The sequence below is a fragment of the Geodermatophilus maliterrae genome, from assembly GCF_041018925.1.
Taxonomy (GTDB): Bacteria; Actinomycetota; Actinomycetes; order Mycobacteriales; family Geodermatophilaceae; genus Geodermatophilus; species Geodermatophilus maliterrae.
Genome location: NZ_JBFNXQ010000011.1, coordinates 1 through 54,912, shown reverse-complemented (window position 1 = coordinate 54,912; position 54,912 = coordinate 1). Strand labels below are relative to the sequence as shown.

Genomic DNA, 54,912 nt, shown 5'->3' with positions numbered 1-54,912 from the left:
GGTCGGCATGGGCAGCGTGGTCATGAACGGCGCGCACATCGGCTCGGGGTCCATCGTGGCCGCCGGGGCCGTCGTCACCCAGGGCACGCAGGTGCCGCCCGGGTCGCTGGTGGCCGGCGTCCCGGCGAAGGTGATCCGGCAGGCCACCGACGACGACCTCACCCACATCCGGCTCAACGCGCGCAGCTACACCGAGCGGCTGCCCGCGGCGCGGCGGGTGCGGCCGGTGGTGCGCCGTCCGCTGCCCCCGGCCGGGCACATCCCGGGCGACGCCGCCGACTGAGGAAGGACCCCCTCGCCCCCACACCTCGCTCCGCTCGGCGCGGGTACCTGCGAGGGGGCCGTTGCATCACCCCACCAGGCGGGCGACGGCGGCGCAGATCTCGTCCAGGGACAGCGCCGTCGTCGCGTCGCCCACGGGGAGCTCCACGCGCACCACGGTGGGGTCGGCCGTGACTCCCGGCTGCGCCCAGGTCCACAGGCCCTCCTCGGCGAGCGCGCGGGCGGCGGCACGGAAGGCGTCCGGGGTGGTCGACAGCAGCAGGTGCAGCATCGGCGTCTGCGGCGGGTCGGGGACCACGCGCACGCCGGGCAGCTCGCGCACGGCGCCGGCCACCTCCCGCGCGCGCTCGAGGTAGGCGGGGAACAGCGGCAGCCGGCGGCGCAGGCAGGTCAGCGCCGAGGCCGCGCCGGGCCACAGCCCGAACAGCGTGCCGCCCATCCGCCCGCGCCACTCCCGCACCTCGGCGACGACGTCGGCCGGCCCGGCCACGCAGCACCCGGCCAGCGCGCCGAGGCCCTTGTAGAAGCTGACGTAGACGGTGTCGAAGGGCGCCGCGACGTCGGACGCCGGGAGGCCGTACCCGGCTGCGGCCTCCCACAGCCGGGCGCCGTCGAGGTGCGCGACGGTGCCCCGGTCGTGCGCCCACGCGGCCTGCTCGACGACGTCGTCCCAGGGCGGCAGGGGACCGCCGAGGTCGCGCTGCGGCAGCTCGACCACCAGCGCCGCCGGTGGCTCGGCCACCGCGTCGAGGTCGGCGCGCTGCAGCATCCGGTGCCGGTCGCCGACCGGGCGCTCGACGAGGCCCTGCAGCCGCGCCAGGGCACCGCCCTCGTGCCGGAACAGGTGGCACTCGGGGTGGCCGACCACGGTGTGCCGGCCGCTGCGCCCGGCGTGCACCCGCAGCACCGACTGCTGGGCCATCGTCCCGCTGGGCAGGTACACGGCGGCCGGCTTCCCCAGCAGCCGCGTGACCTCCGCCTCGAGCTCCGCGACGACGCCGCCGGCGCCGTACCGGTCCAGATCGGTGTCGGCGGGGATCGTGGCCAGCAGGTCGGCGGCGCGCGCGGGGCCGTGCCCGGTCAGCGCGCGGTCGCAGGCCAGCCGCAGGGCGTCGAGGTCGTCGGGCTCGCTCACGGGGCACAGTCTCCGGTCGGCCCGCGAGATCGGCGATCCGGTGGCCATCCGGCGCTCGTGGCCACGACGTCGCCGATCTCGCGGGGGACCGGGGGCTCAGGTGCCGAGGAGCTCGCGGACCAGCGCGCCCACGGCGTCGGCCTCGACGAGGAAGCCGTCGTGCCCGTACGGGGAGGACACCACCCGCAGCGGCACGCCGAGGGCGTCGGCCACCCGCTGCTGCAGCGCCGGCGGGTAGAGCCGGTCGCTGTCCACCGCGGCGACGACGGTCCGCGCGCTCACCCGGGCCAGCGCCGCCTCCACCCCGCCACGGCCGCGGCCGACGTCCCAGGTGTTCATCGCCTCGGTGAGCACCACGTAGCTGCCGGCGTCGAAGCGGCCGGCCAGCTTGTCGGCGTGGTGGTCGAGGTAGGAGGCGACGGCGAACCGGCCGTCGTCCTGCACCACCGTTCCGAAGCGCTCCTCCAGCTCGAACGGGCTGCGGTAGGTGAGGTGGGCGATCCGGCGGGCCACGCCGAGGCCGGCCACCGGGCCCGGCCCGGGCAGGTGGTCCCCGCCGGCCCACGCGGGGTCGGCGCGGATGGCGGCCTGCTGGGTGGTCTGGGTGCCGATCTGGTCGGCGGTCGCGGCCGCGCCGGAGGCGAGGAAGAGCAGCCCGTCGACCCGGTCGGGCAGCGCGACCGCCCACTCCAGCGCCCGCATCCCGCCCATCGACCCACCGACGACGGCGGCCCAGCGGCGGACGCCGAGCGCGTCGGCGAGCGCGGCCTCGACCAGCACCTGGTCGCCCACGGTCACCTCGGGGAACCGCGAGCCCCACGGCCGCCCGTCGGGCGCGGTCGACGACGGGCCGGTCGTGCCCTGGCACCCGCCGAGCACGTTCGCGCAGACGACGAGGAACCGGTCGGTGTCCAGCGGCGCCCCCGGCCCGACCAGCGTCGACCACCAGCCCGGCGTCGGGTGGCCGGGTCCCGCGGGCCCGGTGACGTGGCTGTCGCCGGTCAGCGCGTGCTCGACGAGCACCGCGTTGCCGCCGTCCGGGGCCAGCGTGCCCCAGGTCTCGTAGGCGACCCGGACGCCGGGCAGCACCCCGCCGCGCTCGAGCCGGACCGGTCCGTCCAGGTCGAGGAAGAGCCGGTCCCCCGAGGGGTCGCCGTCGCGCCACCCGCCGGTGCGCGGCGGGGTGCGGGACGCCGGGACGTCCCGCACCCGGAACGCTCTGCTCATGCGGACCTCGCGAGCTCGGTCCTGGCTACGCGCCCTTGGCGGCCCGGAACCCCGCCTCGAGGTCGGCGAGGATGTCGTCGATGCCCTCGAGCCCGGCGGCCAGGCGCACCAGGCCGGGCGTGACGCCCGTGGTCCGCTGCTCCTCGGGCGTCAGCTGCGAGTGCGTGGTCGACGCCGGGTGGATGACCAGACTGCGGACGTCACCGATGTTGGCCACGTGGCTGTGCAGCTCCAGGCCCTCGACGAACCGCCGGCCCGCCTCGATGCCGCCGCGGATCTCGAAGGCGAGCACCGCGCCGGCGCCGCGCGGGGCGTAGCGCTGCTGGGCGGCGTGCCACGGCGAGGACGGCAGCCCGGCGTAGTGCACCGACTCGACCTCGTCGTGCCCCTCGAGGAACTCGGCGACCCGCTGGGCGTTGGCCACGTGCCGCTCCATGCGCAGCGACAGGGTCTCGATGCCCTGCACGATCAGCCAGGCGTTGAACGGGCTGATCGCCGGGCCCAGGTCGCGCAGCAGCTGCACCCGGGCCTTGAGGGCGAAGGCCGGCGCACCCAGGTCGGCGTAGACGACGCCGTGGTAGGTCGGGTCCGGCGTGGTGAAGCCCGGGAACCTCCCCGACGTCCAGTCGAACGTGCCGCCGTCGACGATGACGCCGGCGATCGCGGTGCCGTGCCCGCCCAGGTACTTCGTCGCCGAGTGCACGACGACGTCGGCACCGTGCTCGAGCGGGCGCACCAGGTAGGGCGTGGCGATGGTGTTGTCGATGATCAGCGGCACGCCGTTGCGGTGCGCGACCTCGGCGACGGCGCCGATGTCGAGGACGTCGCCCTTCGGGTTGCCGATCGACTCCCCGTAGAGGGCCTTGGTGTTCTCGCGGACCAGCGACTGCCAGTTCCCCGGGTCGTCGGGGTCCTCGACGAAGGACACCTCGACGCCGAGCTTGGGCAGCGAGTGGTGCAGCAGGTTGTAGGTGCCGCCGTACAGCGACGCCGAGGCGACGACGTGGCTGCCGGCCTCGGCGACGTTGAGCAGCGACAGCGTCTCGGCCGCCTGGCCGCTGGCCACCGCGAGCGCCGCGACGCCGCCCTCGAGCGAGGCCACGCGCTGCTCGAGCGCGTCCTGCGTCGGGTTCATGATCCGCGTGTAGATGTTGCCCAGCTCGGCCAGCGCGAACAGGTCCGCGGCGTGCTGGGTGTCGCGGAACTGGTAGCTCGTGGTGGCGTAGATGGGCAGCGCGCGGGCGCCCGTCGTCGGGTCGGGACTGGCGCCGGCGTGGATCTGCCGGGTCTCGAAGCTCCAGCTCTCCGGGTCGGTCATGCGCCGTCTCCTCTCGTTCCGGAGGACCTGCGGCGTACAGGTGCTCCGCCCTTGCCGGGCGGCGGGCGCCGCTCGGCCGGCTCTTCCCCTGGGAGCACCTCAGACGGAGGAGAGGTTGCCGGGCAGCCAGCCAGGTGCTTGTCGCTGCCTCTCGTGAGCCCGCGCCGATCCTAGGAGGTCGCTGCCCCGCTGGTCAGCCGGGGGGTGAGGCGGCGGTCGGGGGGTCAGCCGAGACCGCGGTGGGCGGTCCACAGCTCCCCAGCCCGGGCGGCGGCCTCGGCCACCAGGGCGGCGAGCTCCTCCCGGTCGGGGACGGGGAACGAGACGTACGTGCCGCGACCGCCGGCGACCGGCCGGCCGTAGGCCTTCGCCGCGAGGTGCCCGTCCCGGAGGAGCCGGACGTTGAGCGTGGTCAGCAGGAACACCTCGCCGCGTCGGGTGTCCGTCCAGCGGAGGTCCTCCGGGATCGTGACGTTGATCGCCAGGGCGCTCACGTCGACGGCGACGTCGCTGCTCATGGGCGCATGGTGGCACGCCGGCGGACACCGGCTCCCGCTGCGTCTGCCGTGCTCAGGCGGGGGTGAGCCGGGCGAGCACCTGGTCGAGGGCCACCTGGTCGCCGGCGGCCACGAGCAGCTCGACGACGCCGCCGGCCGGGGCGCGCAGCGTGTGCTCCATCTTCATGGCCTCGACGACGACCACCGGGTCGCCGGCCGCCACGGTCTGCCCGTCGGTGACCGGCACCGCGATCACCGAGCCGGGCATGGGACTGGTCAGCTCCGGGGGGTGTGCCGCGGCCGTGTCGGGCCGGAGCACCACGCGGCGGGCCCGGCGCAGCTGTGCGGTCGCGCCCTCGGCGTGCACCCACAGCGCGTCCCCGTCGTCGGCGACCAGGCAGCGGGACCGCACGCCGCCGCGGACCAGCGCGAGGCCGCCGTCCTCGGCCGTGCAGGACAGCGGCCCGGCGTCGGCGCCGTCGACCGTGGCGCGCGCCGCGGCCGGCGTGCCGGTCAGCGTCACCGTGCGCGGCTGCCCGCCGGCCTCGAGCCGGACGACGAAGGGTGCGGCGTCGCCGAGCCGGAAGCCGGTGGGCGTGCTCCACGGGTCGGTAGGGTCGGCCGCGGCCCAGGCGCCCAGCCACACCGACGCCGCGGCGGCGAGGACGGCGAGCTCGGGCACCGGCGGGGCCGCGTAGGCGGCCGCGACCCGGTCGAGCAGCGCGGTGTCGAGGTCCCCGGCCCGCACGTCGGGATCGGCGAGCAGGTGCCGCACGAACCCGACGTTCGTCGTCACCCCCAGGACGGCGGTGCCGGCCAGGGCGGCGTCGAGCGCGGTCAGCGCGGCGGCGCGGTCGGGGCCGTGCGCGACCACCTTGGCCAGCATCGGGTCGTAGTCGGAGCCGACGACGGTGCCCGCGGCGACGCCGGAGTCCACGCGCACGCCGGGGCCGGCCGGCTCGGCCAGCGCGAGCACCCGCCCGCCGGTGGGCAGGAAGCCGCGACCGGGGTCCTCGGCGTAGACCCGCGCCTCGACGGCGTGCCCGGTCGTCGTCACGTCGGCCTGGCCGAACCCGAGCGGCTCGCCGGCGGCGACCCGCAGCTGCTGCTCGACCAGGTCCAGGCCGGTGACCAGCTCGGTGACCGGGTGCTCGACCTGCAGGCGGGTGTTCATCTCCATGAAGAAGAACTCGTCGGGCCGGTCGGCGGAGACGATGAACTCCACGGTGCCCGCGCCGGTGTAGCCGACGCTGCGGGCCGTGGCGCAGGCCGCCTCGCCGATCCGCGCCCGGGTGGCGGCGTCCAGCAGCGGGGACGGCGCCTCCTCGACCACCTTCTGGTGGCGGCGCTGCAGGCTGCACTCGCGCTCGCCGAGGTGCACGACGCCGCCGCGCGCGTCGGCCAGCACCTGCACCTCGACGTGCCGCGGGCGCTGCACGAACCGCTCGAGGAAGAGGGTGTCGTCACCGAACGCGGCACCGGCCTCACGGCGGGCGCTGACCAGCGCGGCGCGCAGGCCGGCGGGGTCCTCGACCACCCGCATGCCCTTGCCGCCCCCGCCGGCCGAGGGCTTGACCAGCACGGGGAAGCCGATGCCGGGCGCCGCGGCGACCAGGTCGTCGTCGGTGAGACCGGGCTCGGCGATCCCGGGGACGACGGGCACCCCGGAGGCAGCCACGGTCTTCTTGGCGGTGATCTTGTCGCCCATCACCCGGATCGCCTCGGTGGGCGGGCCGACGAAGACGACGCCGGCCTCGGCCAGCGCGGCGGCCAGTGCCGGGTTCTCCGACAGGAAGCCGTAGCCGGGGTGCACGGCCTGCGCGCCGGTGGCCCGGCAGGCCTCGACCACCCGCTCCACGGACAGGTAGCTCTGCGCGGCCGGCGCGGGCCCGAGGCGGACGGCGACGTCGGCCGCGCGCACGTGCGGCGCCCCGGCGTCGGCGTCGCTGTAGACGGCGACCGAGCGGATGCCCAGCCGGCGCAGGGTGCGGATCACCCGGACGGCGATCTCCCCGCGGTTGGCGACGAGGACGGTCCCGAACACGGCGCTCACATCCGGAAGACGCCGTAGGAGACGTCGTCGAGGGGGGCCGAGGCGCAGGCTGACAGCGCCAGGCCGAGGACGGTGCGGGTGTCGGCGGGGTCGAGGACACCGTCGTCCCACAGCCGCGCCGTCGAGTAGTAGGGGTGGCCCTGCTGCTCGTACTGCGTGCGGATGGGCTCCTTGAAGGCCTCCTCGTCCTCGGCGCTCCACGCGTCGCCCAGCTGGTCGCGGCGCACGGTGGCGAGCACCGAGGCGGCCTGCTCGCCGCCCATCACCGAGATGCGGGCGTTGGGCCAGGTCCACAGGAAGCGGGGGGAGTAGGCCCGGCCGCACATCGAGTAGTTGCCCGCGCCGTAGGAGCCGCCGATCACCACGGTCAGCTTGGGCACCCGGGCGCAGGCGACGGCGGTGACCATCTTGGCGCCGTGCTTGGCGATGCCGCCGGCCTCGTAGTCGCGGCCGACCATGAAGCCGCTGATGTTCTGCAGGAACAGCAGCGGGATGCGCCGTCGGTCGCACAGCTGGACGAAGTGCGCGCCCTTGAGCGCCGACTCCCCGAACAGCACGCCGTTGTTGGCGACGATGCCCACCGGGTGCCCGTGCAGCCGGGCGAAGGTGGTCACCAGGGTGGGCCCGTAGAGCGCTTTGAACTCCTGGTGCTCCCCGCCGTCGACCAGCGTGGTGATCACGTCGCGGACGTCGTAGGGCGTGCGCGAGTCGACCGGCACGAGGTCGTAGAGGTCGGTCTGCGGGCGGACGGCGTCCCGCGGCGCCGCGACGTCCCAGGCCGGCGGGGCGGGCGGCGGGAGCGTGCCCACGATGCGGCGGACGATCTCCAGCGCGTGCTCGTCGTCGTCGGCCAGGTGGTCGGTGACGCCGGAGACGCGGCTGTGCAGGTCGCCGCCACCGAGGTCCTCGGCGCTGACCACCTCGCCGGTCGCGGCCTTCACCAGCGGCGGCCCGCCGAGGAAGATCGTGCCCTGCTCGCGGACGATCACCGACTCGTCGGCCATGGCCGGCACGTAGGCCCCGCCGGCGGTGCAGGAGCCGAGGACGGCGGCCACCTGCGGGATGCCCGCGGCGCTCATCGTGGCCTGGTTGAAGAAGATCCGGCCGAAGTGGTCGCGGTCGGGGAAGACCTCGTCCTGCTTGGGGAGGAACGCGCCGCCGGAGTCGACGAGGTAGACGCACGGCAGCCGGTTCTGGGCGGCCACCTCCTGCGCGCGCAGGTGCTTCTTCACCGTCATCGGGTAGTAGGTGCCGCCCTTGACCGTGGCGTCGTTGACGACGACCACGGCCGGCCGGCCGGCCACCCGGCCGATCCCCGTGATGATCCCGGCGCCGGGGGAGTCGCCGTCGTACATCCCCTCGGCGGCCAGCGGTGACAGCTCGAGGAAGGGGCTGCCGGGGTCGAGCAGGTGGGCGACCCGGTCGCGGGGGAGCAGCTTGCCGCGCTCGACGTGCCGGGCCCGCGCCGACGCCGACCCGCCGAGCGCGCGTTGCCGCAGCCGTTCGCGCAGGTCGGAGACCAGCGCCTCGTGCCGCGCGCGGGGCGACGCGGGCGCGGCCGGAGCTGCGGTCGCGGCGGCCTCGACGTCGGCTGCCATGGCGTCCTCCAGGGGTGTGCGGGGGTCGCCCCGGACGTTAACGGCCGTTCACGTCGGCTGTCCACGCGCGGGGGCGGGGTCAGCCCGTCGGCGTGGTCCCGGGGGTCGGCGCCGGCTCGGCGGGGGTCTGCGGCGCCTCGTCGGCGGTGGTGGGCGCGGTGGTCGCCGGCGCCTCGTCCGTCGGGTCCCCGGGCGTCGGGTCCGTCGGGTTCCCGCCGTCGGTCGTCGTCGGCCCGGTCGTCTCCCCGGTCGTCGGTCCGGTCGTCGGCCCGGTCGTCGTGGCGGGGGTGTCGTCGGTGGTCGGCGCGGTCGTCGTCGGTACCGGGGTCGTCGCCGGCGCGGGGGCCGGCGTGGTGACCCCGGGCGTCACGGTCCCTCCCGGGACGGCGGGCGTCGGCGGGCGGACGTAGAGGTAGAGCAGGCCCAGGCCCAGGAACAGCAGGGTCAGGACCACGGTCGAGGTGCGCGCGCGGCCGATGTGCCCGGGCACCCGGGAGCGGCCGGACAGGCCGAAGCGCCCGCGGGCCGCGGGGTCGCCGCCCGGGCTGTCGGGGCCGCGCTCGTCCGGGCGCGGCGCGCCGGGGACGGTCACGGCTTCGTCCCGGGGCGGCCACCGGCCGGTGCGCCCACGGGTTCGGGTGGCGGGGCCGGGGTGAGCGTGAGCCCGGCCCGGCGGAAGGCCACCACGATGCGCTCGCGCAGGTCGCGGCCCACCTCGAACTGGCGGCCGGGCAGCGTCCGGGCCACCACGCGCACGTTCACCTGCTCCAGGTCGATGCTCTCCACTCCCATGACGCTGGGCTCGTCGAGCAGCAGGCGGCGCAGCCCGGTGTCGGTGAAGGCCTCGTGGCCGACCTCGCGGAGGATCTCGTTGACCCGGTTGACGTCGGCCGTCGTCGGCACCGGGACGTCGACCACGGCGCGGGCCCAGTCGCGGGAGAGGTTGACGACCTTGACGATCTGTCCGTTCGGCACGGTGACCACCTCGCCGTCGGCCGAGCGCAGCCGCGTGACGCGCAGCGTGACGTCCTCGACCGTGCCGCTGGCCGGGTCCCCGCCGCCGACGACGGCGATCGAGACGACGTCGCCGAACCCGTACTGGCGCTCGGTGATGAGGAAGAAACCGGCCAGCACGTCGCCGACGATCCGCTGCGCGCCGAAGCCCAGGCCCACGCCGAGCACGGTGGCCGGCGCCACCAGCCCGGTGACCGGCACGCCGAGGCGCTCGAGCACGTAGAAGGCCGCCACCGTGTAGACGAGCACGATGAGCGACCAGGTGATCACCTGGGTCAGCGAGTGGCGGTGCTTGGCGGCCTCCGAGCGCACCAGCACGTCACCGCCGGTCGAGCGGGCGTCGATGCGGTCGGTGATCCGCGTGCCCACCCAGGTGGTGAACCGGGCGAGCAGCACCGAGCCCAGGACGATCAGCACGATCTCCAGGCCGCGGCCGGCGAGCCAGTCGAGCAGGTCGGTCAGTGGTCCCATGGCAGGTCACCTCCTCCGTCCTCGTCGGGTCGGCCCCATCCAACCGGTTCTCCCTGGCAGGACGCTCAGCGCGGCTCCACGAACAGCGACGCGACCGAGCGGCCGATCCGCCCGTCGGCGTCGTAGAGGTCGGCGCTGCACTGCCCGACGCCGGCCGGTCCGAGCGTCGTCGTGGCGTCCATGGCCAGCCACTCCCCGGCGGGTGGGCGGAACAGGGCGACGACGAGGTCGACGTTGGCGAACGTCACCCGCTCCCAGTCCAGCTCGGCGGAGATGCCGCTGGCCGCGTCGGACATCGCCACCAGGTGCTGCAGCGGCGTCATCGGCTCGCCCTCCACCAGCGCGCACCGCGGGCGGGTCCAGGTGGCCGCCGGACCGGGCTCGGCCAGCGAGCCCGAGGCCAGCCGCCACTCCAGCGCCCGGTGGTAGGCCACCGGCTCGGAGAACACGCCGAACTCGGTGGGCCCGGCGTCCTCCGGCGCGACGGGGTGCCGCCGCGGCGGGGAGACCGCCGATGCCCCACCGGAGCGCATCCGCCAGGCGGTGAGCCGCATGGCCGGCCGCCCGCCCGCGGTGAGCGTCGCCTCGACCAGCTCGATCCGCCGGCCCGGCCGCAGCACCCGGGCGGCCACCTGCACCGGTCCCACCGGCACCGGCCCGAGGACGTCGTAGGCCAGCCGCACGGTCTGCCCGCCGGGGATGCCGCTCGCGCGCTCGGCCTCCCGCGCCAGCAGCGCGGCGGGCGGCCCGGCGTGCTGGAGACGGGGGTCCCAGGGCCCGATGGTCAGCGCGGTGGCGAGGAGGCCGTCGCCGTCCGGGACGTAGAAGGCGGAGGGCAGGTCCACCCGGGCAGTCTGCCGCCGGCCCGGCAGGCGCGGCCGGTCAGGTCAGTCGCGGCGGGCCAGCCACAGCGCCGTCCCCAGCCAGACGGCGCCGCCGGCCGCGGCCAGCAGCCACAGCCAGCGCAGCGGCTCGCCGGCCGTCGACAGGTACAGCAGGACGGCGACGACGAGGACCGCCCCGCCCAGCGGGGTCGACCGCAGCAGCGTGCCGAGCGTGTCCGGACCCGGGACGGCGACGAACACGACCAGCGCGACGACGAAGAGGAAGGCGCAGAGGGCGGCGACGAACGCCGAGGTCACGCCGTACTGGGCGGGCAGCACGAGCGCGCCGAGACCGCCGGCGACCGCGCCCAGCGCCAGCCCGACCAGCGTCCGGCGGCGGCGCCGCGACCACGGCGGGCGGGGCTGGGTCACGCTCCCGAGGGTGCCCGCTCGAGGTCCCCGCCACCCGGACCCGCGCTGTGGTGTCCCCGACGCCGATGAGTTCGCGCCGGCCGGGGCGTCTGTGCTCCTGACGGGCCCGGAGGCGGGCCCACCGACGAAGGGGAGTCCCCCGTGCGCATGATCTTCCTGAACCTGCCGGTGACCGACCTGGCGGCCAGCCGCGCCTTCTACACCGCCCTCGGCTTCTCGATCAACGAGCAGTTCTCCGACGACGCGTCGGCCTCGGTGGTCGTCAGCGACGCGATCCACCTGCAGCTCCTGTCCCGCGACAGGTTCGCCGACTTCCTGCCCGAGGGCACCGCCACGGCCGACCCGCGGACGGCGACGGCGGCCCTGTACGCCCTGACCTGTGACAGCCGCGAGGAGGTCGACGCGATGGTCGAGAAGGCGGTGGGGGCCGGCGGCGGCACGTGGATGCCGGCGCAGGACCAGGGGTTCATGTACGGCTCGAGCTTCACCGACCCCGACGGGCACGTCTGGGAGGTCCTGTCGATGGAGCCGGGGAACGCACCGTGACGGCCGCACGCCACGGGGCGGTGCCGACAGCGCGACGGCGGCACCCGGGTCCGGTCGGGTAGGTGGCGTAACCCGCGACGACCGCTACAGTCGCGGACGTGCCGCACACCCGCCGCCCCGCCGTCGGCTACCTGCTCACCGTGGCCGCGGCGGGGCTGTTCGCCGTCAACGGCACCGTCTCGACGCTGGCGCTGCAGGCGGGGGTCCCGGCCACCTGGCTGACCGCCCTGCGCTGCGCGGGAGCGGCGGTCGGGCTGCTGGTCGCGCTGGCGGTCGTGGCGCCGCGGCGGCTGCGGATCACCTGGCGCGAGGTGCCCTTCCTCGCGGCGTTCGGCGTCGTCGGCGTGGCGCTGACCCAGTTCCTGTACTTCGTGGCCATCGGCCGGCTGCCGGTCGGCATCGCGCTGGTGTTCGAGATGACCGCGCCGGTCGGGATCGCGCTCTGGGTGCGCCTCGTGCGCCGGGAGCCGGTGCGCCCGCGGATCTGGCTGGCGCTCGGGCTGTCGCTGTCGGGGCTGGTCCTCGTGGCGCAGGTCTGGCAGGGCGGCGGCTCGCTCGACCCGCTCGGCGTCGCCGCCGGCCTCGCCGCGGCGGTGTGCCTGGCCACCTACTACCTCATGGGCGAGCGGGGGACGGTGACCCGCGACCCGGTCACGCTCACCACCTGGACCTTCGTGGCCGCCGGTCTCTTCTGGGCCGTCGTCGCGCCGTTCACGCCGTTCCAGCCCGCCGTGCTCGGCGAGCGGGTGCCCGTCTCGCTGGGGGAGCTCACCCTGCCGCTGTGGCTGCTGGTGCTGTGGATCGTCGTCCTGGGGGCCATCGCGCCGTTCTGGCTCTCAATCGCGGCGCTGCGCCACCTGCCGCCCACGACCGCCGGGCTGGTGGCCACCGTCGAGCCGGTGTTCGCCTCCGTCGTCGCCTGGCTGTGGCTCGAGCAGGTGCTCACCGGCTGGCAGGTGGCCGGCGGGCTCGTCGTCCTGACCGGCATCGCCCTGGCCCAGACCGCGCGCGCGACCGCGGCCGCGCAGACGGCGGCGCCCCTCCCGGAGACACCGGCGCCCGGCCCCCTCCAGGGCACCGCCCCGAGCTTGCGAGGGGTGGAGGGGAGGGGGTCCTTCCTCAGGTGACCTCCTGCGCGTCCGACAGCCAGCCGGCCAGCCGCTCCGTGTAGCGGGCCTGCGCGGAGTGGTCCATGCCGACGTACTCCCACGGGCGCACCTGCCCGGCCTGCGCGGCCGGCAGCAGCTCGTAGGTCGGCCGGGTGGCCATCTCCTCCGGTGTCATGGCGCCGCGCAGCGAGTAGCTTCGCCCGTCGCGGCCCCCGCCTCGGACCCGGTGCCCGAGCCGGCGCAGGCGCCGGCGGCGAGCAGCGCCGCCACGGTGAGGGAGGCGCCGATCAGGCGCGGTGGTCGGGACACCAGGGTCTCCTCGCAGTCGGGCGGGGGCATTCTCCCGAGGGTGCCGCAGAGGTTAGCCTTGCCTTACCTACGGTCCGCACGGACCGTGCCGAGGCAGAGCGGAGACCGGAGTGACGACGACCGTGGCGCCGTTGGCGGTGGCCGAGCTGCCGCAGTGGCTGTTCTTCGAGACCGTCGTCGCCCGCGTGCGGCGACTCGGTCCGAGCGCGGTGCGCATCACCCTGACCGGCCCGCGGCTGGGCGACTTCGGCGTCGCCGGTGACGACCAGCGGGTCAAGCTCGTGCTCGCCCCCGACCCCACGGCGCTGACCGGGCTGCAGGCCGCAGGCGGCGAGTGGTACCCGGCGTACTGCGCGCTGGCCGAGGAGCGGCGCCCGGTGCTGCGCACCTACACCGTCCGCGCCGCCCGGCCCGAGCAGGCCGAGGTCGACCTCGACGTCGTCCTGCACGGGGTCGGGGAGGGGCACGCCGGCCCGGCCGCGACCTGGGCCGCGTCGGCGCGTCCCGGCGACCCGATGGTGCTGATGGGTCCCGACCGGCCCGGCCGCGGCCGCGCGTGGGGCGTCGAGTGGGCGCCGCCGGCCACCGCGACCTGCCTGCTCATGGCCGGCGACGAGACGGCGGTGCCCGCGGTGAGCGCCGTCCTGGAGGGCCTGCCGCCGGTGCCCGGACGTCGCGTCGTCGCCGTCCTCGAGGTGCCCGAGCCGGGTGATGCGCAGGACCTGGTGCTGCCCGAGGGCGTCACCGTGCACTGGCTGTTCCGCCAGGGCCGCGCCCGCGGCGAGCTGGTGGTGCCCGCGGTGCACGCCGCACTCGTCGACCTCGGCATCGCCGCGGCCCCCGCCCCGGCACCGGAGGACGTCGACCTCGACGCCGGGCTGCTGTGGGAGGTGCCCGAGGACCCGGGTGCGGCCACCGGCTGCTACGCCTGGCTGGCCGGGGAGGCGGGCGTGGTCAAGCAGCTGCGCCGCCACCTGGTCGGCGACCTCGGCGTCGACCGGCGCGCGGTCGCGTTCATGGGCTACTGGCGCGACGGCGTCGCGGAGAACTAGCGGCCCCCTGCAGGGTCCCGCCGCGAGCCTGCGAGTGGTGGGGGACAGGGGGGTCCTTCCTCACCGCAGGCGGCGGACGGGGACCACCATCGGCGTCCCGGCCACCGGGTCGGGCACCACGCGGGCCTCGAGGTCGAAGACGTCGGCCAGCAGCTGCTCGGTGAGCACCTCGTGCGGCGTCCCCGAGGCCACCAGGACGCCGTCGTGCATCGCCACCAGCCGGTGCGCGTAGCGGGCGGCGAGGTTGAGGTCGTGCAGCACGACGACGACGGTGCGGCCGCGCTCGGCGTGCAGCCCGGCCACCAGCTCCAGGACGTCGATCTGGTGCGAGAGGTCCAGGTAGGTCGTCGGCTCGTCGAGCAGGAGCAGGTCGGTGCCCTGCGCCAGCGCCATGGAGATCCACGCCCGCTGCCGCTGCCCGCCGGAGAGCTCGTCGACCGGGCGGTCGGCCAGGTCGGTCATGTCGGTCCAGGACAGCGCCTCGGCCACCACCGCCTGGTCCTCGGTCGACCACTGGCGCAGCCAGCTCTGGTGCGGGTGCCGCCCGCGGGCCACCAGGTCGGCGACGGTGAGCCCCGCGGGGGCGACCGGGGTCTGCGGCAGCAGGCCGAGGACGCGGGCGACCTCGCGGGTCGGCGTCCGGGCGATCGAGCGGCCGTCGAGCAGCACCTGCCCGGCCCGCGGGCGCAGCAGCCGGCCCAGCGCCCGCAGCAGCGTGGACTTGCCGCAGCCGTTGGGGCCGACGATCGCGGTGAACGAGCCGTCGGTGAGCCGCAGGTCCAGGTCGCGGACGACGACGCGCTCGTCGTAGGCGAGGGTCACCGACTCCGCGGCGAGACGGACCGGTCCGTCCGGGGTCGGCGCGGACAGGTGCGGCGCCGCGGTGGCAGGAGTGGTCATGCGAGGGTCCGCCTCCCGCGGACGAGCAGCCAGAGCAGGTAGGGCGCGCCGATCGCGGCGGTGAGGATGCCGACGGGCAGCGCGTGGGGCAGGACGGTCCGGGTGAGCAGGTCGGCGCCCACGACCAGCGCCGCGCCGAGCAGCCCGGAGGCCAGCAGCGGGGGCCGCGAGCCACCGGTCAGCCGGACGGCGACCTGCGGGACGATCAGCGCGACGAAGGCGACCGGCCCGGCCGCGGCCACCGCCGTCGCCACCAGCAGGACGGCGACCACCACGACCACGCCCTGCGCCCGCGCCAGCCGCACGCCGAGCCCGCGCGCGGTGTCGTCGCCGAACTGGAGCACGCCCAGGACGCGGCCGGCGGCCAGCGCGAGCGGGACGAGGACCAGCAGCGACAACGCCAGCGGCGCGGCCTGCTCCCAGGTGCGGGCGTCGAGCGAACCGGTGATCCACACGTAGGCGGCCGCGGCGTCGTGGATCTCGGCGCGGGTGAGCAGCCAGTCGGTGAGCGCCTGGGCGATCGACCACAGCGCGATGCCGACCAGCACCAGCCGGTAGCCGTCGATGCCCGCGCGCCAGGCGAGGGTGAACAGCAGTGCCCCGACGACCAGTGCGCCGAGCAGCGCGGCCAGCGGGACGCCGAGGCCGCCGAGCAGCGCGCCGGTCGAGCCGCCGCCGCTCAGCACGATCGCCGCCACCGCACCGACCGAGGCGCCCTGGGTGATGCCGAGGACGTCGGGGGAGGCCAGCGGGTTGCGCGCGAAGGTCTGGAACAGCGCCCCGGCCAGGCCGAGCGCCAACCCGACCAGCGCGCCGACCACCGTGCGCGGCGCGCGCAGCTCCAGCACGATGAACGCCTGCGCCCGGTCGCCGGCGCCCACCAGGGTCCGCAGCACGTCGCCCAGGCCGAGCGGGTAGTCGCCGCGGCCGAGGCTGACCGCGCCGAGCAGCACGACCACGGCGAACGCGACCAGGGGGACGACGACCGACCGCCAGCGGAACCGCGCCGAGACCGGGCCGACCCGCACGATGACGGCCCGGCCGGCCGGGCGCCCACCGGGGTCGGGCGGCGTCGTCTGCCGGACGGTGTCGACGGTCGCGGTCACAGCGCCGCCGTCCGCCGGCGGCGCACCAGCGCCACGAAGACCGGCCCGCCGACCAGCGCGAGCACGATGCCGACCTGCAGCTCACCGGGCCGGGCGACCAACCGCCCGACCACGTCGGCGGCGAGCAGCAGCACCGCGCCGAGCAGGGCGGAGCAGGGCACCAGCCAGCGGTGCGCCGGGCCGGTGAACGCCCGGACGGCGTGCGGCACGACCAGGCCGACGAAGGCGATCGGCCCGCAGGCGGCCGTGGCGGCGCCGGCGAGCAGGGTGCACGCGCCGAGTCCGACCAGCCGGGCCGGCCAGATGCGCTGGCCCAGGCCGCGGGCGACGTCCTCGCCCATGCCGAGCAGGTCCAGCGCCGGGGCGTTGAGCAGGGCGAGGACCAGGCCGGCGACGATGAAGGGGGCCACCTGCCAGGCGACGTCGGCGCCGCGGCCGGCCAGCGCGCCGACCACCCAGAAGCGGAACGCGTCGAGGGAGTTCGAGTCGCTGACCAGCATCGCCCGGACCAGCGCGAACAGCAGCGCGGTCAGCGCCGAGCCGGCCAGCGCGAGGGTGACCGGGGTGGGCCCGCCGCGGCCGGCCGAGCCGAGCACGTAGACGGCGACGGTGCCGCCCAGCGCCCCGGCGAAGGCGAACCAGACGTACCCGGCCGGGGTGCCGACGCCGAGCAGCACGATCGCCAGGACGACGGCGAAGGCGGCCCCGGCGGTGATGCCGAGCAGCCCGGGGTCGCCGAGCGGGTTGCGGGTGTGGCCCTGGACGAGCACGCCGGAGACGCCGAGGGCGGCCCCGACCATGAGGCCGAGCACCGTGCGCGGGACCCGCAGGTCCCAGACGACGACCGCCTCCTCCGTGCGCAGCGAGCGGTCGGTGAGGACCTGCCACACGGTGCCGAGGTCGAGCGGGCGGCTGCCGAGGGTGATGCTCGCGGCGCACGCCGCGACCAGCAGGACGACGAGGGCGAGCAGGCCGAGCACCCGCCGCCGGGTCCGCGAGGCACGTGCCGTCCGCGCCGGACCCGATGTGCCGCCCGCCGGGGTCACCGCGGGGGCGCGGGTGGCACTGGGCACGGGCACCGGGCAGCTCCGGACGGTCGGCTTCGGTGAGGCTCACCTTACCCGGCGTCCCGGTCGCCGTCCGGTCAGCGCTTCAGGCGGCGGCTGCCCCCGTGCCAGTCCTCCTGCACACCGACGTCCCCGGTGGTCACGCCGAAGGAGGGCAGCTGCGGCCGCTCGCGCAGGCTGCGCTTGAGCTCGGCGAAGCCGGGGAAGCGGGCCAGCCCGACGACGTGGTCCCACAGCGCCGCGGCCTCGTCCTCGCCCGGCAGCCGGCTGATGACCGGGCCGAAGAAGGCCACGCCCGCCGGCGGCTCGAAGTGCAGGATCGGCGTCCCGACGTCGCGGCCGGTCAGCTCCAGCGCCTCGTCGGTCTCGGCCTGGACCACGGCGTCGCGGCTCTCGTCGTCCAGGGCGTCGGCGAGGTCGAGCGGCAGGCCGGCCCGCTCCAGCACCGGCTCGAGGTACGCGCGGGTGCCGCGGGCCCCCGCCGTCCCGGGGCGGTCGGGCTCGGTCTCGAAGACGCGCCCGCCCAGGGTCTCGTAGAGGGTGCCGACGGCGGCCCGCCCGTGCTCCTCGCGGGTGCGGGCGGCCACCCGCAGCAGCCGCAGGCCCGCGGTGTGGCCGGCCTCGTACTCCGGGGGGAAGTGGCTGTCGTAGTCGACGTGCGCGTTGAGCAGCCGCAGCGAGATGAACCGCCAGTCGACGTCGTACTCCCGCTGGGCGGCGACCGTGCGCACCCACCTGCTGGTCATCCAGGCGAACGGGCAGACGGGGTCGAAGTAGAAGTGCAGGTCGGCCATGCCCTCCATGCTGGCCCGGTGGTCGCGGCCCGGCCGCCCGAGCACGGGCCGCGTGCCGCCGCGACCACTGCAGCCGACCACGACGCCCCAGGAGGAGCGCCGGACGGGCCGCGACCCGCGGGAGACGCCCGCGATCCGCCGTCCGGCCGGGCGGTCAGCGGGGGAGGAGCGCCTCGATCGCCGTCCGGACCTCGGGCGCGGCCGGGTCGGTCGTCGGGCGGAACCGGGCGACCACCTCGCCGTCCCCGGTGAGCAGGAACTTCTCGAAGTTCCACTGCACCGGGCCGGCCTCGCCCGAGCCGTCGGGGGCCGCGGTCAGCTGCCGGTAGACCGGGTGCGCGTCCTCGCCGTTGACCTCGACCTTCTCGGTCATCGGGAAGCTGACGCCGTAGGTGGCCGAGCAGAACCCGGCGATCTCCTCGGCGGTGCCCGGCTCCTGCCCCGCGAACTGGTTGCACGGCACGCCGACGACGGTGAAGCCGCGCGGGCCGTACTCCCGCTGGAGCTGCTCGAGCTGGGTGTACTGCGCGGTGAGCCCGCACCGGCTGGCCACGTTCACCACCAGGGCGGGCCGGCCGCCGGTGAGCGCGCCGAGCGTGGTGGCCTCGCCGCGCAGGGTCGAGACGGACAGGTCGAGCAGATCGGACACGTGGTGCTCCTCGTGGTCACCGGCGGTGCGAACGCCTCGGCGCCGGGGGTGGGACGGCTTCTCCCGCGCGGCCGTTCAGTCCAGGTCGCTGATGTCGTCGGGCACGTCGACGGCGTGCTGGCGCAGGGCGGTCAGCGGGACGATCTCCAGCGCCCGGGCGTTGGTCGCCGCCAGCACGACGCCGGCCGCCGCGCCCGCCCGGTAGGCCTGCAGCCACCGCGCGGCCACCACGCACCACCGGTCGCCCGGCCGCAGCCCCGGGAAGCCGTACTCCGGCCGCGGGGTGGTGAGGTCGTTGCCCAGCTCGCGCTGCAGCGTCAGGAACTCCTGCGAGACGACGGCGCACACGGTGTGGCTGCCCAGGTCCTGCGCACCCGTGCGGCACGAGCCGTCGCGGTAGAACCCGGTGAGCGGTTCGGTGCCGCACGGCTCCAGCTCGTCGCCCAGCACGTTGCGCTCCGGCTCGGTCACGCGCTGATCGTCGCAGAGGAACGGGTGGCGGCGCCCGTCCGCGGGCCCGGCCGCCGCTGCGGCGACCGGCGTCGGCCATGCCCCACCAGCGGGGTCGGCAGCCGGGCAGGGGAGCGGGACGGTGCCGGGTCGATCCGGCTCCCCCGCGGCCGGTGGCGGGTGGCAGGGTGCCGCTGTGACCGCTGACACCTCCGCCGTCCCGGTGCTCTGGCAGCCCACCCCGGAGACCCGGGAGGCGACCCGGCTCGCGGGGTTCGCCCGCGAGGCGGCCGCCCGCCGTGGCCTCGACCTCGACCCCACCGACTACGACGCCGTATGGCGTTGGTCGGTCGAGCACCTCGACCAGTTCTGGGCCGACGTCGCCGAGTGGTCCGGCGTGCTGCCCGGCGTCCCCGACGACCGGGTGCTGACCCGCCGCGGGATGCCCGGCGCCGGGTGGTTCCCCGGGACGACGGTCAACTACGCCGAGCAGGCGCTGCGGCACGCCACCGGCGGGGCCACCCGCTCCGGAGACGTCGCGCTGATCGCCGTCGCCGAGGACGCCGATCCCGTCGAGGTCCCCTGGGCGCAGCTGCGCGAGCAGGTCGGCGCGTTCGCCGCCACGCTGCGCCGGCTGGGCGTGCAGCGCGGTGACCGCGTCGCCGGCTACCTGCCCAACGTCCCCGAGGCGGTGGTCGCCTTCCTCGGCGCAGCGTCGATCGGTGCGGTGTGGTCCTCGTGCGCGCCCGACTTCGGCACCCGCGCCGTCCTCGACCGGTTCGCCCAGATCGAGCCCACCGTGCTGGTCGCCGTCGACGGGTACCGCTTCAACGGCAGGCCCCACGACCGGCGCGGCGTCATCGCCGAGCTGCGCGCGGCCCTGCCCAGCGTGCGGACGACGGTCGCCGTCCCCCGGCTCTTCCCGGACGAGGTGCCCGACGGCGCGCTGCCCTGGGCGGAGGCGGTGGGCGAGCCGCAGGAGCCGCGGTTCGAGCCGCTGCCCTTCGACGCCCCGCTGTGGATCGTCTACTCGTCCGGGACGACCGGGCTGCCCAAGGGCATCGTGCACGGCCACGGCGGCGTCGTCCTCGAGCAGCACAAGCAGCTGGGCCTGCACGGCGACGTCGGGCCCGGCGACCGCTTCTACTGGTACGCCTCCACCGCCTGGATCATGTGGAACATCGCCACGTCGGCGCTGCTGCGCGGCGCCACCGTGGTGGTGCACGACGGGGCGCCCGCGTACCCGTCGGTCGACGCGCAGTTCGCCCTCGCCGCCCGCACCGGCATCACCTACCTGGGCACCAGCGCCGGGTACCTCACCGCCTGCGAGAAGGCGGGCATCCGGCCGGGGGAGACCCACGACCTGTCGGCGCTCCGGACCATCGGCTCCACCGGCTCGCCGCTGCCGGCCTCGGCGTTCCACTGGGTCTACGACGCCGTGCGGAGCGACGTCTTCCTCGCCTCGGTCTCCGGCGGCACGGACGTCGCCACCGGCTTCATCGGCAGCACGATGCTGCTGCCGGTGACCGCCGGTGAGCTGCAGCGGCCGATGCTCGCCGTCGCCGCCGCCGCGTGGGACGAGGAGGGCCGGCCGGTCACCGGGGAGCTCGGGGAGCTGGTCGTCACCGAGCCGATGCCCTCGATGCCGCTGTACTTCTGGAACGACCCGGGCGGCGTGCGCTACCGCGAGGCCTACTTCGAGCCCTGGCCCGGCGTCTGGCGGCACGGCGACTGGATGGAGGTCACCGAGCGCGGCACCTGCCTGATCACCGGCCGGTCGGACTCGACGCTCAACCGCGGCGGCGTGCGCATGGGGACGGCGGACATCTACGCCGCCGTCGAGTCGGTCCCGGAGGTGCTCGACTGCGTCGTCCTCGGCGTCGAGCAGCGCGACGGCGGCTACTGGATGCCGCTGTTCGTGCAGCTCGCGGAGGGGGAGGAGCTCACCGACGAGCTGCGGGACCGGATCCGCGCCGCCATCCGCAGCCAGGCCAGCCCGCGGCACGTGCCCGACGAGGTGCTCGTCGTCCCCGGGGTCCCGCACACCCGCACCGGCAAGCGGCTGGAGGTGCCGCTCAAGCGGCTGTTCCAGGGCGTGCCGCCGGAGAAGGCGGTCAACACCGGGGCGGTCGACGACGCCGCGCTGGTCGAGCACTACGTCGCCCTGGCCCGGGAGCGCGGCACCCGCTGAAGGAGGACCCCGCTGCCCCCACCACTCGCACGCTCGCGGCGGGTCCCTGCAGCGCGGCCGGTGACCGGCGTCATACCGTGGGCGGGTCCCGTCCCGAGGCGGAGGAGTCCCCGTGCGGCGTGCCCTCCTGCGACTGCTGCTCGTCCCGGCCCTCGTGGCCGCCGGCGTGCTCACCGCGGGGCCCGCGGCCGCGGCCGGGCCGGTGCGGGTGACCGACTTCGGGCCGAACCCCGGCGCGCTGGAGATGTACGCGTACCGGCCGGCCGGGCTCCCCTCGGGCGCGCCGGTCGTCGTCGCGCTGCACGGCTGCACCCAGGACGCCGCCGGCTACGCCCTCGGCTCGGGGTGGCCGGAGCTGGCCGACCGGTGGGGGTTCACCGTCGTCCTGCCGCAGCAGGTGGCCGCCAACAACGCCAACCGGTGCTTCAACTGGTTCGAGCCCGGCGACGTCACCCGCGGCCGGGGCGAGGTGGCCTCGATCCGCAGCATGGTGGCGCACGCGGTCACCGCGTACGGAGCCGACCCGGGGCGGGTCTTCGTCAGCGGGCTGTCGGCCGGCGGGGCGATGAGCGCGGCCCTGCTCGCCGCCTACCCCGACGTCTTCGCGGCCGGGTCGGTCCTCGCCGGCGTCCCCGTCGGCTGCGCCGACGACCTGTTCTCCGCGGTCGCCTGCATGACCGTGTCCGGGCAGCGGACGCCGGGGCAGTGGGCGGCCGCGGTCCGCGCGGCGGCGCCGGCGGGGACGACGGAGTGGCCGGAGGTCTCCGTCTGGCACGGCACCGACGACCGCACCGTGAACCCGGCCAACGCGCTCGACCTGCGCGACCAGTGGACGGCGGTGCACGGCCTCCCGCAGGTGCCGGCGTCGACCACCGCGCTGCCCGCCGGCACCACCCGCCACCGCTACGCCGACGCCGACGGCACCGTGCGCGTCACCACCTACACCGTCGCCGGCATGGGGCACGCCGCGCCCAACGACCCCGGCACCGGCCCCCGGCAGTGCGGCCGTCCGGCCCAGTACTTCGCCGACACCGTCTGCTCGAGCTGGTACGACGGCGTGAGCTGGGGCCTCGACCGGCCCGGCGGCGCGCCCTACCGCCCGGCCCGGCTCTGACGGTCGCGGAACGGGCCCCGCAGCACCGCCCACTGCAGCAGCAGGATCGTCTTCGCGTCGGCGATCCGGCCGTCGTCCACCCGGGCCAGCGCCTCGTCGACGTCCAGCTCGAGCACCTCGATGTCCTCGCCCTCGTCGGCGAGCCCGCCGCCGGCGGACACCCGGTCGGCGGGCGTGTAGCTCCCGGCGAAGCAGGCCACCCGCTCGGTCACCGACCCCGGGCTGGTGGACACGTCGAACACCCGCGTCAGCTCCCCGACCACCACGCCGAGCTCCTCCTCGGCCTCGCGGCGGATCGCCGTCTCCGGGTCCTGGTCGTCGAGCAGCCCCGCGGCGGTCTCGACCAGCATCCCGTCGGGGGAGCCGTTGACGTAGGCGGGGAAGCGGAACTGCCGGGTGAGCAGCACCGTCCGGCGCGCGACGTCGTACAGCAGCACCGTCGCGCCGTTGCCGCGGTCGTGGGTCTCCCGCTGCTCGGTGCTCCAGCGGCCGTCGCGGCGGCGGTGGTCGAACGTCGTCCGGCGCAGCACGTACCAGCTGCTGGAGAGCACCTCGACGTCGCGGACGACGACGTCGGGGTTGCCGGTGAGGTCGCGACCGGCGCGGTCCAGCCCGGTCCGCCCGCGGGCGTCGGGGACGTCGACGCCCGGGACGCCCACGGCGGTCACCGCGCCACCGCCGGCACCTCGGCGAGGCTGGTGTGGACCGCCGCGCCGCGGGCCCGGGCCAGCGCCACCATCTCGTCGGACCCGGCCGAGGCGCCGGGCAGCCGCAGGACGGCGTCGACGCGGGCGACCAGCCGCCGGCCCATCGGGTGGAACACCTCGTCGAAGGCGGCGTCACCCACCCGCGTGGACCCGGCCAGCTCCGCGAGCGGGAGTGCCAGGTCCTCCCCGTTGACGGCGAGGTGACCGGCGCGGAACAGCGCGAGGCAGGCCTCCTGGATGGCGCGGTGGTTGGCCGCGATCAGCGCCGGGTCGTCGCCGGTGCCCCCGCGGTAGGGTCCGGCGACCAGGATCATCAGGGACTGGCTCATGCGAGCACGACCTCCACGTCGGCGTTCTCGAGAGCGGCGAGGGTGTCCTGCGCCGCGGGGGTGAGCTGCGGGTCGCGGGCGCTGGCGTCGGTGACCAGGCGTCCGACGGCGTCGAGCGGCGCGACGGAGGCGAAGGCGCGGACGCCGAGCTTGGAGGCGTCGGCGACGACGAGGCCGGTGCGCGCCCGCTCGAGGGCGACCTGCTTGACCGCGGCGTCCTCCAGGGTGAACTCCGACCAGCCCGCCGCGGCGCTGACCGCCCCGATCGACATGACGAAGACGTCGAAGGTCAGCTGCCGCAGCACCGCGGCGGTCAGCGGGCCGGCCAGGCTGCGCTCGCCCGGCCGGGACTCCCCGCCCACCACCAGCAGCCGGACGCCGGGCCGGTCGGCGAGCACCTCGGCCACGGGCAGGCTCAGCACCGCGGCGGTGAACGGGCCCTCTCCCGCGGCGGCGCGGTCGGCCAGCGCCCGCGCCACGTGCACGGTCGTCGTCCCGGCGTCGAGCAGCACGGTCGACCCCGGCGCGACGAGCGCCGCGGCGGCCCGGCCGATGCGGTCCTTGAGTCCGGCCTGCCAGCCCGCCCGCGCCGCGAAGCCGGCGGCGCTCTCGGGCTCGGCGACCGCGACGGCGCCGCCCCGCACCCGCTCGACCAGCCCGCGGACCTGCAGCGCGTCGAGGTCGCGGCGGACGGTCATCTCCGAGACACCGAGCCGGGCGGCGAGGTCGGCCAGCGACGCACGGCCGGCGTTGCGCACCAGCCGCAGCGTCACGTCGAGTCGGTCGGGGACGGCCACGGGCGCAGTACTACCAGACCCGTGTGAGATGTGTGAAGTACTTGTGAGGTCATCCGGCCGGAGGTCCCGTCGGTTCCACTGCCGCCGGTGCGTGGTGCCCGGCGGCGGCCCGCAAGGTGGACGCGATCCCCGCCGCCGAGGAGAGGTCCGCGACGATGACGTCGACCCAGGACCGCCCCACCGAGCTGCTCGAGCCGGAGCCGCCGGCGCTCCTGGCGCCGTGGCACACCCCCGAGCGGGAGGCGCTGCAGCAGCAGGCCCGCCGCCTCGCCCACGACGAGGTGCTCCCGGTGGCCAACGAGCTCGACCCGCGGAAGGGGCTGCTCCCGGAGTCACTGCTGGCGCGCCTGGCCGAGCTCGGGTACTTCGGCATCACCGTGCCGGCCGAGCACGGCGGCCTGGGCCTGGGCGTCTTCGAGTACTGCATGGTCTCCGAGGAGCTGGCCCGCGCCTGGATGGGCAGCGCGAGCATCCTGGCCCGCTCCCAGGGCCTGGGCACCACGGTGCCCGACGCCGGCCGCCGCGCCGACCTGCTGGCCCGGAGCGCCCGCGGCGAGTGGATCGGCGCCATCGCGCTGTCCGAGCCCGACGCCGGCTCCGACCTCGCCGGCGTGCGCACCCGCGCCGTCCGGGAGGGGGACGAGTGGGTGGTCACCGGCCGCAAGCGCTGGTGCGGCAACGCCGAGGCCGCCGACTTCATCCAGGTGCTCGTGCGCGTGCGCGACCCGGAGCCCGGCGAGTCCCGGTCGCGCGGCCTGGCCAACCTGCTGCTGGAGAAGGAGCGCGGCTCGTTCCCCGCGGGCCTGACCGGGACGCCGATCGACAAGGTCGGCTACCACGGGTTCCTGACCTGGGACATGGTCTTCGACGGCGTGCGCATCCCGGCCGGCAACGAGCTGGCCGACCCGGGCAGCTCCGGCGGCGGCGACGGGCCGGAGACCGCCCGCGCCGGGTTCGCCGAGGCGCAGCGCTTCCTCAACACCGCCCGCGTGCACACCGCCGCCCGCGCCGTCGGCCTGGCCCGGGCCGCGCTCGAGGACTCGATCGTCCACCTGCAGGAGCGCGAGCAGTTCGGCCACCCGATCGGCGACTTCCAGGCGCTGCGCTTCGCCGTCGCCGGGATGGCCGCGCAGGTGGAGCAGTCGCGCGCCTCCTACCGGCAGGTGGCCCACCTGCTCGACCTCGCCGTCCCGAGCGAGCGCGAGGCGGCGATGGTCAAGCTCGAGGCCACCGAGATGGCGGTGCGGGTGACCAACCAGGCCATGCAGCTGCACGGCGGCAACGGCTACACCACCGAGCGCCAGGTCGAGCGCACTGGCGACGCCCGGCTGACCACGATCTTCGAGGGCACCAGCGAGATCCAGGAGCGGATCATCAGCGACCGCCTGCTGCCTCGCAGCCCGCTGACCTGAGAACCCCGGCCGAGCGTGTGCGCCGGCGCGACGCTCCGGGCCCCGACGCGCGGCCTCAGCGCACCCGCTCGGCGGCGACGGCCTCCCCGTCGGCGTGCGCCACGTGCCCGAGCTGGCGCCACAGGAGCGCGAGCAGCACCGCCGACCCGGCGAAGGCGAACCAGAACGGCCCGGTCACGCCCCAGACCCGCGCGATGACCCCGCCCAGCGCCTGGCCGACGACGATGCCGCCGAAGACGCCCATCGCGTACAGGCTCCCGACCCGCCCCTGCAGCCCGACCGGCACCGCGCGCATCCGCACCGTGCGCGACGTCGTCCCCCACACGAAGGCGTGCGCCCCGAAGACGGCCAGCACCGCCATCGCCACCCACGGGGTGGTGGTCAGCGCGAGGCCGAGGTGCGTCGACGTCTCGACGACCAGGCCGACGCGCATCAGGTGCGCCAGGCCGACGTGCCGCTCGAGCCAGTCGTAGGACGCCGTCCCCACGATCCCGCCGACGGCGACCACGGTCGTCAGCAGTCCGAAGCCGGCGGCGCCCAGGCCGAGCCGCTGGTCGGCGTAGAGCACCAGCACCGACCAGGCCGCGCCGTAGGTGACGTTGAACAGGACGATCGTGAGCGTCAGCGTGCGGACGGCGGGGTTGCCCCACGTCCAGCGCAGTCCCTCGGCGACGTCGCGCCGCACCGTGGCCCGCTCGGCGGGCCGGGTCGCCGCCGGCAGCCGCATCCGCGACACCAGCACCGCGCCGAGCGCCACGAGCACCGCCTGGGCGGCGAACGGCCAGGCGGCACCGGCGGCGAAGAGCAGGCCCCCGACGGCCGGGCCGGCCAGCTGGTTCATCGTCAGCGTGCCGGCGGTCAGGCGGGCGTTGCCGATGCCCAGGTCCGCGCGCGGCACGACCATCGGCAGGAGCGTGCCCGACGCGGTGTCGGCGAAGACCTCGGCGGCGCCCAGCACGAACAGCGCCCCCAGGACGGCGGCGATCCCGACGTCGCCGGTGGCCAGGGCGAGGACCAGGACGGCGAGCACGCCGGCGCGGGCGAGGTCGACGGCGACCACCAGCGCCCGGCGGTCCACCCGGTCGGCGAGGACGCCGGCGTGCAGGCCGAGCAGCAGCCACGGCAACTGCTGCAGCAGGGCGGCCAGCGCGACGAGCAGCGGGTCGCTGGTGAGGCCGGCCACCAGCAGCGGCCCGGCCGCGACCGCGACGCCGTCCCCGAGGTTGCTCACCCAGGACGAGGCGACCAGCCAGCGGAACGGGGTCCCCATCCGGGCCGGCAGCACCGCCTCGACCAGTCCCCCCACGAGGTCCGGACCGTAGACGCCGGCGCGGGGGCTGTCGTCCCGGAAACCGGGTGCGTCCTGTCGGTGGCCCCCGGCAGCATGACCGCACCACCCGGCACGGTGCCGGGGACCGACGAGGAGGGGGAGATGGCCGGCCTGCCGCGCGCGCTCGCGCCCCTGCGCTCCCGCTCCTACCGCCTGCTGGCCTCGTCGATGGGCCTGTCGCTGTTCGCCCAGGGGCTGTGGACGGTCGCGCTCGTCTGGCAGGTCGTCGCGCTCGGCGGGGGTCCCGGGGCGCTGTCCCTGGCCACCGCGCTCTCCGCCGCCGGCATGCTGGCGAGCACGCTGCTCGGCGGCGCCCTGGCCGACCGGGTGCCGCAGCGGCGCATCCTGCTCGCGGTCGCGCTGCTGCAGACGGCCGCCGTCGGCGCGGTCGCCCTGCTCTCGCTGGCCGGCGCGCTGGCGCTCGGTCCGCTGGCCGCGGCGTCCCTGGCCGGTGGGTTGGCGACGGGGCTGTACTACCCGGCCTACTCGGCGCTGGTGCCCGCCGTCGTCCCGCCCGCCGAGCTGCTGGCCGCCAACGGACTGGAGGGCGTCGTGCGCCCGGCGCTGGCGATGGCCGCCGGCCCGGCGGCCGGGGGCCTGCTGGTGGCCGCGTTCTCGCCGGGTGCCGCGCTGGCGGCGACGGCGCTGACCCAGGCCGCCGCGGCCGCCTGCGTCGCGGCCCTGCCGACCGTCCCGGTCCGCCGGGACGACGGCGACCGCCCGGGGCTGCTGGCCGACGTCCGCGAGGGCGTGTCCTACATGGTCCGCACGCCCTGGCTGCTGGCCACGCTGCTGTTCGCCTCCCTGATGGTCCTGGTGATCATCGGCCCGTTCGAGGTGCTCGTCCCGTTCGCCGTGCGCGACCGGGCCGGCGGTGGCCCGGCCGAGCACGCCTGGGTGCTGGCCGCCTTCGGGATCGGTGGCGCCGTCGGGTCGGCCGTCGTCGCCTCGCTGCGGCTGCCGCGCCGCTACCTCACGGTGATGAACCTGATGTGGGGCGCCGGATGCATCCCGCTGGTCGTGTTCGGCTGGACGTCGGACCTGTGGGTCATGATCGCGGCGGCCGGGGTGCTCGGGGCGGCGTTCGAGGCCGGCACGGTCATCTGGGGCACGCTGCTGCAGCGGCGGGTGCCCCCGGCGCTGCTCGGCCGGGTCTCCAGCCTCGACTTCTTCGTCTCGATGGCGTTCATGCCCCTGTCGATGGCGCTGGCCGGCCCGGTCAGCGCGGCGATCGGCCTGACCGGCACCTTCCTGCTCGCCGGGCTCGTCCCGCCGGTCCTCGCCGTCGTCGCCGTCCTGGCCTGGCGGCTGCCGGCCGACGAGGTGGCCCACCCCCTGGACCTGCCCGTCGAGGAGCCCACGGAGGAGCCCGCCGGGACGGTCGGCGCGCCCGCCTGAAGGGGGAGGACCCCGTCCCCCTCACCCGTCGCAGGCTCAGGGTGAGCCTCCGGACGGGGCCGCCGACGGCAGGCGCAGCACGCGGGCCTCCCACGGGCGCAGCACCGCCGGGTCGTCCCCGGGCAGGTTCCCGAGGACGACCTCGCCGTCCACGGCCTCCGGGAGCAGCCCGGCCAGGTCCTGGACCGAGCCGCTGACGTTGCAGACGACGAGCAGCGTGTCGCCGTCCAGGGAGCGGGTGAACGCGTACACCTCGTCGTGCTCGGGCAGCAGCATCGTGAAGTCGCCGAGCGCCACCACCGGCAGGTCGTGCCGCAGCGCGACCAGCCGCCGGTGGTGGGCGAACACCGAGGTCGGGTCGGCGCGCTGGGCCTGCGCGTTCCACTCGGTGTGGTCGGGGTTGACGGCGATCCACGGCGTCCCGGTGGTGAAGCCGGCGTTCGGCGAGGCGTCCCACTGCACCGGCGTGCGCGCGTTGTCGCGGCTCATCCGGCGCAGGACCGCCAGCACCTCGGCCGGGTCGGCGCCGTGCGCGACCGCCTGGACGTGGTGGTTGAGCGACTCGACGTCCCGGAACTGCTCGAGCGCGGTGAACGGGTGGTTGGCCATCCCGATCTCCTCGCCCTGGTAGACGTAGGGCGTCCCGCGGTGCAGGTGCAGCAGCGTGGCCAGGCAGGTCGCGGAGTCGCGGCGGAACCGCGGCGAGTCGTCGCCGAAGCGGGACACCGCCCGCGGCTGGTCGTGGTTGTCCCAGTAGAGGGAGTTCCAGCCGACGTCGGCCAGGCCGGCCTGCCAGCGGCCGAAGGAGGCCTTGAGGTCGCGCATCCGCAGCGGCCTGGGGTGCCACTTGGACCCCTCGAAGTCCAACTGCACGTGCTCGAACTGGAACACCATGTCCACCTCGGCCCGCGCCGGGTCGGTGTAGAGGCGGGCCTGCTCGGTGGTGACGCCCGGCATCTCGCCGACCAGCAGCAGCTGCTCGGGGTGGCCGGCGAACACCTCGCGGTGCATCTCCTGCAGGTACTCGTGGATGCGCGGGCCGTTGGAGAAGAACGGCGTCCCGTCGCCGTAGGGCAGGCCGGGCAGCTGCGGTCCGTCGGGCAGCGAGCCGTCCGGCGCGACCGCCTTGCTGATCATGTTGATGACGTCCATGCGGAAGCCGTCGACCCCGCGGTCGAGCCACCACCGCATCATCGCGTACACGGCGTGCCGGACCTCCGGGTTCTCCCAGTTGAGGTCGGGCTGCTTGGCGGCGAACAGGTGCAGGTAGTACTCGCCGCTGGCCTCGTCGAGCTGCCAGGTCGGACCCGAGAAGTGCGAGTGCCAGTTGGTCGGCTCGGCCCCCGGAGTCCCGGCCGCCATGCCGGCGCGCGGCGGCCGCCACCAGTACCAGTCCCGCTTCGGGGAGTCCGTGGACGACCGGCTCTCCACGAACCACGGGTGCTCGTCGCTGGTGTGGTTGACCACCAGGTCCAGGACCAGCCGGATCCCGCGCGCGTGCAGGGCCGCGACGAGCTGGTCGAGCTGAGCGAGCGTGCCGAACAGCGGGTCGACGTCCTGGTAGTCGCTGATGTCGTAGCCGTTGTCGGCCTGCGGCGAGGGGTAGACCGGCGAGAGCCAGACGACGTCGACGCCGAGGTCGGCCAGGTGGTCGATCCGCTGCAGGATGCCGCCGAGGTCGCCGACCCCGTCGCCGTCGGAGTCCTGGAACGAGCGCGGGTAGACCTGGTAGACGACGGCGCGGGTCCACCACGGGTGGTCGGCGGCGGGCATGCCGCCAGCCCAGCACGGTGCACGCCGCGTCGCACCCGCGCGCTACGGTCGCCGACCGTGCCCCCTGGAGTGCTGCTCGTGACCGGCGGGAGCCGCGGCATCGGTGCGGCGACCGTCCGCGCCGCCGCGGCGGCGGGCTGGTCGGTCGCCCTGACCTACCGGGACGACGAGGCCGCGGCGGCCGCCGTCGTCGCCGACGTCGAGGCCGCCGGCGGGACCGCCGCCGCCGTGCCCGCCGACGTCGCGGTCGAGGACGACGTGGTGTCGGCCTTCGCCGCCGCCGCCGACGCCCTGGGACCGGTGACCGGGCTGGTGGCCAACGCCGGCATCGTCGGACCCCGGGCGCGGGTCGACGAGTACACCGCCGAGCGGGTGCGGCGGGTGCTCGAGGTCAACGTGCTCGGCGCCGTCCTGTGCTGCCGCGAGGCGGTGCGCCGGATGTCCACCCGCCACGGCGGGTCCGGGGGCTCGGTCGTGCTCGTCTCCTCGGTCGCCAGCCGGCTCGGCTCGCCCGGCGAGTACGTCGACTACGCCGCCAGCAAGGGCGCCGTCGACACCCTGGGCATCGGGCTGGCCCGCGAGGTGGCCGGTGAGGGGGTCCGGGTCAACGTCGTCCGCCCGGGGATCATCGAGACGGAGATCCACGCCAGCGGGGGCCAGCCGGACCGGGTCGCGCGCATCGGGCCGACCGTGCCGATGGGCCGGGCCGGCCTGCCTGCGGAGGTGGCCGCCGCCGTGCTGTGGCTGCTCGGCGAGGACTCCGGCTACTGCACCGGGACCCTGCTCGACGTCACCGGCGGCCGCTGATCGGTGCGCGCGTCAGGACGGGGTCCGCCCCGTGGCCCCGGGTGGTGCTCCGGTCACACCCGCGGCTCGTGCGGCCCGGCCGGCGCGACCACCGCGGTGGAGGAGGCCACGGCGGCCGGGACGTCGGCGGACTGCAGCCCCGGGTGGCCGAGCACGCCGCCGGACCGCAGTCCGCCCGGCGACCCGGTGGAACCGCTGTTTGGATGGAGCGAGCCCGTCGGGACACACCCGGCACCGACCCCGAGGAGAACCGATGGCCGAGCTGAGCCGACCGGACGTCGAGCCGCCCACCGGACCGGCCCCCGCCGACCTGGTGATCGAGGACCTCGTCGTGGGCGACGGCCCGGAGGCCAAGGCCGGCGACCTGGTCAGCGCCCACTACGTCGGCGTCACGCACGACGGCGGCGAGCAGTTCGACGCCTCCTGGGACCGGGGCGACCCGCTGGAGTTCCGCCTGGGCGTCGGCATGGTCATCCAGGGCTGGGATGAGGGCATGGCCGGCATGCGCGTGGGCGGCCGCCGTCGCCTCACCATCCCGCCGCACAAGGCCTACGGCGACCGCGGTGCCGGTGGCGTCATCAAGCCCGGCGCCACGCTCGTCTTCGTCGTCGACCTCGTCGGCGTCCGCTGACGGAGGGGCCCGCCGGGATCAGGGTGACCCGGTGGTTGCGCCGGGCAACGGTTGGGCACGGGGACGGCCATGACGGAGCCGGTGCCCACCCGCGACCACGCCCTGGTGCAGGAGGCCCCCGGGAGTGGGTCGGGCGCCGAGTCCACCGGCACCGTCGTCGTCGCCGGCCTGGCCAACCTCGGCATCGCGATCGCCAAGCTCGTCGGCGGGCTGGTCAGCCACTCCTCGGCGATGCTGTCGGAGGCCGCACACTCGGTGGCCGACACGATCACCGAGGTGCTGCTGTTCGTCGCGCTGAAGCGGGGCACGAAGGCGCCGGACGCCCGCCACCCGGTCGGCTACGGACGCGAGACCTACTTCTGGGCGCTGCTCGCCTGCCTGGCCACCTTCACCCTCGGCGCCGGCTTCTCCTTCTACCAGGGCGTCGAGACGATCCTCGAGGGCGAGGAGCAGGGCGACCCGCTGATCGCCTACGTCGTCCTGGGGGTCTCGTTCCTCCTCGAGGGCGCGTCCTGGCTCAAGGCCGTCCGCCAGGTGCGCGGCTCGGCCCGCCGGTGGGGGACGACGTGGCGGCGCTACCTGGCCGCGACCAGCGACACCACGGTCAAGGCGGTCACCTTCGAGGACAGCGCCGCGCTGATCGGCCTGGTCCTCGCCGCGCTCGGGCTCTTCCTCGAGCAGGTGACCGGCGACCCGGTGTGGGACGGCGTCGCGGCGATCCTCATCGGCGTCCTGCTGCTCCTGGTCGCCGGGGTCCTGGCGCGGGCCAACGTCTCGCTGCTCATCGGCCAGTCGGTCCCGCGCAGCATCGAGGACCAGCTGCGGGCCGAGATCGCCGGCCTCGAGCAGGTCGTCGACGTCCCGGTGCTCCTCACCTCGGTCATCGGCCCCGGTCAGCTCGTCGTCTCGGCCAAGGTCGACTTCGCCGACGAGGCCACGGTGGCCGACGTCGAGCGCGCCTCCGACGAGGCCGAGCGTCGGCTGGTGGCCCGGCACCCCGGCGTGCGGTTCGTCTTCCTCGACCCGACGCCGGGAGACGGACGGGCCCGGGCGGAGGCCCACCGGCCGGAAGAACGGCCGCCGGACCGCGGTTGAGCGGGCCGTGCGCATCGAGGTCTGGTCCGACGTCGTCTGTCCGTGGTGCTACATCGGCAAGCGCCGGCTGGAGACCGCGCTGGCGCGGTTCCCGCACCGTGACGAGGTCGAGGTGGTCTGGCGGTCCTTCCAGCTCGACCCCTCGGTCCCCGAGGGCCAGACGCACCCGACCCTGCCGGCGCTCGCCGCGAAGTACGGGCGCCCGGTGGAGGAGGTGCGGGCGATGATGCGGCACGTCGAGGAGACCGCCGCCGCCGAGGGGCTGTCCTACCGCCTGGCGGACGGCGTCAGCGGCAACACCCTGCTGGCGCACGAGCTCGTCCACCTCGCCGCCGAGCGCGGGCTGCAGGGGGCGATGGAGGAGCGGCTGCTGCACGCCCACTTCCAGGAGGGGCGCCCGGTCTTCGACGTCGGCTCGCTGGTCCCGCTCGCGGTCGAGGTCGGGCTGGACGAGGCCGAGGTGCGCGCCGCGCTGGCCGACCACCGGCACCGCCCCGCCGTCCTGGCCGACGCCGCCACCGCGCAGGCGTTCGGGGCCACCGGCGTCCCGTTCTTCGTGGTCGACCGCCGCTTCGGCGCCTCCGGCGCCCAGCCCGCCGAGCTGCTGCTCCAGCTCCTCGAGCGCGCCTGGGCCGACCGCGCCCCGCTGAGCACGTAGAAGGGCCCCCTCCCGCAGGGGGAGAGGGCCCTCGTGCGCAGCGGCGCCCTGGACGGCCTGCTGCTACTTCATCGCCGGGCCGCCCTGCTCGGTGCCGGAGATGTTCCGGAGCAGGTCGTGGCAGCGCTTGGCGCGCGCGGAGTCCTGTTCCATGACCTCGCGGAAGAACGCGGCGATGTCGTCCAGGCCGGCGTTCTCGGCGTCCCGCACGTACTGGCCGTAGTCGTGCCCGGCCTTCAGCGAGTGGTACTGCACGGAGATCAGGTCGAAGGCGACGTCCTCGAAACCGGTCTCACCGGTGGCCATGGGGGACCTCCTCGTCGATGCGGTTGGGCGCCCGAGCAGGTGCCCCACCATCGCGCGACGAAACGGAACGCACCGTCACCCGCTCAGGACCGCCCGGCCTCCGGTGGTGCCTCGGAGAACGCCCCGCCGGTGACGTCGCCACCGCCGGCGTCGTCGGCGAGCGTCTGCCCGGCCGTGGTCTCCGGGTCGTCGGCGGCCGGCTCGTCGGCGCCGGTGGACACCGGGTCGTCGTCGGTCGAGGCCAGGTCGGCGCCCTGGCCGTAGGCGCCCGGGTCGGCCTGCATCGTGCGGGGGTCGTTGAGCGGGTCCGGGACGTCGGGGTCGGTGACGGTCATGCGCTCCCGGTTGCCCCTGGACGAGGGCGGCGAATCCCTGGCCGATGCGTAACCCGTGTGTTACGCATGTGCCGTGGAGGCGCTCGCGGCTCTCGCCGACCCGACCCGCCGCCAGCTGGTCGCCCTGCTGGCGCAGGGCGAGCTCGCCGCCGGTGAGCTCGCCGACCGGTTCCCGGTGAGCCGCCCGGCGGTCAGCCGGCACCTGCGCGTGCTGCGCGAGGCCGGCCTGGTCCGCAGCCGGGTCGAGGGACGCCGGCGGCTCTACGCGCTGGACCCGCGGCCGCTGCGGGAGCTCGACGAGTGGCTCGAGCCCTACCGCGACCTGTGGGCCCAGCGGCTCGACGCGCTGGACACCGAGATCGCCCGAGGCCGCCGGGCCCGGGCGCACCCCCCGACGGACGGAGACGCCCCGTGACCGACCAGCAGACCCCCAGCGGGGCCCCGACCGACCGCCGCGGCGCCGTCACCACGCTCTCCGACGGCCGGCAGCGCCTGGAGTTCCGCCGCTCCTGGCCCGACGGCCCCGACGACGTCTGGGCCGCGCTCACCGAGCCCGACCGGCTGTCCCGCTGGATCGGCACCTACGAGGGCGAGCGGGCACGCGGCGGCCGCGGCGCGTTCACCATGACCCACGAGACCGAGCCGGCGAGCGAGGAGGTGACGATCGTCGAGTGCGACCCGCCGCGCCGGCTGGTCGTCCAGTGGGTGCAGGCCGGGACGGAGGACTGGCGGGTCGAGCTCGACCTCACCGTGGAGAGCGGCCGCACCACCCTGCACTTCGTCCAGGTGTTCGCGGCCGGCACCGACGTCACCGACTTCGCCCTCGGCTGGCACTGGTACCTGGACAAGTTCGACGCGGAGGTCGGCGGGCGACCGGTCCCCGCCGACTGGGACGCCTTCCTCGCCGCGACCGGCCCCGACTACGGCCGCGCGCCCGACGCCTGACCGGCGCAGAGCGTGGGGAGCTCAGGCCCGGGCGGCGCGCGCGCCGAGCACGGCCATCGCGACCGCGGCGGCCAGCCCCACGGCGACGACGGCCGTCTCACCCGGCTCGGCGCCCGCCGGGGTCAGCCGCCGCCGGACCAGGCGCTCCTGCAGGTAGCCGGGCACCAGGGCCGCTCCCACCCCCCCGAGCACCGCGGCCGCCCGCGGGGCCGGACCGGCGGCCAGCCGGGCCAGCGCCCAGCCGTGCGCGGCGACCGTCCACGCGGGCGGGCCCAGCGCCGTCCCGGCCCACCACGCGTCACGCCCCACCGTGGCGGGGTCCCCGGCGAGCACCGGGGTGTCGAAGGCCCGCCGCCGGCGCAGCGCCAGGACCAGCCCGGCCAGGTCGGCCGCGAGCTGCAGACCGGAGACGGCGACCAGCGCGGACCGCGACGACGTCATCGAGCGCGCTCGGGCGCCGTCACCTGCACCGGCTCGGGCCCGGTCCACGGGCCCAGCGTGTCGAGGAACTCCCGCCGGCGGCCCAGCCGCTGCCCGGACTGCACCGGGTAGGCGGTGTGGGAGCCGGTGAGCTCCCGGGCGGCGTGGACGGCGAAGTTCGGGTCCTCCTGCGCCTCGCGGGCGACGGCGACCAGGTCCGCCATCCCGGCGGCGACGACGGCCTCGGCCTGCGCGGGGTCGACGATCAGCCCGACCGCCATCGTGGCGACGTCGGCCTCGGCGCGGATCCGGGCGGCGAAGGGCACCTGGTAGCCGTAGCCGAGCGGGTGCTGCCAGCCGCCGAGCCCGCCGCCGGAGGCGTCCACCACGTCGACGCCACGGCGGCGCAGCTCGGCGGCCAGCGCCACGGTGTCGTCGAGGGTGGTCCCGCCGTCGGTGCCGTCGACCGCCGAGACCCGCACGAACAGCGGCCGGTCGCCGGGCCAGGCGGCACGGACGGCCTCGACCACCTCGAGCGGGAAGCGCGTGCGGGCCTCCCGCGAGCCGCCGTAGGCGTCGGTGCGCCGGTTGGAGAGCGGGGAGAGGAACTGGTGCAGCAGGTAGCCGTGCGCGGCGTGCACCTCGACGACGTCGAAGCCGGCCGCGAGCGCCCGCCGGGTCGCCGCGACGAAGGCCTCGCGCACCTCGCTGAGCTCGGCGGCGGTCAGCTCGTGCGGCACCGGCCAGCCCGGACCCACCGGCACGGCGCTGGCGGAGACCGTCGGCCACGGGTCCTCGCCGGGGCGGGCGTTCTCCGGTGCCACCGCGGCGCCGCCGTCCCAGGGGCGCTGGCTGCTGGCCTTGGCGCCGGCGTGCGCGAGCTGGATGCCCGCCGCCGCACCGGAGGCGTGCAGGAAGTCGGCCACCCGTGCCAGGCCCGGGACGTGCGCGTCGGACCACAGGCCGACGTCCCCGTGGCTGATCCGGCCCTCGGGCGTCACCGCCGTGGCCTCCACCAGGACCAGGCCGAAGCCGCCGAGGGCGAAGCGGCCGAGGTGCACGAGGTGGTAGTCGCCGACGAGGCCGTCGGTCACCGAGTACTGGCACATCGGAGCGACCACCAGCCGGTTGGGCAGGGTCAGCCCCCGCAGGGCGAACGGGGTCAGCAGGGCGGGCGTCGCAGGTGTGGGACCGGTCACGACAGGAACCCAACACCGCGCGGGACGGTGCTCTTCCGGGGGACCGGCACGCCCATGACAAGACGTCCTATACGTAACATCTCTCACCGTTACAGGCAGGTGTCCCCGCTTGTACGCTGTGCCGACCGGACGGCCGGAGACACCCCGCCGTCCCGCACACAGCCAGGTACCGGCGCCGGTGTCCCTCGCACCCGGCGTGCCCAGAGGATGGAGACGCCGTGACTCAGTTGGCCACACCCGGTCTCGAGAACGCCCCGACCACGCACGCCCGCCTGCTCGCCTGGGTGCGCGAGATGGCGGAGCTGACGCAGCCGGACCAGGTGGTGTGGGTCGACGGCACCGACGAGGAGTGGGAGCGGCTGACCCAGCAGCTGGTCGAGGCCGGCACCTTCACCCGCCTGGAGAAGAAGCCCAACTCCTTCTGGTGCGCCTCCGACCCCAGCGACGTCGCGCGCGTCGAGGACCGCACCTTCATCTGCTCGGTCGACGAGGCCGACGCGGGGCCCACCAACAACTGGATGGCCCCCGACGAGATGAAGTCGATCATGACCGAGCTGTACCGCGGCTCGATGCGCGGCCGGACGATGTACGTCATCCCGTTCTGCATGGGCCCGGTCGAGGCCGAGAACCCGATGTTCGGCGTCGAGCTCACCGACTCGGAGTACGTCGTCGTCTCGATGCGGGTCATGGCGCGCATCGGCAGCCGCATCCTCGAGGCGATGGGCACCGACCGGCCGTTCGTGCCGGCCATGCACTCCCTGGGCGCCCCGCTCGAGGAGGGCCAGGAGGACGTGCCGTGGCCGTGCAGCCAGACCAAGTACATCGTGCACTTCCCCGAGGAGCGGGCCATCTGGTCCTACGGCTCGGGCTACGGCGGCAACGCCCTGCTGGGCAAGAAGTGCTACTCGCTGCGGATCGCCTCGGCGATGGCCCGTGACGAGGGCTGGCTCGCCGAGCACATGCTGATCCTCAAGCTGACCAGCCCGCAGCAGAAGACGTACTACATCGCGGCGGCCTTCCCGAGCGCCTGCGGCAAGACCAACCTGGCGATGCTCGAGCCGACCATCCCCGGCTGGAAGGTCGAGACCCTGGGCGACGACATCGCCTGGATGCGCTTCGGCGAGGACGGCCGGCTCTACGCGCTCAACCCCGAGTACGGCCTGTTCGGCGTCGCGCCGGGCACCGGCTGGGACACCAACCCCAACGCGATGCGCACGATCGACAAGGGCAACTCGGTCTTCACCAACGTCGCCCTCACCGACGACGGCGACATCTGGTGGGAGGGCATGACCGAGGAGCCGCCCGCGCACCTGACCAGCTGGAAGAAGCAGGACTGGACGCCGGACTCCGACGAGCCCTCGTCGCACCCGAACTCGCGCTTCTGCACCCCGATCACCCAGTGCCCGATCCTGGCGCCGGAGTACGAGGACCCGAAGGGCGTGCCGATCTCGGCGATCCTCTTCGGCGGCCGCCGCAAGACCACGATCCCGCTGGTCACCGAGGCCCGGGACTGGAACCACGGCGTGTTCCTGGGTGCCACCCTGTCCTCGGAGACGACCGCGGCGGCCACCGGCGCGGTCGGCGTCGTCCGCCGCGACCCGTTCGCGATGCTGCCCTTCATCGGCTACAACGCCGGTGACTACTTCCGGCACTGGGTCGAGACCGGCAAGGCGCACGACGCCACCAAGCTGCCGCGGATCTTCTACGTGAACTGGTTCCGCCGCGACGAGGACGGCGGCTTCCTGTGGCCGGGCTTCGGCGAGAACAGCCGGGTCCTCAAGTGGGTCGTCGAGCGCCTCGAGGGCACCGCGGCCGCGGAGGAGACCCCGGTCGGCCACGTCCCGGCGGCGGACTCCCTCGACGTCTCCGGCCTGGACATGACCCAGGACCGGGTGCGCAAGGCGCTCGCCGTCGACAAGGACGAGTGGCGCGCCGAGGTCCCGCAGATCACCGAGTGGTTCGAGAAGTTCGGGGACAAGCTGCCCAGCACCATGTGGGACGAGCTGGAGATCCTCAAGAGCCGCCTCGCCTGAAGAAGGACCCCCTCCTCCCCACCCCTCGCGAGCTCGGGGCGGTGCCCTGGAGGGGGCCACGCGGGCCCCGCACCGGACAGCGTCGTCCGGGACGGGGCCCGCGGCCTGTCCGACACGGCCTCGTGCCGTCTCCCGGCCCTGCGCCCCACCGTCGGTTAGCGTGGCGGGAGAACCGCGTCCCCTGACGACAGGTCCCACCCCGGTGTCCAATCCGTACCTGCACGTGCTGCGCACGCCGCACGCGCTGCCCATGGTGCTCGCCGCCTTCATCGGCCGGCTCCCGCTGTCGATGGTGGGTCTGGGCTGCGTCCTGCTCGTCGCCTCCGAGACCGGGTCCTACGGCCTGGGCGGCGCCGTCGCGGCCGCCGGTGCGGTCACCACCGCGATCGCGGGACCCGTGCTCGGCCGGTGGGCCGACACCCACGGCCAGCGCCGGACGCTGCTCCCGGTGGTCGTCGTCTTCGCCGCCGCCGGCGCGCTGTTCCTGGCCGCGGTCAAGGAGGACTGGCCGCGCTGGACCCTCTTCGTCACCGCCGGTCTCGCCGGGGCGTGCATCCCGCCGGTCGCCTCGATGATCCGGGTCCGCTGGACGCACCTGCTGCGCGGCACCACCCGGCTGCCGGCCGCGCTGGCGATGGAGTCCGTCGTCGACGAGTTCGTCTTCATCGTCGGGCCGGTGCTGGTCACGTTCCTGTCCACCACCGGGCACGCGACCTCCGGGGTGGTCACCGCCTTCGCGCTGGCCGTCGTCGGCGCGCTGCTGTTCGCCGCGCAGGGCCGCACCGAGCCGCCGCCGCACGGGCACGAGGCCCGCCGGGGCCCCGCGGCGATCCGCACGCCGGGCCTGAAGGTGCTCTTCGTCGTGGGCGCCGCGGTCGGCTCGATCCTCGGCACGCTCGAGATCGCCCTGGTCGCCTTCGCCGACGAGGTCGACGCCATGGCGCTGTCCGGCGTGCTCATCGCCGGCCTGGCGCTCGGCTCCATGGCCAGCGGCATCGGCTGGGGTGCCGTCCACTGGCGGCACCCGCTGCGGCACCGGCTGCTGGTGGTGCTCGTGGCGCTGACCGTGCTCACCGTGCCGCTCTCGCTGGTCGGCAACGTCTGGGTGATGATCCCGCTGGTCGTCGTCGCCGGCGTGGCCGTGTCGCCGTCGCTGATCAGTTCCTTCACCCTCGCCGAGCTGATCGTGCCGCGGTCGGCCGTGACCGAGGCCTTCACCTGGATCGGCACCGCGCTGGGGCTCGGCGTCGCGGTCGGTACCTCGGTCGCCGGCAAGATCGTCGACACCTACGGCGCCAACGCGTCGTTCCTCGTCGCCACGGTCTCCGCGGGGCTCGCCGCCGTCGTCGTGCTGGCGTTCCAGCGGCTGCTGCACGTGCCGGCCGAGCACGCCGCCGAGCCCGCGATGGCCGGCTGACCCCGGGCTCGTGACCCGTCCTCGGCCGGCGGCCGGTGGCGGCCGTGTCCTCGGCGTCGCCCCGGAGCGGCTGGGCCGGTGGCTGGACGGTGTCGTCGCCCGGCACGGGGCTCTCGGGACGACCGCCGGCGACGACGGGGCGCTGCACCTGACCTGCGCCGACGGCACCAGCGTGACGCTGCGGGCGCCCTTCGGCTGGACGCCCGCCCCGCCGCTGCTGACCTCCTTCACCGCCGCGGCCCGGCAGCCGCGGCGGGCGGCGGTGCTGCTGGTGCGCCGCGGGCGCTGGGCGGCCGGGGTCTTCGCCGGCGGCGACCTGGTCGTCTCCAAGGTCGACACCCGCCTCGTGCAGGGGCGCAGCGCCGCCGGCGGCTGGAGCCAGCAGCGCTTCGCCCGCCGGCGCGCGAACCAGGCCGACGCCGTGGTGACCGCGGCCGCCGACACCGCCGCCCGGGTCCTGCTGCCGCACGCCGGCGACGTGGCGGCGCTGTTCACCGGCGGCGACCGCGGGATGGTCGACGACGTGCTCGCCGACCCCCGGCTGCGACCCCTGGCGGCGCTGCGCCGGGAGCCCGCGCTGGAGGTCGGCGAGCCGACGAAGGCGGTCCTGCTCGCGACCCCCGGGCAGTTCCGCGCGGTGCAGGTCCACGTCGTGGAGCCCGCCGACCGCCCGGCCTGACGCGCCGGGTCCGGGACGGTGTGCGCTCAGGGCGCACTCCTGCTGCCCGGACGCGGCGTCAGCGCACACCGTCGTCCGCGGGGGAGACGGGGACGGCGGGACGGCGTAACGTCCACCGACCGTGTCCGCGACGCCGACCGACACGACCACCGCCGCCACCGCGACCGACCCCGTCCTCGCCGCCGAGCGCGCCCACCTGGCCCTCGCCGGGGACTGTCTGACCGAGATGCGCACCGCCGCCTCCGCCGTCGTCGACGCCGGGGTCGACGCCTGGGCCTCCGAGCGGCTGGGTGCCGCCCGGGCCGACCGGCTGCGCTCCCTGGCCGCCGACCCCGGCGTCCCCGCCTTCTTCGGGCGCACCGACACGGCCGAGGAGACCTTCCACATCGGCCGCCGGCACCTCCGCGACGCCGCGGGCTCCCCGGTCGTCATCGACTGGCGGGCGCCGATGAGCCGGCCGTTCTACCGGGCCAGCGCCGCCGATCCGCAGGGCCTGGTGCGCCGTCGCCGCTTCGGTTTCTCCGGCGGCGAGCTCACCGGCTACGAGGACGAGCTGCTGGCCGCAGGGGAGGAGGGCGACGGCACGCTGCTGCGCGACGGCACTCCGAGCCGGGTCCTGCTCTCCGAGACGTCGAGCCGGGTCCTGCTCTCCGAGACGTCGAGCCGGGTCCTGCTCTCCGAGACGTCGAGCCGGGTCCTGCTCTCCGAGACGTCGAGCCGGGTCCTGCTCCACGAGATCGAGCGCCCCCGCAGCGGCCCGATGCGCGACATCGTCGCCACCGTCCAGCCCGATCAGGACGAGATCGTGCGAGCGCCGCTGGCCGAGTCGGTCTGCGTGCAGGGTGCGCCGGGCACCGGCAAGACCGCGGTGGGCCTGCACCGCGCCGCCTACCTGCTCTACACGCACGGCGGGCAGCTGGCCCGCACCGGCGTCCTCGTCGTCGGGCCCAACCGGGCCTTCCTCCGCTACATCGAGCAGGTGCTGCCCACCCTCGGCGAGGTCGACGTCGAGCAGACGACGGTCGCCGGGCTGACCGGCCGGGTGCCGGTGCGGGCGCAGGACCGTCCCGAGGTCGCCGTCCTCAAGGGCGACGCCCGCATGGCCGAGGTGCTCGCCCGCGCGCTGTGGGGGTCGATCGCCAAGCCCGCCGACGACGTCCTCGTCCCGCTGGCCGGCCGCCGCTACCGGGTGCCGGTCGAGCGGCTCAAGCGCCACGTCGACGACCTGCGCCGGCGCGGGCGGGTGCCCGACGACCAGCAGCGCCTGCACCACGCCGCGGGGCGGGAGCGGCTGGCGCTGCTGCTGGCCGAGGACGCCCGGCGGCAGAAGGAGGAGGCCGGCGGCAGTCCCACGGACGCCGAGACCCGCCGCGCCGCCCGCAGCCCCGAGGTCCGCGCGTTCTGCGACGCCGTCTGGCCCGCCTGGGACGCCGCCGGTCTGGTCGCCGCGCTGCTGACCGACCCCGCCGTCCTCGCCCGCGCCGCCCGCGGCCTGCTCACCGACGACGAGCAGGCGCTGCTGCACCGGCCGCCCGCACGCGCGGTGCGCACCACCCCGTGGACCGAGGCCGACGCCGTCCTGGTCGACGAGGCCGCCGGGCTGATCGAGCGCACCTCCGGCTACGGGCACGTCGTCGTCGACGAGGCGCAGGACCTCTCGCCCATGCAGTGCCGCGCGGTGGCCCGCCGGCTGGCCGCGGGGTCGCTCACCGTGCTCGGCGACCTCGCCCAGGCCACCAGCCCCTGGTCGCCGTCCGAGTGGGCGCCCACCCTGGCCGGCCTCGGCCGCCCCGGCACCGCCGTCCGCCCGCTCACCCGCGGCTACCGGGTGCCGGGCGAGGTCCTCGACTACGCCAACCGGCTGCTGCCGGTCATCGCCCCCGGGTTGCCGGCGGCCTCGGCCGTGCGCCGCGGCTCCGGCTCGCTGGCGGTACGGCCGGTGACCGACCTCGCCGGGCCGCTGGCCGTCGTGGTGGCCGAGCTCGCGGCGGAGGAGGGGTCGATCGGGATCGTCTGCGCCGACGCCGCGGTGCCGGACGTGGCCCGGCTGCTGCACGACGCCGGCCTGCCGGCCGCGGTGCTCGACGACGACGCCACGGCCGCGCGGGTCGCCGTCGTCCCGGCGACGCTGGCCAAGGGGCTGGAGTTCGACGCCGTCGTCGTCGCCGACCCGGCGGCCATCGCCGCGGCCGAACCGCGTGGCCTCAACCGGCTCTACGTGGTGCTGACCCGCGCGGTGAGCACGCTCGTCGTCCTCCACCGCGACGACCTGCCCGCCCCACTGGTCTGCTGAGCACCACCCGTCCCGTGCGTCCCTGGCGGAGGGCGTTCGGCGCGGGTGGTTGTGGCGCGTGCCGATACCTGTTGCAGTGTTCGCGGCCCTAGGGGAGGGAGGCGCCCATGGACCCGCTGCCGAGCCGGCTCAGCACGCTGCTGCAGTTGGCCGCCACCATCGTGGTCGCCGGCGCCCTCGTGGCCGGCCTGCTCCTCCCGTGGGTCGGCGCGCCCTCGCTGGCCGCCCAGCAGTCGACCGGCCTGCTCGGCGACCTCCCCACCGAGCTGACCAGCGACCCGCCCGCGGGCAACACCGTCCTGCTCGCCGCGAACGGCGAGCCGATCACGTACTTCTACGACGAGAACCGCGACCCGGTGGAGTCCGGCGAGATCGCCGAGGTCATGAAGCAGGCGATGGTGGCCATCGAGGACGCCCGCTTCCACGAGCACCACGGCCTCGACGTGCAGGGGACGGCCCGCGCGCTGGCCCGCAACATCGCCGCGGGTGCCGTGGCCGAGGGCGGGTCGACGCTCACCCAGCAGCTGGTCAAGCAGACCCTGCTGCAGACCGCCGACACCGCCGAGGAGCGCTCGGCCGCCACCGAGCAGACGCTCGGCCGCAAGCTGCGCGAGGCCCGCCTGGCGCTGGCCGTCGAGGACGTCCACACCAAGGACGAGATCCTCACCCGCTACCTGAACATCGTCTACTTCGGCCAGAACGCCTACGGCATCCAGCCCGCCGCCCGCGCCTTCTTCGGCGTCGACGCCGCCGCGCTCACCCTGCCCCAGGCCGCGCTGCTGGCCGGGCTGGTGCAGAGCCCCACCTCCGACGACCCGTTCACCGCGCCCGAGGAGGCCACGGCGCGCCGCGACGAGGTGCTGTCGCGGATGGCCGAGCAGGGCCTCGTGACCCCGGAGCAGGCCGCCGCCGCGCAGGCCGAGCCCCTGGGGCTCACGCCCGCGCCGGCTCCGCGCCGCGGCTGTGTGGAGGCCAGCGCCGGCCCGTTCGTCTGCGACTTCGTGCAGCGGTACCTGATCCAGGAGCTCGGGCTCACCCAGGAGCAGCTGGACAACGGCGGCTACGTCGTCCAGACGACGCTGGACCCGGAGCTGCAGCGCTCCGGCGACGCCGCGGTCCTCGAGACGCTGGCGCCGGACGACTCCCTGGCCGGCATGTTCACCGCCGTCGAGCCCGGCACCGGTCACCTGCTCGCGATGAGCGTCAACCGCAGCTTCGGCTACGACCTCGCCGACCCCACCCAGGAGTCGTTCAACCTCAACGTCGCGCCCAGCCAGGGCTCGGGCTCGACGTACAAGGTGTTCGTGGCCGCCGCCGCGCTGGCCCGCGGCTACTCGTCGTACTACACGCTCACGGCCCCCGAGCCCTACGTCTCCCGGGTGTACAACGGCCCCTGCCAGGGCCGCGACACCGACGGCCGGTACTGCGTGCGCAACGCCGGGTCGGGCTACCGCTCGACGCTGGACCTGACGACGGCGCTCTACCAGTCGTCCAACACCTACTTCCTCGCCCTCGAGGACGCCCTCGGCAGCGTCGAGGAGCCGGTGCGGATGGCCGAGGCGATGGGGCTGTTCCAGTTCAGCCCGCCCGAGCTGCCGCAGCAGATCATCGACGAGAACCGCGGCTCGTTCACCTTCGGCGCCGAGGCCACCAGCCCGCTGGCGCTGGCCAGCGCCTACTCGACCTTCGCCGCGAGCGGCACCCAGTGCGACGTCGTCCCGGTGACCGCCGTCCTCGACCGGCACGGCGAGCCCGCGGTCGGCGTCGACGGCGAGCCGCTGCCGGTGGGCGACCGGTGCACGCCGGAGGCGATCCCGCCGGGCGTGGCCGACACGATGAACCAGATGCTGCGCAAGGACGTCGAGCCGGGCAACCCCGGGCAGACCGGCGCGCGGGCCCACGTCCCCGGGCACCAGATCGCCGGCAAGACCGGCACCTCGCAGGACAACTTCTCGGTGGCCTTCGTCGGCTACACGCCCGAGATCACCGCGAGCGTCATGGTGCTCAACCCCAAGCGCAACGAGGACGTCGGCGGCTTCGGCGGCGGCAAGGGCGCAACGATCTGGCGGAACGCCATGGCGCCGATCCTGCAGGCCCGCGGCAGCGGCGAGTTCCCGCCGGCCGACCCCACCGTGCAGGACGGCAACACCCGCCCGGTGCCCGGCTGCTCCGGCGTGCGGTCCTGCGAGCGCGCGCTGGCCGAGGCGGGGTTCACCTCCCGCACCGTGCGCGTCGACGGCGACGAGGCAGAGGGCACGTTCCTCGGCACCAGCCCGTCGCGGGGTGGCCGCGCCGTGCCGGGTCAGCAGGTGTCGATCCTGGTCAGCAACGGCAGCGACTACGTGGAGCCCGCTCCCGCACCCCCGGCCAGGCCGGTGCCGGTGCCGGACCCCGAGCCCGCGCCGCCGGAGGCACCACCGGCCGAGCCGCCGCCGCCCGCCCCCGAGGCGCCGGCTCCCGAACCGGCACCGGCACCGGCACCCGAGCCGGCACCGGCACCGGAGCCGGCACCAGCACCGGCTCCCGAGCCCCCGCCCTCCCCGGATCCCGGGTTCCCACCGCTCCCGGGTCTGGAGCCCCCGCCCTTCCCGGTCCCGGGGTAGTCCCCCCGCTGCCGCCGGCCCAGCCGCTCGTCGAGCGACTGGGTGAGCAGCCACCCGGCCAGCAGCACCAGGTGCAGCAGGAACATCCACAGGCCGACGGCGACCACCGCGCCGACGGCGACCAGGCCGCCGAACGGTGCCCCGAGGTCCAGGGGCAGCGACAGGAACAGCACGAACCCCTGCAGGAAGCCGGACAGGCAGGCCGCGGTGAACAGCGCCCCGGAGGCCACCGCGCGGCGGCGGTGCCGGCCAGCGGCCACCACGCCGAAGCCCCACGCCAGGGGCACGGTGAGGACGAACAGCACCGAGTAGTAGCCGACGAAGAAGCGGCCGACGGCCGGACCCAGGCCCTCCTCCAGGGCCAGGTCGGCCATGAAGCGGGCCGTCAGCAGCAGCGGGTACAGCAGCACGGGTGTGACGACGACCAGCGGCAGGGTGAGCGCCCGTCCGCGCCAGCCGGTGAGGGTGTCGGTGTCCCGGTGCCGGCTGAAGCGCAGCAGGGCGCGCCGCAGCCCCTCGCCGTAGAACGACAGCGGCACCAGCGCCAGGAGGAAGCCGAGCAGGTCCAGGCGGAGGCCGGCGGCGGCCAGCCGCTCCACCGCCCCGGGCGCGCCCAGCTCGGCCGGCAGCAGCTCGGTCAACCGCCCGACGAGGGCGCGCACCTCGGTGGGTGAGGTCACCAGCGCGGTGAGCCGGACGGCCACCAGCAGCAGCGGCACGACGGCGATGCCGGCGTAGAAGGTCAGCCCCGCGGCGATGAGGGCGAGGTCGCGGCCGCGCAGCAGGCGGCGGGCGCCGCCCAGCAGCGCCCGCGTCTCGGCACCCAGCCGGGCCGCCGTCCACCTCCGTGCCGGGCTCACCGGCTCATGCCACCAGTCCGGGCGGTCCCGCGCCCGCCGAGCGGCCGGGGCGGGAGTCGGCTCAGTCGTCGGGGTTCGTGTCGTCGGTGGTGGGCGCGTCGTTGCCCGGGTTCTCGCCGGTCTCCTGGCAGCTCGCGTCCTGCTCGTTGCTCGCGTTCTCCCCGCTGGCGTCGCAGTTGGTCGGGCCCCGGGAGAAGTCGGTGTTGTCACCGCAGGCGACCACCGAGCCGAGCAGGGCGAGCGCGAGGAGCGGCCGGGCGAGGCGCATCCGCGTGGATGAGGACATGCTCCGACTCGTGCTCGGCACGGGGCACTCCCAAACCGGGTGGACCGAACCGGGAGCCGGCCGGTCGACCGGGTGTGACACGGGAATTCAAATGACTCATTGTCACGAAGCAGTCACAGGCATTACGGTGAGTACGTCCAATGGGGCACTCCGTCACCGACCTGGGTGACACCCCGTGGACGCCGTCGAGCCGGTCCGCCCGTGAGGGAGACCGGGCCGGGGACCCATCGCAGTCCCGGGGTGAAGTGCGCGCGGACACCCGTGCGCGCCGGGCGACTCCACGCCCGAACCCGTCAGCTAACCCGGTAGGCGGCCTGGGAGAAGGAGAGACGCCGAACCGTGGCGCCCCTGAGCACGTCCGTCCCCGGCACGTCCGCCTCCACCCGGTCGCGCCGCCGCGCCGTCCTCGCCCTCGTCGGCACCCTCGGCCTGGGTCTCGGTCTCGGGGCCGTCCCGGCGCCGGCCGTGGCGGAGGAGCCGACGTCGGCCGCCGAGGCCGCCCGGCTCGTCGCCGCCCGCGGGCACGAGCTCGAGGTCGTCACCGAGCAGTTCAACGAGGCCCGCGAGACGCTGACCGCCCAGCAGGCCGCCGCCGAGGCCGCCGCCGCGACGCTCGCCCAGGCACAGGCCGCCGTCGACGCCGCCCGCGACCAGGTCGTCGGGATCGCCCGCTCCGCCTACACCGGCGACAGCATGGGCCCGCTGCAGGCGCTCATGACCAGCCAGGACGCCGACGAGTTCGTCAACCGGGTCACGCTCCTCCAGGGCGTCGCCGGCTACCAGGGCGAGCTGCTCGGCCAGGCCGCCGCGGCCACCGGGACCGCCACCGCCGCCCAGGCCGCCGCCGCCGAAGCCGCCGCCGAGGCCCAGCGCCAGTACGACGACGTCGCCGCCCAGCAGGCCCGCCTCGAGGCGCAGATCGCCGACTACCAGGCCGACTTCTCCCGGCTCACCGCCGAGGAGCAGCGCGCCGCCCTCGAGGCCGCCGCGGCCGCGCACGCCGCCGAGGACACCCGCGCCAGCCGCGACGACGAGCGCGCCGAGAGCTCGACGGCCGGGAGCGCCACCTCGTCGTCCTCCGGCTCCTCGTCCGCCGGGACGTCCAGCGCCCCGGCGGCCGCCCCCGCCGGAGGGGGCAGCGGTGCCGCCGCGACGGCGGTGGCCACGGCCATGGCCCAGCGCGGAAAGCCCTACGTGTGGGCGGCAGCCGGCCCGGGCTCCTACGACTGCTCCGGTCTCACCCAGTACGCCTTCCGCGCCGCCGGCGTCACCCTCCCGCACTCCAGCGCCATGCAGTCGCGCATGGGCCAGGCGGTCTCCCGCGCGGACCTGCAGCCCGGTGACCTGGTCTTCTTCTACAGCCCGGTCAGCCACGTGGGCATCTACATCGGCAACGGCCAGATGGTGCACGCGCCGACCTCGGGCGACGTCGTCAAGGTGGCCAGCGTCGACTCGATGGGCGGCTACGCCGGCGCCCGCCGCGTCGCCTGAGGGAAGGACCCCCTGCCCCCACCGCTCGCGAGCTCGCGGCGGGACCCTGCGGGGTGCACCGTCCTCCCCGCCGGAGCCCCGGCACCGCCCAGGTGCCGGGGCTCCGGCGGGGGTTGACGCCGTCGCGCCGTCCGAGGACAGTGATCTACGAAGAGAGCGGCGCTCTCGAACTGGAGGTCGACGTGACCCGGACGTGGTGGGCCTCGGCGGTGGCGGCGCTCGTGTCGGAGGTCGCCGCTCTCGTGGCGCTCGGCTGGTGGGGGTCCAGCGCGCCCGGTGGAGGCGTCGTCCGGGTGCTCCTCGGAGTCGGGCTGCCGCTGGTCGCGATCGTCCTGTGGGGTCTGTTCGCCGCACCGCGGGCGGTGGTCGGCGTCCCGGTGCTCCGGGTGACGACCACGGTGCTCGTCTTCGGCTCGGCCGCGGCCGCCCTGGTCGCGATGAGTGCGCCCGCGCTGGCCGGACTGGTGGTCGCGACGGCCCTCCTCGGCTTCCTGCCGGCCGGTCCTGCCGCGCCCGTGCCGGGAGGCGACCGGCAGGTCAGACCGGCGTCCGGCTGACCTGCTGCAGCAGGCCCCACACGAACGCCGCGGTGGTGCCCGACGGCAGCCGGACCTCCCAGCGCGTGACCACCTGCGGGTCCGCCTCGACCGCGCCGGGCAGGCTGCTGACGTCGGCGACCACGTGCTCCCACACCCGCAGTCGCCCCTCCGCCGCCGGCGGCACCGGGGAGCCTGGCGCCCGGACGAGGTGCTCGTGCAGCACCGAGCCGCCCGGGCCCGAGACGACCTCCCAGCGCAGGTGCGGCCACAGCGGCAGCGGCCAGTGCCGGACCTCGAGGCCGAGGTCGCCGAAGCGCCGCGCCTCGACCCGCTCGGCCGGCCCGAGGACGGCGGCGCGCAACGCCAGGCCGCGCGGCGCCCGGTGCGCGTGCTGCAGCGCCTGCCACCGCGTGTGGGCAGCGTGCGCCGCGGCACGGTCGGCGCCCAGCCGGGGGAGCGCCTCGGCGACCAGGTCGGGCCGCAGGTCGGCCATCCGGCGGAGCAGCACCAGGCAGAACTCCCGCCGCGCCAGCCCCCGCACGGGCCCGACCCTGCCACGCAGGTCACACGGTCGGCCGGGACGCCCGGCGCGGGCCGGCCGTTGGGCAGGGGAGACCCGACCGTCCCCCTCGGAGGACCCGCTCCCCATGAACTCCCGCACCGTCGCCCTCGCCTTCCGCGCCGTCGCCGTCGCCGAGGCGCTGTCCTGGCTGGGCCTGCTCGCCGGCATGTACGTCAAGTACGTGCCGGAGACCTCCGAGGTGGGCGTCCAGGTGTTCGGGCCGATCCACGGGGCGGTCTTCATCGCCTACGTCGTCGTCGCGCTGGTCGCCGCCCGGGTGCTCGGCTGGTCGCGGTGGACGGCGCTGCTCGCGCTGGCCGCCTCGATCCCACCGCTGGCCACCGTCGTGTTCGAGCGCTGGGCCACGCGCACCGGCCGGTTGGCCGCACCGGCGCGCGCCTGACCTACCGTGCGGGGCATGGCCGAGCCCGTGCTCCCCGCGACCGCCCGCACCCTGCTGGCCCGCACCGCCCGCGTGCAGCGCGACGGCCGGGCGCCCAGCCTGGTCGCCGGCGTCGTCCGCGACGGTGGGCTGGCCTGGTCGGCCGGCCGCGGTGACGTGGGGGAGCCGCACCTCGACGTGCAGTACCGGCTCGGTTCGATCAGCAAGACCGTCACCGCCGTCGCCGTGCTGCGGCTGCGCGACGAGGGCCGGCTGCACCTCGACGACCCGCTCGACCGGCACGTGCCCGGCACACCGTTCGGGAACCGGAGCGTCGGGCAGCTGCTGTCGCACCTCGCCGGCGCCGCCGCCGAGAGCCCGGGCGGCTGGTGGGAGCGGGTGGCCGGCGGGTCGCTGGCCGACCTCCGGCTGGCCGACGGGCACGTCGTCCTCGGGGAGGCGCGCCGCTTCCACTACTCCAACCTCGGCTTCGGCCTGCTCGGTGAGCTGGTCGCCCGGCTGCGTGGGCGGTCGTGGGCCGACGTCGTCACCGCCGAGGTGCTGGCGCCGCTGGGCATGACCCGGACGACGCCGCGGCCGTCCGGCCGGGCCGCGCAGGGGTACGCGGTGCACCCGTGGGCCGACGTCGTCCTGCCCGAGCCCGAGCACGACGCCGGCGTGATGGCCGCCGCCGGCCAGCTGTGGGCGACGCTGGACGACCTCGCCCGCTTCGCCGTCTTCCTGCTCGGCGACACCGGCGACGTCCTCTCCCCGGCGACGCTCGAGGAGATGGCGGTGCCCGCCGGCGTCGACCCCTCCTCGCCGGCGTGGTCGGCCTACGGCCTGGGACTGCAGGTGCTGCGCGTCGACGGGCGCACGCTCACCGGCCACGGCGGCTCGATGCCCGGGTTCCTCGCCGGCGTGTTCGTCGACCGCGAGGAGGGCACCGGCGGCGTCTCCCTGGCCAACACCACCAGCGGCCTGGACCCGCTCGTCCCGGGGCTGCTGGCCGACCTGCGCGACGCCGAGCCGCGGATCGTCGACACCTGGGTGCCCACCCCGCCGCCGGTGCCGCTGGAGCAGCTGGGGATCTGGTACTGGGGCCCGGCCCCGGCCGCGCTGCGCGCCCTGCCCGGCGGGCTGCTGCACCTCGGGCCGCTGCCCGGGCGGGCGGGACGGGCCAGCCGCTTCCGCCGCTGCGACGACGGCACGTGGGTGGGCCTGGACGGCTACTACGCCGGCGAGCCGCTGCGCATCGCCGAGGACCACCTCGACCTCGGCACCTTCGTCTTCACGCGGACGCCCTACGACCCCGCGGCGCCCGTGCCCGGCGGCGTCGACCCCCGCGGCTGGACCGCTCCCTGACGGGTGGCCTCCCTGCAGGGGCCCGCCGCGAGCGGAGCGAGTGGTGGGGGGGCAGGGAGGTCCCTATCCGAAGGCGTCCATCGTGGTCGTGACGACGGCGCCGTAGGCCAGGTGCGGCACGATGTCGCTGGCCCAGTCGGTGGCCGACCAGGTGCGCGGGTCGGTGATGCCCAGGGCCGTCATCGGCCCGTTGGCCACCACCAGGACGCCGAGCGTGGTGAGCAGCGTGCCCACCAGCGGTTGCGACCGGAAGCCCGAGGCGCGGGCCAGCCCGGTCAGCGCGCCGAACCCGATGCCGGTGACCAGCCCGGTGATCGGCCCCAGTCCCTGTACCCGGTTCTGCCGGGTCTGCTCGTCCCCGGGGATCGGGACGTGCGCCTTCGCAGCCAGCGCCTCCACCGTCTGCTCCGGGGTGGAGCTGGTGCCGCGGCCGCGGACGACCATGTCGAGGTAGGTGACCGCGTTGAGGGCCGTGGTCCCGGCCGCGCCGGCGGCGGCACCGCGCAGGGCCCAGCCGAGGGTGCTGATGCCGCGCCGGCCCCTGCCGAACGTCCCCACCGGGGTGCGCTTCGCCATGCGCCCGGCGGTACCCGGGCGCGCGACCTGCGCAAACGACCCGGGCAGGTCACCCTGGGGCCGTGGACGACGCCGGCCTCGAGCGGGCCCTCGAGCGGGCCATCGACGTGCTGCTCGACGCGCGGGCGCCGGGCGCGACCATCTGCCCGTCGGAGGCCGCCCGCGCGGTCGACCCGGAGGGCTGGCGGGCGCTGATGCCCGAGGCCCGCGCCGCGGCCGGCCGGCTGGCCGCCCGCGGTGTGGTGGAGGTGACCCAGGGCGGCACGGTGGTCGACGTCGCCGCCGCCCGCGGCCCGGTCCGGGTGCGCCGGGTCAGCCGCTGAGCGCCACCCGGCGGCGGTGCCGCTAGCCGGCGGGCCGGTCGGTGCCGGCGGCGCGCTCGAGCAGCGGGCCGACCCGGTGGTCGACGTAGCGGCGCAGCGCCAGCGCGGTGTCGGTGCGCTCCACACCCGGCAGGGCGAGCACCTGCTCGGTGAGCCGCCACAGGTCGTCGGCGTCGACGGCGACCACCCGCACCAGCAGGTCGGCGGCACCGGACAGGGCGGTCACCTCCAGCACCTCGGGGAGGGCGGCCAGTGCGGCGGCCACCTCCTCCAGGCCGCGCTGGACGACCTGCACGGTCACGTAGGCGCCGAGCCGGTAGCCCAGCGCCTCCGGGCGGACCCGGGACTCGAACGGGGCGAGCAGCCCGCCGGCCTCCAGCCGCGTCAGCCGGGCCTGCACGGTGTTGCGGGCCAGCCCCAGCCGCTGGGACAGCGCCATCACCGTGGCCCGCGGGTCGTCGGTCAGGGCCTGCACCAGGCGCGCGTCCGTGGCGTCGAGGCGGTCCTGCGGCGCGGGCACGCGAGCAGTCTGACACGTCGGGGCGACGTCGTCAGGACATCCTGCGCAGTCCCCGTCCTGGCTCTTGCGCACCCCGACCGGGTGGTGGTGTGCTCCGGGACAGGACCGGGCGTGCCACGATGTGTGAGTGGCGCCACACCCCGGCGGCACGCACGGACGTCCAGCACCACGGCGGGACCGGTGACCCCGGCAGCCGCGGCCGACGGCGAGGAGGAGCACGTGAGCGTGTCCGACGTGACCACCGAGGTGGTCGATCCCGTACCGGGGGCGGAGGCGCCGCACCTGCCCCGCGACGCCGACCTGGTGCAGCTGCTGACCCCCGAGGGCGAGCGGGTCGAGCACCCCGAGTACGCGATCGACGTGTCCGCCGAGGAGCTGCGCGACCTCTACCGCGACCTGGTCATGGTGCGCCGCTGGGACGCCGAGGCGACCGCGCTGCAGCGCCAGGGCGAGCTCGGCATCTGGGCCTCGCTGCTCGGCCAGGAGGCCGCCCAGGTGGGCGCCGGGCGGGCGCTGGCGCCCACGGACGTGGCCTTCCCGACCTACCGCGAGCACGGCGTCGCCTGGACCCGCGGGGTCGACCCGCTGCACGTCATGAGCCTCTTCCGCGGCGTCGACAACGGCGGCTGGGACCCGGTCGCCACCCGGTTCAACCTCTACACCGTCGTCATCGGCGCACAGTGCCTGCACGCCACCGGCTACGCCATGGGCGTGCAGCGCGACGGCTCGGAGGACGCGGTGGTCGCCTTCCTCGGCGACGGCGCCACCAGCCAGGGCGAGGTCAACGAGGCGATGATCTGGGCGGCGAGCTTCTCCGCGCCCGTCGTCTTCTTCTGCCAGAACAACCAGTACGCGATCAGCGTGCCGCTGGAGCGCCAGTCGCGGGTGCCGCTGCACCGGCGCGCGGCCGGCTTCGGCTTCCCCGGCGTCCGGGTCGACGGCAACGACGTGCTCGCCGTCCTCGCCGTCACGCGCGCAGCGCTCGCCGCCGCCCGGGAGGGCCAGGGCCCCACCTTCATCGAGGCGTTCACCTACCGGATGGGTGCGCACACCACCTCCGACGACCCCACCCGCTACCGGCTGGCCAGCGAGCTGGAGGAGTGGAAGCTGCGCGACCCGATCGCCCGGGTCAAGGCGTACCTGTCGCGGTCCGGCGTCGCCGACGCGGCGTTCTTCGACGGCGTCGAGGCCGAGGCCGACGAGCTGGCGAAGCGCATCCGCACCGGCACCGTCGAGATGCCCGACCCACCGGGGACGGCGATGTTCGACCGGGTCTACGCCGAGCAGCCGCCGCCGCTGGCCGCCCAGCAGGCGGAGTTCGAGGCCTACCAGGCATCGTTCGCGGGAGGCGGGCACTGATGGCCACCGAGACGCTCACCATCGGCAAGGCGCTCAACCTCGGCCTGCGCCGGGCCATGGAGGACGACGCCAAGGTCCTGCTCATGGGCGAGGACATCGGCCGCCTCGGCGGGGTCTTCCGCATCACCGACGGCCTGCAGAAGGACTTCGGCGAGGACCGCGTCGTCGACACCCCGCTGGCCGAGGCCGGCATCCTGGGCACCGCCGTCGGCCTGGCCATGCGCGGCTACCGGCCGGTCTGCGAGATCCAGTTCGACGGGTTCGTCTTCCCCGCCTACAACCAGATCGTCACCCAGGTGGCCAAGATCCACGCCCGGTCGCGCGGCCGGCTGCCCATGCCGATCGTCATCCGCATCCCGTTCGGCGGCGGCATCGGCGCCGTCGAGCACCACAGCGAGAGCCCCGAGGCCTACTTCGCGCACACCCCCGGGCTCAAGGTCGTCGCGGTCAGCAACCCGGTCGACGCCTACTGGGGCATCCAGCAGGCCATCGCCCACCCCGACCCGGTCGTCTTCCTCGAGCCCAAGCGGCGCTACTGGGAGAAGGCGCCGGTCGACCGCGACGCCACGCCCGACCCGCTGTTCGCCTCCCGCGTGGTCCGCGGGGGCGACGACGTCACCGTGCTGGCCTACGGCCCGATGGTGAAGACGGCGCTGCAGGCCGCCGAGGCGGCCGCGGAGGAGGGGCGCGCGCTCGAGGTGGTCGACCTGCGCACGGTCAGCCCGCTCGACCTCGACCCGGTGTTCGACTCGGTCCGGCGCACCGGGCGCTGCGTCGTCGTCCACGAGGCCCCGGTGACCCTCGGCCTGGGCGCGGAGATCGCCGCGCGGGTGACCGAGGCCTGCTTCCACTCGCTGGAGGCGCCGGTGCTGCGGGTGGGCGGCTACGACACGCCCTACCCGCCGTCGAAGCTCGAGGAGGAGTACCTCCCCGACCTCGACCGGGTGCTCGACGCCGTCGACCGCGCGATGGGGTTCTGACGATGGCACAGCGTCAGTTCAAGCTCCCCGACGTCGGCGAGGGCCTCACCGAGGGCGAGATCCTGCAGTGGCTCGTCGCCGTCGGCGACACCGTCACCGTCAACCAGCCGCTGTGCGAGGTGGAGACGGCCAAGGCCGCCGTCGAGCTGCCCTCGCCCTACGCCGGCACGGTGACCGAGCTGCTGCACGAGGCCGGCACGACCGTCGACGTCGGGACGCCGATCATCACCATCGACGACGGCGCGGACGGCCCCGTGCCCGCGCCGTCCGGTGACGGCGCCGGCGGGGCGGGCGGGGAGATCGAAGCCGGGCTGATCGGCGGCGCCGCGCCGGGCGGCCGGACGGCGGTGCTCGTCGGCTACGG

58 protein-coding genes, 1 pseudogene and 2 riboswitches (1 of these 61 only partly in view) are annotated in these 54,912 nt (G+C 75.9%); of the genes and pseudogenes, 27 read left to right on the top strand and 32 right to left on the bottom strand.

Features of this window, described 5'->3' with window-relative positions; translation table 11 throughout:
• Positions 1-283, top strand: the end of a protein-coding gene (locus ABQ292_RS05920) for a gamma carbonic anhydrase family protein (RefSeq protein ID WP_369204222.1). Its footprint begins 296 nt before the window's first position; only the last 283 of its 579 coding nucleotides appear in the window; its start codon lies beyond the left edge, outside the window; the stop codon is at positions 281-283.
• Between the two features lie 66 nt (positions 284-349).
• Here ABQ292_RS05920 and ABQ292_RS05915 read toward each other — a convergent pair whose 3' ends face one another.
• The 10 genes from ABQ292_RS05915 to ABQ292_RS05870 all read right to left on the bottom strand — a co-directional run bounded on the left by ABQ292_RS05915 (position 350) and on the right by ABQ292_RS05870 (position 10,851).
• Positions 350-1,417, bottom strand: a complete 1,068-nt coding sequence (locus tag ABQ292_RS05915) for a threonine aldolase family protein (protein WP_369204220.1) — start codon at positions 1,415-1,417, stop codon at positions 350-352.
• 96 nt (positions 1,418-1,513) lie between these two features.
• A complete protein-coding gene (metX, locus tag ABQ292_RS05910; RefSeq protein WP_369204218.1) occupies positions 1,514-2,644 on the bottom strand; it encodes a homoserine O-acetyltransferase MetX in 1,131 nt (376 codons plus the stop codon).
• Between the two features lie 25 nt (positions 2,645-2,669).
• Positions 2,670-3,962: a bifunctional o-acetylhomoserine/o-acetylserine sulfhydrylase gene (locus ABQ292_RS05905; RefSeq protein WP_369204216.1), complete on the bottom strand. Its 1,293-nt coding sequence runs from the start codon at positions 3,960-3,962 to the stop codon at positions 2,670-2,672.
• Positions 3,963-4,004: 42 nt separating this feature from the next.
• Positions 4,005-4,121, bottom strand: a riboswitch (SAM riboswitch).
• A gap of 65 nt (positions 4,122-4,186) precedes the next feature.
• Positions 4,187-4,480: a hypothetical protein gene (locus ABQ292_RS05900; RefSeq protein ID WP_369204214.1), complete on the bottom strand. Its 294-nt coding sequence runs from the start codon at positions 4,478-4,480 to the stop codon at positions 4,187-4,189.
• 52 nt (positions 4,481-4,532) lie between these two features.
• A complete protein-coding gene (locus ABQ292_RS05895; protein ID WP_369204212.1) occupies positions 4,533-6,503 on the bottom strand; it encodes an acetyl/propionyl/methylcrotonyl-CoA carboxylase subunit alpha in 1,971 nt (656 codons plus the stop codon).
• Positions 6,504-6,508: 5 nt separating this feature from the next.
• Positions 6,509-8,110: a carboxyl transferase domain-containing protein gene (locus tag ABQ292_RS05890; RefSeq protein ID WP_369204210.1), complete on the bottom strand. Its 1,602-nt coding sequence runs from the start codon at positions 8,108-8,110 to the stop codon at positions 6,509-6,511.
• 79 nt (positions 8,111-8,189) lie between these two features.
• Positions 8,190-8,702, bottom strand: coding sequence for an Rv3103c transmembrane domain-containing protein (locus ABQ292_RS05885; RefSeq protein ID WP_369204208.1), 513 nt, complete (start codon positions 8,700-8,702; stop codon positions 8,190-8,192).
• Positions 8,699-9,595, bottom strand: a complete 897-nt coding sequence (locus tag ABQ292_RS05880; protein WP_369204206.1) for a mechanosensitive ion channel family protein — start codon at positions 9,593-9,595, stop codon at positions 8,699-8,701. Before ABQ292_RS05880 ends, ABQ292_RS05885 begins: the two co-directional genes overlap by 4 nt.
• A gap of 65 nt (positions 9,596-9,660) precedes the next feature.
• The gene (locus ABQ292_RS05875) at positions 9,661-10,440 is read right to left on the bottom strand and encodes a thioesterase family protein (protein WP_369204204.1); all 780 of its coding nucleotides are present in this window, start codon (positions 10,438-10,440) and stop codon (positions 9,661-9,663) included.
• A gap of 42 nt (positions 10,441-10,482) precedes the next feature.
• A complete protein-coding gene (locus ABQ292_RS05870; RefSeq protein WP_369204202.1) occupies positions 10,483-10,851 on the bottom strand; it encodes a hypothetical protein in 369 nt (122 codons plus the stop codon).
• Positions 10,852-10,998: 147 nt separating this feature from the next.
• On the opposite strand from ABQ292_RS05870, the gene ABQ292_RS05865 reads away from it, so the two are divergent.
• Both ABQ292_RS05865 and ABQ292_RS05860 read left to right on the top strand, forming a co-directional pair.
• The gene (locus tag ABQ292_RS05865) at positions 10,999-11,397 is read left to right on the top strand and encodes a VOC family protein (protein WP_369204268.1); all 399 of its coding nucleotides are present in this window, start codon (positions 10,999-11,001) and stop codon (positions 11,395-11,397) included.
• Positions 11,398-11,495: 98 nt separating this feature from the next.
• Positions 11,496-12,524: an EamA family transporter gene (locus ABQ292_RS05860; RefSeq protein WP_369204200.1), complete on the top strand. Its 1,029-nt coding sequence runs from the start codon at positions 11,496-11,498 to the stop codon at positions 12,522-12,524.
• On the opposite strand, the gene ABQ292_RS05855 is transcribed toward ABQ292_RS05860, so the two are convergent.
• Together ABQ292_RS05855 and ABQ292_RS05850 are read right to left on the bottom strand one after the other, a co-directional pair.
• Entirely contained in the window at positions 12,517-12,681 is a 165-nt protein-coding gene (locus ABQ292_RS05855; RefSeq protein WP_369204198.1) for a hypothetical protein, read from the bottom strand. The genes ABQ292_RS05860 and ABQ292_RS05855 overlap by 8 nt on opposite strands.
• Positions 12,678-12,845 carry a hypothetical protein gene (locus ABQ292_RS05850; RefSeq protein ID WP_369204196.1) on the bottom strand — a complete coding sequence of 56 codons (168 nt, stop codon included), beginning with the start codon at positions 12,843-12,845 and terminating at the stop codon, positions 12,678-12,680. The genes ABQ292_RS05855 and ABQ292_RS05850 overlap by 4 nt, the downstream gene beginning before the upstream one ends.
• A gap of 80 nt (positions 12,846-12,925) precedes the next feature.
• On the opposite strand from ABQ292_RS05850, the gene ABQ292_RS05845 reads away from it, so the two are divergent.
• Positions 12,926-13,867 (top strand): siderophore-interacting protein, encoded by a 942-nt coding sequence (locus tag ABQ292_RS05845; protein ID WP_369204194.1) that lies wholly within the window; start codon positions 12,926-12,928, stop codon positions 13,865-13,867.
• A 60-nt stretch (positions 13,868-13,927) separates the two neighbouring features.
• Here ABQ292_RS05845 and ABQ292_RS05840 read toward each other — a convergent pair whose 3' ends face one another.
• The 6 genes from ABQ292_RS05840 to ABQ292_RS05815 form a co-directional block, all read right to left on the bottom strand.
• A complete protein-coding gene (locus ABQ292_RS05840; protein WP_369204192.1) occupies positions 13,928-14,767 on the bottom strand; it encodes an ABC transporter ATP-binding protein in 840 nt (279 codons plus the stop codon).
• Positions 14,764-15,873, bottom strand: a complete 1,110-nt coding sequence (locus tag ABQ292_RS05835; RefSeq protein WP_369204190.1) for a FecCD family ABC transporter permease — start codon at positions 15,871-15,873, stop codon at positions 14,764-14,766. The genes ABQ292_RS05840 and ABQ292_RS05835 overlap by 4 nt, the downstream gene beginning before the upstream one ends.
• The gene (locus ABQ292_RS05830) at positions 15,870-16,952 is read right to left on the bottom strand and encodes a FecCD family ABC transporter permease (protein ID WP_369204188.1); all 1,083 of its coding nucleotides are present in this window, start codon (positions 16,950-16,952) and stop codon (positions 15,870-15,872) included. The genes ABQ292_RS05835 and ABQ292_RS05830 overlap by 4 nt, the downstream gene beginning before the upstream one ends.
• 65 nt (positions 16,953-17,017) lie before the next feature.
• A complete protein-coding gene (locus ABQ292_RS05825) occupies positions 17,018-17,734 on the bottom strand; it encodes a mycothiol-dependent nitroreductase Rv2466c family protein (protein ID WP_369204186.1) in 717 nt (238 codons plus the stop codon).
• A gap of 154 nt (positions 17,735-17,888) precedes the next feature.
• Entirely contained in the window at positions 17,889-18,383 is a 495-nt protein-coding gene (locus ABQ292_RS05820) for a glutathione peroxidase (RefSeq protein WP_369204184.1), read from the bottom strand.
• Positions 18,384-18,458: 75 nt separating this feature from the next.
• On the bottom strand, positions 18,459-18,854 hold the full coding sequence (locus ABQ292_RS05815; RefSeq protein ID WP_369204182.1) for a DUF2237 family protein: 396 nt from the start codon (positions 18,852-18,854) through the stop codon (positions 18,459-18,461).
• A gap of 175 nt (positions 18,855-19,029) precedes the next feature.
• Between ABQ292_RS05815 and ABQ292_RS05810 the strand changes: the two genes are divergently transcribed.
• Positions 19,030-21,024, top strand: coding sequence for an acetoacetate--CoA ligase (locus ABQ292_RS05810; protein WP_369204180.1), 1,995 nt, complete (start codon positions 19,030-19,032; stop codon positions 21,022-21,024).
• A gap of 112 nt (positions 21,025-21,136) precedes the next feature.
• The gene (locus tag ABQ292_RS05805; protein ID WP_369204178.1) at positions 21,137-22,138 is read left to right on the top strand and encodes an extracellular catalytic domain type 1 short-chain-length polyhydroxyalkanoate depolymerase; all 1,002 of its coding nucleotides are present in this window, start codon (positions 21,137-21,139) and stop codon (positions 22,136-22,138) included.
• On the opposite strand, the gene ABQ292_RS05800 is transcribed toward ABQ292_RS05805, so the two are convergent.
• Genes ABQ292_RS05800 through ABQ292_RS05790 form a run of 3 tightly spaced genes read right to left on the bottom strand, consistent with a single transcriptional unit; the run spans position 22,117 to position 23,971 of the window.
• Complete coding sequence (locus ABQ292_RS05800) at positions 22,117-22,806, bottom strand: NUDIX domain-containing protein (RefSeq protein WP_369204176.1); 690 nt, start codon at positions 22,804-22,806, stop codon at positions 22,117-22,119. The genes ABQ292_RS05805 and ABQ292_RS05800 overlap by 22 nt on opposite strands.
• Positions 22,803-23,174 (bottom strand): DUF4406 domain-containing protein, encoded by a 372-nt coding sequence (locus tag ABQ292_RS05795; protein ID WP_369204174.1) that lies wholly within the window; start codon positions 23,172-23,174, stop codon positions 22,803-22,805. The genes ABQ292_RS05800 and ABQ292_RS05795 overlap by 4 nt, the downstream gene beginning before the upstream one ends.
• On the bottom strand, positions 23,171-23,971 hold the full coding sequence (locus ABQ292_RS05790; RefSeq protein ID WP_369204172.1) for a DeoR/GlpR family DNA-binding transcription regulator: 801 nt from the start codon (positions 23,969-23,971) through the stop codon (positions 23,171-23,173). Before ABQ292_RS05790 ends, ABQ292_RS05795 begins: the two co-directional genes overlap by 4 nt.
• A gap of 155 nt (positions 23,972-24,126) precedes the next feature.
• Here ABQ292_RS05790 and ABQ292_RS05785 point away from each other — a divergent pair, with 155 nt between their 5' ends.
• Positions 24,127-25,383, top strand: coding sequence for an acyl-CoA dehydrogenase family protein (locus ABQ292_RS05785; protein ID WP_369204170.1), 1,257 nt, complete (start codon positions 24,127-24,129; stop codon positions 25,381-25,383).
• A 55-nt stretch (positions 25,384-25,438) separates the two neighbouring features.
• Here ABQ292_RS05785 and ABQ292_RS05780 read toward each other — a convergent pair whose 3' ends face one another.
• Entirely contained in the window at positions 25,439-26,689 is a 1,251-nt protein-coding gene (locus ABQ292_RS05780; protein ID WP_369204168.1) for an MFS transporter, read from the bottom strand.
• A 78-nt stretch (positions 26,690-26,767) separates the two neighbouring features.
• On the opposite strand from ABQ292_RS05780, the gene ABQ292_RS05775 reads away from it, so the two are divergent.
• Positions 26,768-28,111, top strand: a complete 1,344-nt coding sequence (locus ABQ292_RS05775; RefSeq protein ID WP_369204166.1) for an MFS transporter — start codon at positions 26,768-26,770, stop codon at positions 28,109-28,111.
• A 36-nt stretch (positions 28,112-28,147) separates the two neighbouring features.
• Here ABQ292_RS05775 and ABQ292_RS05770 read toward each other — a convergent pair whose 3' ends face one another.
• On the bottom strand, positions 28,148-29,884 hold the full coding sequence (locus tag ABQ292_RS05770; RefSeq protein WP_369204164.1) for a glycoside hydrolase family 13 protein: 1,737 nt from the start codon (positions 29,882-29,884) through the stop codon (positions 28,148-28,150).
• Between the two features lie 57 nt (positions 29,885-29,941).
• Here ABQ292_RS05770 and ABQ292_RS05765 point away from each other — a divergent pair, with 57 nt between their 5' ends.
• The 4 genes from ABQ292_RS05765 (at position 29,942) to ABQ292_RS05750 (ending at position 33,075) form a co-directional block, all read left to right on the top strand.
• The gene (locus tag ABQ292_RS05765) at positions 29,942-30,691 is read left to right on the top strand and encodes an SDR family oxidoreductase (RefSeq protein ID WP_369204162.1); all 750 of its coding nucleotides are present in this window, start codon (positions 29,942-29,944) and stop codon (positions 30,689-30,691) included.
• 253 nt (positions 30,692-30,944) lie between these two features.
• Entirely contained in the window at positions 30,945-31,322 is a 378-nt protein-coding gene (locus tag ABQ292_RS05760; protein WP_369204160.1) for an FKBP-type peptidyl-prolyl cis-trans isomerase, read from the top strand.
• A 69-nt stretch (positions 31,323-31,391) separates the two neighbouring features.
• Complete coding sequence (locus ABQ292_RS05755) at positions 31,392-32,417, top strand: cation diffusion facilitator family transporter (protein ID WP_369204158.1); 1,026 nt, start codon at positions 31,392-31,394, stop codon at positions 32,415-32,417.
• A 7-nt stretch (positions 32,418-32,424) separates the two neighbouring features.
• Positions 32,425-33,075, top strand: a complete 651-nt coding sequence (locus tag ABQ292_RS05750) for a DsbA family oxidoreductase (protein WP_369204156.1) — start codon at positions 32,425-32,427, stop codon at positions 33,073-33,075.
• Positions 33,076-33,138: 63 nt separating this feature from the next.
• Here ABQ292_RS05750 and ABQ292_RS05745 read toward each other — a convergent pair whose 3' ends face one another.
• A complete protein-coding gene (locus ABQ292_RS05745) occupies positions 33,139-33,381 on the bottom strand; it encodes an acyl carrier protein (RefSeq protein WP_369204154.1) in 243 nt (80 codons plus the stop codon).
• Positions 33,382-33,464: 83 nt separating this feature from the next.
• Positions 33,465-33,716 carry a hypothetical protein gene (locus ABQ292_RS05740; RefSeq protein WP_369204152.1) on the bottom strand — a complete coding sequence of 84 codons (252 nt, stop codon included), beginning with the start codon at positions 33,714-33,716 and terminating at the stop codon, positions 33,465-33,467.
• Between the two features lie 73 nt (positions 33,717-33,789).
• On the opposite strand from ABQ292_RS05740, the gene ABQ292_RS05735 reads away from it, so the two are divergent.
• Positions 33,790-34,131: an ArsR/SmtB family transcription factor gene (locus ABQ292_RS05735; RefSeq protein WP_369204150.1), complete on the top strand. Its 342-nt coding sequence runs from the start codon at positions 33,790-33,792 to the stop codon at positions 34,129-34,131.
• Positions 34,128-34,661 (top strand): SRPBCC domain-containing protein, encoded by a 534-nt coding sequence (locus tag ABQ292_RS05730; protein ID WP_369204148.1) that lies wholly within the window; start codon positions 34,128-34,130, stop codon positions 34,659-34,661. The genes ABQ292_RS05735 and ABQ292_RS05730 overlap by 4 nt, the downstream gene beginning before the upstream one ends.
• 21 nt (positions 34,662-34,682) lie before the next feature.
• Here the strand turns inward: ABQ292_RS05730 and ABQ292_RS05725 are convergent, their stop codons facing one another.
• Complete coding sequence (locus ABQ292_RS05725; RefSeq protein ID WP_369204146.1) at positions 34,683-35,102, bottom strand: hypothetical protein; 420 nt, start codon at positions 35,100-35,102, stop codon at positions 34,683-34,685.
• Positions 35,099-36,280, bottom strand: coding sequence for an NADH:flavin oxidoreductase/NADH oxidase (locus ABQ292_RS05720; RefSeq protein ID WP_369204144.1), 1,182 nt, complete (start codon positions 36,278-36,280; stop codon positions 35,099-35,101). The genes ABQ292_RS05725 and ABQ292_RS05720 overlap by 4 nt, the downstream gene beginning before the upstream one ends.
• A gap of 218 nt (positions 36,281-36,498) precedes the next feature.
• Between ABQ292_RS05720 and ABQ292_RS05715 the strand changes: the two genes are divergently transcribed.
• The 5 genes from ABQ292_RS05715 to ABQ292_RS05695 all read left to right on the top strand — a co-directional run bounded on the left by ABQ292_RS05715 (position 36,499) and on the right by ABQ292_RS05695 (position 45,305).
• The gene (locus ABQ292_RS05715) at positions 36,499-38,313 is read left to right on the top strand and encodes a phosphoenolpyruvate carboxykinase (GTP) (RefSeq protein WP_369204142.1); all 1,815 of its coding nucleotides are present in this window, start codon (positions 36,499-36,501) and stop codon (positions 38,311-38,313) included.
• Between the two features lie 202 nt (positions 38,314-38,515).
• A complete protein-coding gene (locus tag ABQ292_RS05710; protein WP_369204140.1) occupies positions 38,516-39,730 on the top strand; it encodes an MFS transporter in 1,215 nt (404 codons plus the stop codon).
• A 10-nt stretch (positions 39,731-39,740) separates the two neighbouring features.
• Positions 39,741-40,409 (top strand): acVLRF1 family peptidyl-tRNA hydrolase, encoded by a 669-nt coding sequence (locus ABQ292_RS05705; RefSeq protein WP_369204138.1) that lies wholly within the window; start codon positions 39,741-39,743, stop codon positions 40,407-40,409.
• A gap of 121 nt (positions 40,410-40,530) precedes the next feature.
• A complete protein-coding gene (locus tag ABQ292_RS05700; protein ID WP_369204136.1) occupies positions 40,531-42,702 on the top strand; it encodes a HelD family protein in 2,172 nt (723 codons plus the stop codon).
• 107 nt (positions 42,703-42,809) lie between these two features.
• The gene (locus ABQ292_RS05695) at positions 42,810-45,305 is read left to right on the top strand and encodes a transglycosylase domain-containing protein (RefSeq protein WP_369204133.1); all 2,496 of its coding nucleotides are present in this window, start codon (positions 42,810-42,812) and stop codon (positions 45,303-45,305) included.
• Positions 45,306-45,322: 17 nt separating this feature from the next.
• On the opposite strand, the pseudogene ABQ292_RS05690 reads toward ABQ292_RS05695, so the two are convergent.
• Positions 45,323-46,165: pseudogene (locus ABQ292_RS05690) on the bottom strand (YhjD/YihY/BrkB family envelope integrity protein); the annotation flags it as partial.
• Positions 46,166-46,226: 61 nt separating this feature from the next.
• Positions 46,227-46,451, bottom strand: a complete 225-nt coding sequence (locus tag ABQ292_RS05685; protein ID WP_369204131.1) for a hypothetical protein — start codon at positions 46,449-46,451, stop codon at positions 46,227-46,229.
• Positions 46,452-46,630: 179 nt separating this feature from the next.
• Positions 46,631-46,777, top strand: a riboswitch (cyclic di-AMP (ydaO/yuaA leader).
• Between the two features lie 13 nt (positions 46,778-46,790).
• Here ABQ292_RS05685 and ABQ292_RS05680 point away from each other — a divergent pair.
• Complete coding sequence (locus tag ABQ292_RS05680) at positions 46,791-47,942, top strand: C40 family peptidase (protein ID WP_369204129.1); 1,152 nt, start codon at positions 46,791-46,793, stop codon at positions 47,940-47,942.
• 140 nt (positions 47,943-48,082) lie between these two features.
• The gene (locus tag ABQ292_RS05675; protein ID WP_369204127.1) at positions 48,083-48,499 is read left to right on the top strand and encodes a YrdB family protein; all 417 of its coding nucleotides are present in this window, start codon (positions 48,083-48,085) and stop codon (positions 48,497-48,499) included.
• Here ABQ292_RS05675 and ABQ292_RS05670 read toward each other — a convergent pair.
• Complete coding sequence (locus ABQ292_RS05670) at positions 48,480-49,022, bottom strand: hypothetical protein (RefSeq protein ID WP_369204125.1); 543 nt, start codon at positions 49,020-49,022, stop codon at positions 48,480-48,482. The genes ABQ292_RS05675 and ABQ292_RS05670 overlap by 20 nt on opposite strands.
• Before the next feature lie 106 nt (positions 49,023-49,128).
• Here ABQ292_RS05670 and ABQ292_RS05665 point away from each other — a divergent pair, with 106 nt between their 5' ends.
• A complete protein-coding gene (locus ABQ292_RS05665; protein WP_369204123.1) occupies positions 49,129-49,446 on the top strand; it encodes a DUF3817 domain-containing protein in 318 nt (105 codons plus the stop codon).
• 15 nt (positions 49,447-49,461) lie between these two features.
• Positions 49,462-50,790 carry a serine hydrolase domain-containing protein gene (locus ABQ292_RS05660; protein WP_369204121.1) on the top strand — a complete coding sequence of 443 codons (1,329 nt, stop codon included), beginning with the start codon at positions 49,462-49,464 and terminating at the stop codon, positions 50,788-50,790.
• Between the two features lie 63 nt (positions 50,791-50,853).
• Here ABQ292_RS05660 and ABQ292_RS05655 read toward each other — a convergent pair whose 3' ends face one another.
• Entirely contained in the window at positions 50,854-51,366 is a 513-nt protein-coding gene (locus ABQ292_RS05655; RefSeq protein ID WP_369204119.1) for a hypothetical protein, read from the bottom strand.
• Between the two features lie 62 nt (positions 51,367-51,428).
• Here ABQ292_RS05655 and ABQ292_RS05650 point away from each other — a divergent pair, with 62 nt between their 5' ends.
• Positions 51,429-51,689 carry a DUF3253 domain-containing protein gene (locus tag ABQ292_RS05650; RefSeq protein ID WP_369204117.1) on the top strand — a complete coding sequence of 87 codons (261 nt, stop codon included), beginning with the start codon at positions 51,429-51,431 and terminating at the stop codon, positions 51,687-51,689.
• Positions 51,690-51,711: 22 nt separating this feature from the next.
• On the opposite strand, the gene ABQ292_RS05645 is transcribed toward ABQ292_RS05650, so the two are convergent.
• A complete protein-coding gene (locus ABQ292_RS05645) occupies positions 51,712-52,209 on the bottom strand; it encodes an Lrp/AsnC family transcriptional regulator (protein WP_369204115.1) in 498 nt (165 codons plus the stop codon).
• A gap of 219 nt (positions 52,210-52,428) precedes the next feature.
• On the opposite strand from ABQ292_RS05645, the gene pdhA reads away from it, so the two are divergent.
• The 3 genes from pdhA to ABQ292_RS05630 form a co-directional block, all read left to right on the top strand.
• A complete protein-coding gene (pdhA, locus tag ABQ292_RS05640; protein ID WP_369204112.1) occupies positions 52,429-53,568 on the top strand; it encodes a pyruvate dehydrogenase (acetyl-transferring) E1 component subunit alpha in 1,140 nt (379 codons plus the stop codon).
• Positions 53,568-54,548, top strand: a complete 981-nt coding sequence (locus ABQ292_RS05635; protein WP_369204110.1) for an alpha-ketoacid dehydrogenase subunit beta — start codon at positions 53,568-53,570, stop codon at positions 54,546-54,548. The genes pdhA and ABQ292_RS05635 overlap by 1 nt, the downstream gene beginning before the upstream one ends.
• A 2-nt stretch (positions 54,549-54,550) precedes the next feature.
• A partial coding sequence (locus ABQ292_RS05630) for a biotin/lipoyl-containing protein (protein WP_369204108.1) occupies positions 54,551-54,912 on the top strand: 362 nt, incomplete at its 3' end.

Excerpts from the sequence above, each read along its gene's own strand:
- metX (WP_369204218.1), bottom strand. The coding sequence starts at position 2,644 with ATGAGCAGAGCGTTCCGGGTGCGGGACGTCCCGGCGTCCCGCACCCCG.
- ABQ292_RS05905 (WP_369204216.1), bottom strand. The coding sequence starts at position 3,962 with ATGACCGACCCGGAGAGCTGGAGCTTCGAGACCCGGCAGATCCACGCC.
- ABQ292_RS05900 (WP_369204214.1), bottom strand. The coding sequence starts at position 4,480 with ATGAGCAGCGACGTCGCCGTCGACGTGAGCGCCCTGGCGATCAACGTC.
- ABQ292_RS05890 (WP_369204210.1), bottom strand. The coding sequence starts at position 8,110 with ATGGCAGCCGACGTCGAGGCCGCCGCGACCGCAGCTCCGGCCGCGCCC.
- ABQ292_RS05880 (WP_369204206.1), bottom strand. The coding sequence starts at position 9,595 with ATGGGACCACTGACCGACCTGCTCGACTGGCTCGCCGGCCGCGGCCTG.
- ABQ292_RS05865 (WP_369204268.1), top strand. The coding sequence starts at position 10,999 with ATGATCTTCCTGAACCTGCCGGTGACCGACCTGGCGGCCAGCCGCGCC.
- ABQ292_RS05855 (WP_369204198.1), bottom strand. The coding sequence starts at position 12,681 with ATGACACCGGAGGAGATGGCCACCCGGCCGACCTACGAGCTGCTGCCG.
- ABQ292_RS05850 (WP_369204196.1), bottom strand. The coding sequence starts at position 12,845 with ATGCCCCCGCCCGACTGCGAGGAGACCCTGGTGTCCCGACCACCGCGC.
- ABQ292_RS05840 (WP_369204192.1), bottom strand. The coding sequence starts at position 14,767 with ATGACCACTCCTGCCACCGCGGCGCCGCACCTGTCCGCGCCGACCCCG.
- ABQ292_RS05825 (WP_369204186.1), bottom strand. The coding sequence starts at position 17,734 with ATGGCCGACCTGCACTTCTACTTCGACCCCGTCTGCCCGTTCGCCTGG.
- ABQ292_RS05795 (WP_369204174.1), bottom strand. The coding sequence starts at position 23,174 with ATGAGCCAGTCCCTGATGATCCTGGTCGCCGGACCCTACCGCGGGGGC.
- ABQ292_RS05785 (WP_369204170.1), top strand. The coding sequence starts at position 24,127 with ATGACGTCGACCCAGGACCGCCCCACCGAGCTGCTCGAGCCGGAGCCG.
- ABQ292_RS05775 (WP_369204166.1), top strand. The coding sequence starts at position 26,768 with ATGACCGCACCACCCGGCACGGTGCCGGGGACCGACGAGGAGGGGGAG.
- ABQ292_RS05770 (WP_369204164.1), bottom strand. The coding sequence starts at position 29,884 with ATGCCCGCCGCCGACCACCCGTGGTGGACCCGCGCCGTCGTCTACCAG.
- ABQ292_RS05760 (WP_369204160.1), top strand. The coding sequence starts at position 30,945 with ATGGCCGAGCTGAGCCGACCGGACGTCGAGCCGCCCACCGGACCGGCC.
- ABQ292_RS05755 (WP_369204158.1), top strand. The coding sequence starts at position 31,392 with ATGACGGAGCCGGTGCCCACCCGCGACCACGCCCTGGTGCAGGAGGCC.
- ABQ292_RS05745 (WP_369204154.1), bottom strand. The coding sequence starts at position 33,381 with ATGGCCACCGGTGAGACCGGTTTCGAGGACGTCGCCTTCGACCTGATC.
- ABQ292_RS05740 (WP_369204152.1), bottom strand. The coding sequence starts at position 33,716 with ATGACCGTCACCGACCCCGACGTCCCGGACCCGCTCAACGACCCCCGC.
- ABQ292_RS05725 (WP_369204146.1), bottom strand. The coding sequence starts at position 35,102 with ATGACGTCGTCGCGGTCCGCGCTGGTCGCCGTCTCCGGTCTGCAGCTC.
- ABQ292_RS05695 (WP_369204133.1), top strand. The coding sequence starts at position 42,810 with ATGGACCCGCTGCCGAGCCGGCTCAGCACGCTGCTGCAGTTGGCCGCC.
- ABQ292_RS05685 (WP_369204131.1), bottom strand. The coding sequence starts at position 46,451 with ATGTCCTCATCCACGCGGATGCGCCTCGCCCGGCCGCTCCTCGCGCTC.
- ABQ292_RS05665 (WP_369204123.1), top strand. The coding sequence starts at position 49,129 with ATGAACTCCCGCACCGTCGCCCTCGCCTTCCGCGCCGTCGCCGTCGCC.
- ABQ292_RS05660 (WP_369204121.1), top strand. The coding sequence starts at position 49,462 with ATGGCCGAGCCCGTGCTCCCCGCGACCGCCCGCACCCTGCTGGCCCGC.
- ABQ292_RS05655 (WP_369204119.1), bottom strand. The coding sequence starts at position 51,366 with ATGGCGAAGCGCACCCCGGTGGGGACGTTCGGCAGGGGCCGGCGCGGC.
- ABQ292_RS05635 (WP_369204110.1), top strand. The coding sequence starts at position 53,568 with ATGGCCACCGAGACGCTCACCATCGGCAAGGCGCTCAACCTCGGCCTG.